Origin of the sequence: Halomonas sp. KAO (assembly GCF_015595025.1) — a bacterium.
Taxonomy (GTDB): domain Bacteria; phylum Pseudomonadota; class Gammaproteobacteria; order Pseudomonadales; family Halomonadaceae; genus Halomonas.
Genome location: NZ_JADNRL010000024.1, coordinates 157,179 through 212,013 on the forward strand (window position 1 = coordinate 157,179; position 54,835 = coordinate 212,013).

Annotated in this window: 57 protein-coding genes and 8 tRNA genes (2 of these 65 only partly in view); 42 read left to right on the forward strand and 23 right to left on the reverse strand. The window is 65.1% G+C overall.

The window, feature by feature from the left end:
* From IOC61_RS11695 to ccoN, 9 genes are all read right to left on the reverse strand, one after another.
* Nucleotides 1–38: the start of a sulfite exporter TauE/SafE family protein gene (locus IOC61_RS11695; RefSeq protein WP_195688984.1), read on the reverse strand. The gene continues 670 nt to the left of window position 1, outside the view; 38 of the gene's 708 nt are visible here — the first part of the coding sequence; it begins with the start codon at nt 36–38; its stop codon lies off the left edge, out of view.
* Nucleotides 38–268 carry a cbb3-type cytochrome oxidase assembly protein CcoS gene (ccoS, locus tag IOC61_RS11700; RefSeq protein ID WP_195688985.1) on the reverse strand — a complete coding sequence of 77 codons (231 nt, stop codon included), beginning with the start codon at nt 266–268 and terminating at the stop codon, nt 38–40. The genes IOC61_RS11695 and ccoS overlap by 1 nt, the downstream gene beginning before the upstream one ends.
* Nucleotides 265–2,754 (reverse strand): heavy metal translocating P-type ATPase, encoded by a 2,490-nt coding sequence (locus tag IOC61_RS11705; protein WP_195688986.1) that lies wholly within the window; start codon nt 2,752–2,754, stop codon nt 265–267. The genes ccoS and IOC61_RS11705 overlap by 4 nt, the downstream gene beginning before the upstream one ends.
* Before the next feature lie 14 nt (nt 2,755–2,768).
* The gene (locus tag IOC61_RS11710) at nt 2,769–3,272 is read right to left on the reverse strand and encodes a FixH family protein (protein WP_195688987.1); all 504 of its coding nucleotides are present in this window, start codon (nt 3,270–3,272) and stop codon (nt 2,769–2,771) included.
* Nucleotide 3,273: 1 nt separating this feature from the next.
* Nucleotides 3,274–4,713 (reverse strand): cytochrome c oxidase accessory protein CcoG, encoded by a 1,440-nt coding sequence (gene ccoG / locus IOC61_RS11715; RefSeq protein ID WP_229333100.1) that lies wholly within the window; start codon nt 4,711–4,713, stop codon nt 3,274–3,276.
* 133 nt (nt 4,714–4,846) lie between these two features.
* Complete coding sequence (gene ccoP / locus IOC61_RS11720; protein ID WP_195688988.1) at nt 4,847–5,776, reverse strand: cytochrome-c oxidase, cbb3-type subunit III; 930 nt, start codon at nt 5,774–5,776, stop codon at nt 4,847–4,849.
* Nucleotides 5,773–6,003 (reverse strand): cbb3-type cytochrome oxidase subunit 3, encoded by a 231-nt coding sequence (locus IOC61_RS11725; RefSeq protein WP_195688989.1) that lies wholly within the window; start codon nt 6,001–6,003, stop codon nt 5,773–5,775. Before IOC61_RS11725 ends, ccoP begins: the two co-directional genes overlap by 4 nt.
* 2 nt (nt 6,004–6,005) lie before the next feature.
* Nucleotides 6,006–6,611, reverse strand: a complete 606-nt coding sequence (gene ccoO / locus IOC61_RS11730; RefSeq protein ID WP_132044312.1) for a cytochrome-c oxidase, cbb3-type subunit II — start codon at nt 6,609–6,611, stop codon at nt 6,006–6,008.
* 23 nt (nt 6,612–6,634) lie between these two features.
* Nucleotides 6,635–8,059, reverse strand: a complete 1,425-nt coding sequence (gene ccoN, locus IOC61_RS11735) for a cytochrome-c oxidase, cbb3-type subunit I (protein ID WP_195688990.1) — start codon at nt 8,057–8,059, stop codon at nt 6,635–6,637.
* Between the two features lie 165 nt (nt 8,060–8,224).
* Here ccoN and IOC61_RS11740 point away from each other — a divergent pair, with 165 nt between their 5' ends.
* The 10 genes from IOC61_RS11740 (at nt 8,225) to IOC61_RS11785 (ending at nt 16,879) form a co-directional block, all read left to right on the forward strand.
* Nucleotides 8,225–8,962 (forward strand): alpha/beta family hydrolase, encoded by a 738-nt coding sequence (locus IOC61_RS11740; protein WP_324254717.1) that lies wholly within the window; start codon nt 8,225–8,227, stop codon nt 8,960–8,962.
* A gap of 51 nt (nt 8,963–9,013) precedes the next feature.
* Nucleotides 9,014–9,089, forward strand: a tRNA-Val gene (locus IOC61_RS11745).
* Between the two features lie 38 nt (nt 9,090–9,127).
* Nucleotides 9,128–9,204, forward strand: a tRNA-Asp gene (locus tag IOC61_RS11750).
* Between the two features lie 29 nt (nt 9,205–9,233).
* Nucleotides 9,234–9,310, forward strand: a tRNA-Asp gene (locus tag IOC61_RS11755).
* 49 nt (nt 9,311–9,359) lie between these two features.
* Nucleotides 9,360–9,436 (forward strand) — tRNA-Val (locus tag IOC61_RS11760).
* Between the two features lie 3 nt (nt 9,437–9,439).
* A tRNA-Asp gene (locus IOC61_RS11765) sits at nt 9,440–9,516 on the forward strand.
* A gap of 285 nt (nt 9,517–9,801) precedes the next feature.
* Entirely contained in the window at nt 9,802–11,814 is a 2,013-nt protein-coding gene (locus IOC61_RS11770; RefSeq protein WP_195688991.1) for an FAD-dependent oxidoreductase, read from the forward strand.
* Between the two features lie 233 nt (nt 11,815–12,047).
* Nucleotides 12,048–13,970 carry a PrkA family serine protein kinase gene (locus tag IOC61_RS11775; RefSeq protein ID WP_195688992.1) on the forward strand — a complete coding sequence of 641 codons (1,923 nt, stop codon included), beginning with the start codon at nt 12,048–12,050 and terminating at the stop codon, nt 13,968–13,970.
* 50 nt (nt 13,971–14,020) lie between these two features.
* On the forward strand, nt 14,021–15,307 hold the full coding sequence (locus IOC61_RS11780; protein ID WP_195688993.1) for a YeaH/YhbH family protein: 1,287 nt from the start codon (nt 14,021–14,023) through the stop codon (nt 15,305–15,307).
* A 9-nt stretch (nt 15,308–15,316) separates the two neighbouring features.
* Nucleotides 15,317–16,879, forward strand: a complete 1,563-nt coding sequence (locus IOC61_RS11785) for a SpoVR family protein (protein ID WP_195688994.1) — start codon at nt 15,317–15,319, stop codon at nt 16,877–16,879.
* Between the two features lie 150 nt (nt 16,880–17,029).
* Here the strand turns inward: IOC61_RS11785 and IOC61_RS11790 are convergent, their stop codons facing one another.
* Nucleotides 17,030–17,344 carry a high-potential iron-sulfur protein gene (locus tag IOC61_RS11790; RefSeq protein ID WP_195688995.1) on the reverse strand — a complete coding sequence of 105 codons (315 nt, stop codon included), beginning with the start codon at nt 17,342–17,344 and terminating at the stop codon, nt 17,030–17,032.
* Nucleotides 17,345–17,646: 302 nt separating this feature from the next.
* Between IOC61_RS11790 and IOC61_RS11795 the strand changes: the two genes are divergently transcribed.
* Nucleotides 17,647–17,922, forward strand: coding sequence for an Lrp/AsnC family transcriptional regulator (locus IOC61_RS11795; RefSeq protein ID WP_132044351.1), 276 nt, complete (start codon nt 17,647–17,649; stop codon nt 17,920–17,922).
* 199 nt (nt 17,923–18,121) lie between these two features.
* Complete coding sequence (locus tag IOC61_RS11800) at nt 18,122–18,982, forward strand: DNA/RNA non-specific endonuclease (protein ID WP_195688996.1); 861 nt, start codon at nt 18,122–18,124, stop codon at nt 18,980–18,982.
* An 88-nt stretch (nt 18,983–19,070) separates the two neighbouring features.
* On the opposite strand, the gene IOC61_RS11805 is transcribed toward IOC61_RS11800, so the two are convergent.
* The 3 genes from IOC61_RS11805 to IOC61_RS11815 form a co-directional block, all read right to left on the reverse strand.
* A tRNA-Leu gene (locus IOC61_RS11805) sits at nt 19,071–19,157 on the reverse strand.
* A gap of 38 nt (nt 19,158–19,195) precedes the next feature.
* Nucleotides 19,196–19,282, reverse strand: a tRNA-Leu gene (locus IOC61_RS11810).
* A 33-nt stretch (nt 19,283–19,315) separates the two neighbouring features.
* A tRNA-Leu gene (locus IOC61_RS11815) sits at nt 19,316–19,402 on the reverse strand.
* Nucleotides 19,403–19,624: 222 nt separating this feature from the next.
* Here IOC61_RS11815 and rnr point away from each other — a divergent pair.
* From rnr to IOC61_RS11860, 9 genes are all read left to right on the forward strand, one after another.
* Entirely contained in the window at nt 19,625–22,075 is a 2,451-nt protein-coding gene (gene rnr / locus IOC61_RS11820; RefSeq protein WP_195688997.1) for a ribonuclease R, read from the forward strand.
* 53 nt (nt 22,076–22,128) lie between these two features.
* Nucleotides 22,129–22,953 carry a 23S rRNA (guanosine(2251)-2'-O)-methyltransferase RlmB gene (rlmB, locus tag IOC61_RS11825; RefSeq protein ID WP_195688998.1) on the forward strand — a complete coding sequence of 275 codons (825 nt, stop codon included), beginning with the start codon at nt 22,129–22,131 and terminating at the stop codon, nt 22,951–22,953.
* A 193-nt stretch (nt 22,954–23,146) separates the two neighbouring features.
* Nucleotides 23,147–23,530, forward strand: coding sequence for a 30S ribosomal protein S6 (gene rpsF, locus IOC61_RS11830; RefSeq protein ID WP_132044296.1), 384 nt, complete (start codon nt 23,147–23,149; stop codon nt 23,528–23,530).
* Between the two features lie 33 nt (nt 23,531–23,563).
* A complete protein-coding gene (rpsR, locus tag IOC61_RS11835) occupies nt 23,564–23,791 on the forward strand; it encodes a 30S ribosomal protein S18 (protein WP_027960188.1) in 228 nt (75 codons plus the stop codon).
* A 12-nt stretch (nt 23,792–23,803) separates the two neighbouring features.
* Complete coding sequence (locus IOC61_RS11840) at nt 23,804–24,655, forward strand: hypothetical protein (protein WP_195688999.1); 852 nt, start codon at nt 23,804–23,806, stop codon at nt 24,653–24,655.
* A gap of 15 nt (nt 24,656–24,670) precedes the next feature.
* Entirely contained in the window at nt 24,671–25,117 is a 447-nt protein-coding gene (gene rplI, locus IOC61_RS11845) for a 50S ribosomal protein L9 (RefSeq protein ID WP_195689000.1), read from the forward strand.
* A 137-nt stretch (nt 25,118–25,254) separates the two neighbouring features.
* Complete coding sequence (gene dnaB / locus IOC61_RS11850; protein WP_161423798.1) at nt 25,255–26,643, forward strand: replicative DNA helicase; 1,389 nt, start codon at nt 25,255–25,257, stop codon at nt 26,641–26,643.
* 78 nt (nt 26,644–26,721) lie between these two features.
* Nucleotides 26,722–27,015, forward strand: coding sequence for a hypothetical protein (locus IOC61_RS11855; RefSeq protein WP_132044288.1), 294 nt, complete (start codon nt 26,722–26,724; stop codon nt 27,013–27,015).
* 118 nt (nt 27,016–27,133) lie between these two features.
* Nucleotides 27,134–27,436, forward strand: coding sequence for a DUF6482 family protein (locus IOC61_RS11860; RefSeq protein WP_195689001.1), 303 nt, complete (start codon nt 27,134–27,136; stop codon nt 27,434–27,436).
* Between the two features lie 26 nt (nt 27,437–27,462).
* Here IOC61_RS11860 and IOC61_RS11865 read toward each other — a convergent pair whose 3' ends face one another.
* Together IOC61_RS11865 and IOC61_RS11870 are read right to left on the reverse strand one after the other, a co-directional pair.
* Nucleotides 27,463–27,858: a thiol-disulfide oxidoreductase DCC family protein gene (locus IOC61_RS11865; protein WP_195689002.1), complete on the reverse strand. Its 396-nt coding sequence runs from the start codon at nt 27,856–27,858 to the stop codon at nt 27,463–27,465.
* On the reverse strand, nt 27,855–29,453 hold the full coding sequence (locus IOC61_RS11870) for a cryptochrome/photolyase family protein (protein ID WP_195689003.1): 1,599 nt from the start codon (nt 29,451–29,453) through the stop codon (nt 27,855–27,857). The genes IOC61_RS11865 and IOC61_RS11870 overlap by 4 nt, the downstream gene beginning before the upstream one ends.
* Before the next feature lie 120 nt (nt 29,454–29,573).
* Between IOC61_RS11870 and hemH the strand changes: the two genes are divergently transcribed.
* Nucleotides 29,574–30,662 carry a ferrochelatase gene (hemH, locus tag IOC61_RS11875; protein WP_229333101.1) on the forward strand — a complete coding sequence of 363 codons (1,089 nt, stop codon included), beginning with the start codon at nt 29,574–29,576 and terminating at the stop codon, nt 30,660–30,662.
* 29 nt (nt 30,663–30,691) lie between these two features.
* Here hemH and IOC61_RS11880 read toward each other — a convergent pair whose 3' ends face one another.
* From IOC61_RS11880 to IOC61_RS11905, 6 genes are read right to left on the reverse strand one after another with little or no spacing between them, the layout of a single operon-like run.
* Nucleotides 30,692–31,084 (reverse strand): Na+/H+ antiporter subunit G, encoded by a 393-nt coding sequence (locus IOC61_RS11880; RefSeq protein WP_195689004.1) that lies wholly within the window; start codon nt 31,082–31,084, stop codon nt 30,692–30,694.
* Nucleotides 31,085–31,093: 9 nt separating this feature from the next.
* Nucleotides 31,094–31,363, reverse strand: a complete 270-nt coding sequence (locus IOC61_RS11885) for a K+/H+ antiporter subunit F (RefSeq protein ID WP_132044280.1) — start codon at nt 31,361–31,363, stop codon at nt 31,094–31,096.
* Nucleotides 31,360–31,854, reverse strand: coding sequence for a Na+/H+ antiporter subunit E (locus IOC61_RS11890; RefSeq protein ID WP_195689005.1), 495 nt, complete (start codon nt 31,852–31,854; stop codon nt 31,360–31,362). Before IOC61_RS11890 ends, IOC61_RS11885 begins: the two co-directional genes overlap by 4 nt.
* Entirely contained in the window at nt 31,851–33,359 is a 1,509-nt protein-coding gene (locus tag IOC61_RS11895) for a monovalent cation/H+ antiporter subunit D (RefSeq protein WP_195689006.1), read from the reverse strand. Before IOC61_RS11895 ends, IOC61_RS11890 begins: the two co-directional genes overlap by 4 nt.
* Nucleotides 33,356–33,700, reverse strand: a complete 345-nt coding sequence (locus tag IOC61_RS11900) for a Na+/H+ antiporter subunit C (protein ID WP_195689007.1) — start codon at nt 33,698–33,700, stop codon at nt 33,356–33,358. The genes IOC61_RS11895 and IOC61_RS11900 overlap by 4 nt, the downstream gene beginning before the upstream one ends.
* Nucleotides 33,700–36,531: a monovalent cation/H+ antiporter subunit A gene (locus tag IOC61_RS11905; protein WP_195689008.1), complete on the reverse strand. Its 2,832-nt coding sequence runs from the start codon at nt 36,529–36,531 to the stop codon at nt 33,700–33,702. Before IOC61_RS11905 ends, IOC61_RS11900 begins: the two co-directional genes overlap by 1 nt.
* A 224-nt stretch (nt 36,532–36,755) precedes the next feature.
* On the opposite strand from IOC61_RS11905, the gene IOC61_RS11910 reads away from it, so the two are divergent.
* From IOC61_RS11910 to IOC61_RS11950, 9 genes are all read left to right on the forward strand, one after another.
* On the forward strand, nt 36,756–39,086 hold the full coding sequence (locus IOC61_RS11910; RefSeq protein WP_195689009.1) for a putative monovalent cation/H+ antiporter subunit A: 2,331 nt from the start codon (nt 36,756–36,758) through the stop codon (nt 39,084–39,086).
* Nucleotides 39,079–39,504: a Na+/H+ antiporter subunit B gene (locus IOC61_RS11915; RefSeq protein WP_195689010.1), complete on the forward strand. Its 426-nt coding sequence runs from the start codon at nt 39,079–39,081 to the stop codon at nt 39,502–39,504. Before IOC61_RS11910 ends, IOC61_RS11915 begins: the two co-directional genes overlap by 8 nt.
* A 14-nt stretch (nt 39,505–39,518) precedes the next feature.
* Entirely contained in the window at nt 39,519–39,866 is a 348-nt protein-coding gene (locus IOC61_RS11920; protein ID WP_195689011.1) for a Na+/H+ antiporter subunit C, read from the forward strand.
* The gene (locus tag IOC61_RS11925) at nt 39,863–41,380 is read left to right on the forward strand and encodes a Na+/H+ antiporter subunit D (protein WP_195689012.1); all 1,518 of its coding nucleotides are present in this window, start codon (nt 39,863–39,865) and stop codon (nt 41,378–41,380) included. Before IOC61_RS11920 ends, IOC61_RS11925 begins: the two co-directional genes overlap by 4 nt.
* Nucleotides 41,377–41,850, forward strand: coding sequence for a Na+/H+ antiporter subunit E (locus IOC61_RS11930; protein WP_195689013.1), 474 nt, complete (start codon nt 41,377–41,379; stop codon nt 41,848–41,850). The genes IOC61_RS11925 and IOC61_RS11930 overlap by 4 nt, the downstream gene beginning before the upstream one ends.
* A 73-nt stretch (nt 41,851–41,923) precedes the next feature.
* Complete coding sequence (locus IOC61_RS11935; RefSeq protein ID WP_195689014.1) at nt 41,924–42,193, forward strand: monovalent cation/H+ antiporter complex subunit F; 270 nt, start codon at nt 41,924–41,926, stop codon at nt 42,191–42,193.
* Nucleotides 42,186–42,590, forward strand: coding sequence for a monovalent cation/H(+) antiporter subunit G (mnhG, locus tag IOC61_RS11940; protein ID WP_195689015.1), 405 nt, complete (start codon nt 42,186–42,188; stop codon nt 42,588–42,590). The genes IOC61_RS11935 and mnhG overlap by 8 nt, the downstream gene beginning before the upstream one ends.
* Nucleotides 42,591–42,728: 138 nt before the next feature.
* On the forward strand, nt 42,729–44,006 hold the full coding sequence (locus IOC61_RS11945; protein ID WP_195689016.1) for a lytic murein transglycosylase: 1,278 nt from the start codon (nt 42,729–42,731) through the stop codon (nt 44,004–44,006).
* Between the two features lie 37 nt (nt 44,007–44,043).
* A complete protein-coding gene (locus IOC61_RS11950) occupies nt 44,044–44,586 on the forward strand; it encodes an ATP-dependent zinc protease (RefSeq protein ID WP_229333102.1) in 543 nt (180 codons plus the stop codon).
* Here the strand turns inward: IOC61_RS11950 and IOC61_RS11955 are convergent, their stop codons facing one another.
* Complete coding sequence (locus IOC61_RS11955; RefSeq protein ID WP_195689017.1) at nt 44,587–45,300, reverse strand: 16S rRNA (uracil(1498)-N(3))-methyltransferase; 714 nt, start codon at nt 45,298–45,300, stop codon at nt 44,587–44,589. It abuts the gene before it with no gap.
* Nucleotides 45,301–45,402: 102 nt separating this feature from the next.
* Between IOC61_RS11955 and phaR the strand changes: the two genes are divergently transcribed.
* The 5 genes from phaR (at nt 45,403) to IOC61_RS11980 (ending at nt 48,990) form a co-directional block, all read left to right on the forward strand.
* Nucleotides 45,403–45,873 carry a polyhydroxyalkanoate synthesis repressor PhaR gene (phaR, locus tag IOC61_RS11960; RefSeq protein WP_195689018.1) on the forward strand — a complete coding sequence of 157 codons (471 nt, stop codon included), beginning with the start codon at nt 45,403–45,405 and terminating at the stop codon, nt 45,871–45,873.
* A gap of 95 nt (nt 45,874–45,968) precedes the next feature.
* Nucleotides 45,969–47,261 (forward strand): phosphoribosylamine--glycine ligase, encoded by a 1,293-nt coding sequence (purD, locus tag IOC61_RS11965; RefSeq protein WP_195689019.1) that lies wholly within the window; start codon nt 45,969–45,971, stop codon nt 47,259–47,261.
* A 43-nt stretch (nt 47,262–47,304) separates the two neighbouring features.
* The gene (locus IOC61_RS11970; RefSeq protein ID WP_195689020.1) at nt 47,305–47,745 is read left to right on the forward strand and encodes an acyl-CoA thioesterase; all 441 of its coding nucleotides are present in this window, start codon (nt 47,305–47,307) and stop codon (nt 47,743–47,745) included.
* A complete protein-coding gene (locus tag IOC61_RS11975) occupies nt 47,745–48,614 on the forward strand; it encodes a phosphoribulokinase (protein ID WP_195689021.1) in 870 nt (289 codons plus the stop codon). Before IOC61_RS11970 ends, IOC61_RS11975 begins: the two co-directional genes overlap by 1 nt.
* 34 nt (nt 48,615–48,648) lie before the next feature.
* Entirely contained in the window at nt 48,649–48,990 is a 342-nt protein-coding gene (locus IOC61_RS11980; RefSeq protein WP_195689022.1) for a histidine triad nucleotide-binding protein, read from the forward strand.
* Between the two features lie 65 nt (nt 48,991–49,055).
* Here the strand turns inward: IOC61_RS11980 and IOC61_RS11985 are convergent, their stop codons facing one another.
* Complete coding sequence (locus IOC61_RS11985) at nt 49,056–49,502, reverse strand: OsmC family protein (protein ID WP_195689023.1); 447 nt, start codon at nt 49,500–49,502, stop codon at nt 49,056–49,058.
* 323 nt (nt 49,503–49,825) lie between these two features.
* On the opposite strand from IOC61_RS11985, the gene IOC61_RS11990 reads away from it, so the two are divergent.
* The 6 genes in view from IOC61_RS11990 to IOC61_RS12015 are tightly spaced (at most 4 nt apart) and all read left to right on the forward strand, a layout consistent with a single transcriptional unit that may run on beyond the window.
* Entirely contained in the window at nt 49,826–51,424 is a 1,599-nt protein-coding gene (locus tag IOC61_RS11990; RefSeq protein WP_195689024.1) for a cbb3-type cytochrome c oxidase subunit I, read from the forward strand.
* Between the two features lie 4 nt (nt 51,425–51,428).
* The gene (locus IOC61_RS11995; protein ID WP_195689025.1) at nt 51,429–52,046 is read left to right on the forward strand and encodes a cbb3-type cytochrome c oxidase subunit II; all 618 of its coding nucleotides are present in this window, start codon (nt 51,429–51,431) and stop codon (nt 52,044–52,046) included.
* A complete protein-coding gene (locus tag IOC61_RS12000; protein WP_195689026.1) occupies nt 52,043–52,759 on the forward strand; it encodes a c-type cytochrome in 717 nt (238 codons plus the stop codon). The genes IOC61_RS11995 and IOC61_RS12000 overlap by 4 nt, the downstream gene beginning before the upstream one ends.
* Nucleotides 52,759–53,634, forward strand: a complete 876-nt coding sequence (locus tag IOC61_RS12005) for a c-type cytochrome (RefSeq protein WP_229333104.1) — start codon at nt 52,759–52,761, stop codon at nt 53,632–53,634. The genes IOC61_RS12000 and IOC61_RS12005 overlap by 1 nt, the downstream gene beginning before the upstream one ends.
* Nucleotides 53,627–54,790, forward strand: coding sequence for a c-type cytochrome (locus tag IOC61_RS12010; RefSeq protein ID WP_229333105.1), 1,164 nt, complete (start codon nt 53,627–53,629; stop codon nt 54,788–54,790). Before IOC61_RS12005 ends, IOC61_RS12010 begins: the two co-directional genes overlap by 8 nt.
* Nucleotides 54,791–54,794: 4 nt before the next feature.
* Nucleotides 54,795–54,835, forward strand: partial view of a heavy metal translocating P-type ATPase gene (locus IOC61_RS12015; RefSeq protein ID WP_195689028.1) — the beginning only. The gene runs 2,185 nt beyond the window's last position; the window shows 41 of its 2,226 coding nt (coding positions 1–41); it begins with the start codon at nt 54,795–54,797; the stop codon falls past the right edge of the window.

The window sequence follows — 54,835 nt, forward strand, 5'->3', positions numbered from 1 at the left end:
GCGGCGAAAGGCGGCAGGTCCAGCCCGGTCGGGTCCATCAGCGCGTCTCGTCCGATGGGTCGGAGGTCGACGATGGGGTGTCGTCATCCTTGTCGCCGCTCCTGCGCTCCTCCGGGGGACGGTCATTGTCGTCCTCATCGAAGAGAATGCGGTAGGCGGGTCCTTCCAGATCCTCGAACTGGTCGTGCTTCACCGCCCAGAAGAAGGCCCACAAGGCCAGGCCCAGGAGGATCAGGGTCAGTGGTATCAGCAGGTAGAGAATAGTCATACGGTGCGGGGTTCCGAAGGTGTAGCCACCTCCTGTGGCAGCGGGGTGTGGCGAGTCAGACGCAGAGCGTTGCCGACCACCACCAGCGAGCTTGCCGACATGCCGATGGCCGCAATCCAGGGCGTGACGAAGCCCATCATGGCCAGCGGCAGGGCGCCGATATTATAAACCAGCGCCCATCCGAGGTTCTGCTTGATGATGCGGCGCGTGGCGCGGCTGACGGCGACGGCCTCGACGATACGCATCAGGCGCGGGCCCAGCAACACGGCATCGGCGCGGGTGCGAGCCAGGTCCGTGGCGCCGTTCATGGCGATGGCCACATCGGCACCCGCCAGCACCGGTACATCGTTGATGCCGTCGCCGACCATGGCGACGCGCTCACCCGCGGCCTGCAGCTGGCGCAGGCGCGCAAGCTTGCCTTCCGGGCTGACGCCGCCGTGCCACTGCGCGATACCCAGCCGGTCGGCCATGCGGGCGGTGGCGTCGGCGGTATCGCCCGAGAGCAGCTCCACCTTCAATCCCAGCGACCTCAGTGCGGCGATGGTGTCGACGGCATCCTCTCGCAGGCGGTCGCTCAGGCTGAACCAGGCCCGGGGCCGCCCGGCTTCGCTCAGCAACAGCCACTGGCCCTCGCCCGGGGGCGTCAGGGGCTGGTCGGGGGCGGCGAACTCCGGCTTGCCGAGCCGCCACCGACGGTCGTGAAGGGTGCCCTCCAGTCCCAGTCCCGGGCGGTTGACGATCGCCTCGGCGCCCAGGCGGTGATCACGATAGGGGCCGAAGGCCCGCGCGATGGGGTGCTCGGACTGGGTTTCCAGGGCCGCGGCGATGCGGGTCAGCGCCTCCTCGTCATGCTGGCTGCCGTCGAGGCCTTCGCTTTCCCCGGCTAGCCGGACCTCCACAAGGGTCATTTCACCGGCGGTGAGGGTGCCGGTCTTGTCGAAAACCACCCGGTCGAGATTCGACAGCGTCTCCAGGGCGTCGGCGCGGGTGATCAGTACGCCGCGTCGACGCAGCTGGCCATGGGCCGCCGTCAGTGCGGTGGGGGTAGCCAGGGCCAGTGCGCAGGGACAGGTGATCACCAGCACCGAGAGCGTCACCCAGAAGGCGCGCTGAGGATCGACAAACCACCACACGGTGCCGACCACCACGGAGAGAATCAGCACCTGAAGCACGAAGTGGTGGGCGAGGCGGGCGGTGTGCTCCGCGATTTTGGGGCGATGGGCGAAGGCGCGGTCGGTCAGGTCGACGATGCTGGCGGCCCTGGCGTCCTTGCCCGCGCGGGTCACACGGATGGTCAGCGGGCTGGTGATGTTCTGGCTGCCACCGGTCACGCTGTCGCCGAGCGTGCGGCTGACCGGCAGGGTCTCGCCGGTCAGCATGGACTCATCGAGACTGGACTCGCCATCCTCGATGATGCCGTCGGCAGGCACCCCGTGGCCGGGCTTGACCAGTACGCGGTCGCCCTCTTGCAGGTCGCTGGCGGGCACGATGCGCGCCTGGCCGTCATCCTCCAGCCGCGTCGCCGAAAGCGGCAGCACCTGAGCCAGGGCATTGCCGATGCGGCCGCTGTGCCGGCGTGCGCGCATCTCCACATAGCGGCCAAACAGCAGGAAGAAGGTGAACATCACCACCGAGTCGAAGTAGATATCGCCGCCGAAGAGTACTCCCCAGGCGCTGGCGATATAGGCCGAGCCGATGGCCAGCGACACCGGAACATCCATGCCCAGCTGGCGACTGCGTATATCGCGCAGCGCGCCAGTGAAAAAGGGCTGCGCCGAAAACAGCACCACCGGTGTGGTCAGGGCGAAGGCCAGCCACAGGAAGAGGGCGTTGAAGTCGGCGCTGATCTCCCCCTCGCCGGCGAAGTAGTGGGGGATCGAGAACATCATCACCTGCATCATGCCGGCAGCGGCGACGATCAGGCGTCGGATGCTCATGCGCTCCTCGCGCTGAAGGCGAAGCTGGGCGGCATCCGGCTCATAGGGCTGGGAGGGGTAACCGATGGCCGCCAGTTCGGCCAGGATGCGAGACAGGAGAAGCCGTTCGGGGTCCCAGGTCACGCGCAGCCGGTGATGGCTGAGGTTGACCGCGGTGGCGGTGATGCCCGCCAGGGCGTTGAGGCGGTGCTCGATCAGCCAGGCGCAGGCGGCGCAGGTGATGCCATCCACCGCCAGGGTGACATGCACCTGGCCGCTGCCGTCCTGTTCGGGGTGGACGAACTGCTGCTGCAGCCCGGGGTCATCGAAGACCGTCCAGGTATCGGCATCGGCCCCGCCGCGCTCATCGGGTCGCTCCGGCAGCTCGGTGCGGAAGCGGTAGTAGCTGGCCAGCCCGCCGTCGACGATGGCGTGGGCCACCGCCTCGCAGCCGGGGCAGCAGAGCGGGTGGCGGGTGTCATCCAGGGTGATCGACCAGCTGGCGCCGGCGGGTACCGGGTTGCCGCAGTGATAGCAGGTGGTGTCCAGGGTCTCGGCGGTGTTGGTCATGTCGGGGCGCCGGGCTAGAGGCCCGGCTTCAGGGTGACGGGGGCATCGTTCGGGAAGCTGATCTCGCCGGTGAGTCGCCACTCGGCCTGCTCGCCTGCCTCGGGCTGCAGCTGCAGGTACCAGCGGTAGCGCAATGGCTCCTCCAGGGTGGTGAGATAGCGACCCTCATGTACATGCTCCAGGGTCAGCTCGCGGTCGAAGTCGCTGTCGGTGGGGAAGATCAGTGCCAGGGCAAGGCTCTCCGGGCGACTCTCTCCCACCAGGTCCACCACGACGTCACCGGTGCGGTTATCGAACAGCACCTGGGCCTCGAGCCCCAGCGCCCGGGCATGCTCCTGTTTGGCCAGCTGCTCGTTGATGGCCAGGCCGCGCTTGTAGTAGTCGCCGCCAACCGAGCCATCGTAGTAGCGAATCGAGACGGCCAGGTAGATGAGGCTGAAGGTGATCGATGACATCAGGAGCCCGATCAGAAACCAGGGCCAGAACTGCTTGTACCAGGGCTTGAGGTCTTCGCGCATGTTATCTCCGCAGTTCGCCGAGGAAGCGTGCCTCGCGCTCCAGGCTGATATCGGGGGACCGCTCGGCGGTCAGTCGCAGGGTAATGGCATGGCTGGGCCGTTCGATCACCTCTCCCGGCACGGTGATGTTGACCACCCGCTGGCGTGAGTCACTGGCCGGGACTCGGATGCTCTCGGTATCCAGTGTCAGCCCGGGCAGGCCCGATGCCTCCAGGCGATAGACGTGGGCCTCGCCATCCATGTTGCGTACCGTGATGGTGTAGCTGTTGCTGATGTTGCCCTGGGCGGTGGTCTGGAACAGCCGGTTGCGGTCGCGCTCCACGTCGAAGGAGAGCGGCGTGCGATCGCTGACGGTCCAGGCGAACAGCCCGATCATCGCCAGCAGGGCGGCGAGATAGCCTATCAGGCGTGGCCGCAGGATATGGGTGGGCTTGCCCTCAAGCGCGTTCTCGGTGGTGTAACGGATCAGACCACGGGGGTAGCCCATCTTGTCCATCACGCTGTCGCAGGCATCGATGCAGGCCGCACAGGAGATGCACTCCACCTGCAGGCCGTCGCGGATGTCGATGCCGGTGGGACAGACCTGCACGCACAGGTCGCAGTCGATGCAGTCGCCATGACCGGCCTCGCGGGCCTGCTCATGGGAGAGGCTCTTCTTGCGATGACCGCGGGGTTCGCCGCGGGCGGCGTCGTAGGAGACGATCAGGGTGTCGCGGTCGAACATCACCGACTGGAAGCGGGCGTAGGGGCACATGTAGATGCACACCTGTTCACGCAGCCAGCCGGCATTGAGGTAGGTAAAGACCAGGAAGAAGCCGACCCAGAAGTAGGACCAGCCGTGGGCCTCCAGGGTCGGCAGTTCGACCACCAGGTCACGGATGGGGGTGAAGTAGCCCACGAAGGTGACGCCGGTGGCCAGGGCAATGATCAGCCAGATGGCGTGCTTGGCCCCCTTGCGCCACAGCTTGTCGGCGTTCATGGGCTGCTTGTCGAGCTTGATGCGACGGTTGCGCGAACCCTCCAGGCGGTGCTCGACCCAGATGAACAGGAAGGTCCAGACGCTCTGGGGGCAGGTGTAGCCACACCAGACGCGGCCGGCAAACACGGTAATGAAGAACAGTCCGAAGGCGCAGATGATCAGCAGCCAGGAGAGCAGCATGAACTCCTGGGGGTAGAAGGTGGCCGAGAAGATATGGAACTCGCGACCGGGCAGATTGAACCAGATGGCGGGGCGGTCGCCCCAGGGCACCCAGGGCAGCAGGAAGAAGGCCAGCATCAGCAACCAGTTGGAGGTGCGGCGCAGGCGCTGGAAGACGCCCTTTATCTCACGCACATAGATATGGCGCCGACTGGCATACATCTCCTGGGTGACCGCTTCCGTGGGCGTATGGTGCTGCACGGATGGCGGTGTGACATCGCGAGTAGGAATCTTGTCGCTCATGGCTGGCTCACGGCAGGAGGGAGGACCCGGGTCGCTTCGGGGCGGGATGGTGCTATTGTATCGATGCGCCGCATAAACGAGAAAGGGTGCGACCTGAGGTCGCACCCTTTCAGCCTTGCCGGGATCGGCTGTCTCAGTCCTGGTCGCGCAGGCTGTAGACGTAGGCGGCCACCAGGTGGACACGCTCTTCGCCGATATAGGCGGCCTGGGCCGGCATATGGCCGTTGCGGCCGTTACGCAGGGTCTGGCGCACGGCGTCGGCCACACTCTGGCCGGGCTGCTGATAGAGCCAGATGTCGTTGGTCAGGTTGGGCGAGCCTAGTGCCTGGTTGCCGGTGCCGTCGGGCATGTGGCAGGCGGCACATACCGAGGCGAAGGTCGCCGCACCGCTCTCGGCGCGCTCGGCATCATGCTCGTTGCCGGAGAGCGCGAGGACATGCTGGGTAACGTTCTCGATGTTCTCCTCGCCCAGCTGCTGCCAGGAGGGCATCAGGCCGTTGCGGCCGTTGTTGAGGGTCGCCAGGATATTCTCCGGCTCGCCGCCATACAGCCAGTCGTCGTCGGTCAGGTTGGGGAAGCCGTAGCCGCCCTGAGCGCCCGAACCGTGACACACCGCACAGTTGTTGAGGAAGATGCGTTCGGCGACCTGCATGGCCTCCGCGTCCTGGGCCAGCTCGGGAATCGGCACCTCCTCGTACTGGGCGAAGATCGGAGTGAAGCGCTCCTCGGCTCGCGCCACTTCCTGCTCCCATTGACCCTCCTGGCTCCAGCCCAGCAGGCCGGCAAAGTTGCCCAGGCCCGGGTAGAGCACCAGGTAGCCCAGCGCGAAGATCACGGTGCCGACGTAGAGCTGGAACCACCAGCGCGGCAGCGGGTTGTCGTACTCCTCGATGCCGTCGGCAGCATGGCCGGTGGTATCGACATTGCCCTCGGCATCGGGGGTCTTGTCGGTCTTGCGGTTGGCATAGAGAAGCCAGAAGGCAAGACCGATGGAGCCCAGCGTGATGACGATGATCCAGGCGCTCCAGAACCCGGAAAGGGAGTCACCCCAGAGATTATTCATGTGTTCCTGTCTCCCTTGCTCTTGCAAGAATCGCTCTTGCGGGAATCGACCCCGTTCGGCGAGGCGCTCGTGTCATGGTTCGGTGTCTCGTCATCGTCGCTGAAGGGCAGATTGGCCGCTTCATCGAAGTCCGGCTTGCGCCGCTTCGAGTAGGCCCACACCGTGATGCCGATGAAGGTCACGATCAGGATGCCGGTAACGATGCCGCTTACGGTGCCGCTGTCCATGATCAGTTATCCTTGAGAACGGTGCCTAGCTGCTGCAGATAGGCGATCAGAGCGGTGATCTCCTGCTCGCCACGTACCTCGCTGGTGGCGTTTTCGATCTGCTCGTCGGTATAGGGCACGCCGAGGGCACGCAGGGCGCGCATCTTCTTGGGCGTGGCCTCGCCGTCGACGGTGTTCTCGAACAGCCATGGGTAGGCGGGCATCACCGACTCGGGCACCACGTCACGCGGGTTGTACATGTGCGCGCGGTGCCAGTCGTCGCTGTAGCGGCCGCCTACGCGGGCGAGGTCGGGCCCGGTACGCTTGGAGCCCCACAGGAAGTTGTGGTCGTAGACCGTTTCACCGGCCACGGTGTAGGGGCCATAGCGCTCGGTTTCCGCGCGGAAGGGGCGCACCATCTGCGAGTGGCAGCCGACGCAACCCTCGCGGCGATAGATGTCGCGTCCTTCGAGCTCCAGGGCCGACAGTGGCTTGAGCCCCTCTACCGGCTGCGTGGTCTGCTTCTGGAAGAACAGTGGCACCACCTCGGCCAGGCCGCCGAAGCTGATTACCACCAGAATCAGCACGGCGAGCAGGCCGACGTTCTTTTCGACGATCTCGTGTCTCATTGGAAGTCTCGTTCCCTGTAGGCTCAGGCGGTCTGCGGAAGCGGCTGATGGGCCTCTTCGCCGCGCTTGATGGTCCGGCTGACGTTATAGGCCATGATCAGCATGCCGGTGACCCAGCACAGGCCGCCGATCAGGCGCACGATGTAACCGGGGCCACTGGCCTCGACGGCCTCGACGAAGGTGTACATCAGGGTGCCGTCCGGGTTGATCGCACGCCACATCAGGCCCTGCAGGATGCCGTTGACCCACATGGAGGCGATGTAGAGCACGGTGCCGATGGTCGCCAGCCAGAAGTGCACGGCGATCAGGTTGACCGAGTACATCTCGGTGCGGCCGAACAGGCGCGGAATCAGGTGATACATGGAGCCGATGGTGATCATCGCCACCCAGCCCAGGGCGCCGGCATGGACGTGACCGATGGTCCAGTCGGTATAGTGGGAGAGGGCGTTGACGGTCTTCACCGCCATCATCGGACCCTCGAAGGTGGACATGCCGTAGAACGAGAGGGCGACCACCAGGAAGCGCAGGGTGGGGTCGGTACGCAGCTTATGCCAGGCGCCGGAGAGCGTCATCATGCCGTTGATCATGCCGCCCCAGGAGGGTGCGAGCAGGATGATCGACAGCACCATGCCCAGCGACTGGGTCCAGTTGGGCAGGGCGGTATAGTGAAGATGGTGCGGGCCGGCCCACATGTAGACCATGATCAGCGCCCAGAAGTGGACGATGGAGAGGCGATAGGAGTAGACCGGACGCTCGGCCTGCTTGGGCACGAAGTAGTACATCATGCCCAGGAAGCCGGCGGTCAGGAAGAAGCCTACCGCGTTGTGGCCGTACCACCACTGCACCATGGCGTCGATGGCGCCGGCGTAGATGGAGGTGGAGTACCAGGCGGTGACAGGGATCGCCGCGTTGTTGACGATATGAAGCACGGCGATGGTGAGGATAAACGCAGCATAGAACCAGTTGGCCACATAGATGTGCGACACCTTGCGGCGCTTGATGGTCATCAGGAAGACGATCGCGTAGGCGATCCAGACCACTGCCAGCAGGATGTTGATCGGCCACTCCAGCTCGGCGTACTCCTTGGTGGTGGTGTAGCCCAGCGGCAGGGTCACCACGGCGAGCAGGATCACCGCCTGGTAGCCCCAGAAGGTGAAGGCGGCGAGCCGGTCGGAGAACAGCCTCACCTGACAGGTCCGCTGTACCACGTAGTAGGAGGTGGCAATCAGTGCCGAGCCGCCGAAGGCGAAGATCACGGCGTTGGTGTGCAGCGGGCGCAGGCGTCCGAAGCTGGTCCAGGGTAGATCGAGGTTCAGTTGCGGCCAGACCAGCTGGGCGGCGAGGGTGACACCGAGTGTCATGCCCACGATGCCCCAGACCACGGTCATGATCGCGAACTGCCGAACTACCTTGTAGTTGTAGGTCGGGTGTTCAAATGCTGTGCTCATGTCGGGTTCCCATCGAACGCGGTAGGAGATAAAGCTGCGTCAGTGTGTCACGGACGCGGCCTCCCTGAGGATGATGCAGGTCAATTCGCGGGGGATTCTACCCCAGCCGGGCAATATCCTGAACACGCCCAAGTGTGTATTTGGAGAACTTGTAGAGGAGATCTCGTGTCAGACTTCATCCACCAGCAGGCCGGGGCGATGGCTTCGTCCGAGTGTCGCGAGCGTCTGCTGAGAGGCGAGTGCGGCCTGTGGCAGCTGCCGGAGGGGCCGCTGGAGGTGCGGGGTGAGGCGCGCATCGGTCGTCTGCTGATGGCCCATGGGGCCGGTGCGGGCCAGGATTCCACGTTCCTACAACGGCTGCGCGACGGTCTCTCCGTGGCCGGTGTCCAGACCCTGGCCATCGAGTTCGGCTACCTTCAGCGAATGCGTCGCGAAGGGCGTCGTCGTCCGCCACCGGGGGTGAACACCCTGGTGGAGGAGATGGCGGCCTGGTGCGACCTTCTGTCACACCCCGAGCTGCCACCGCTGTGGTTGGGTGGCAAGTCCATGGGGGGGCGGGTAGCCAGCCTGCTCGCCGCCCGCGATGGCGCCCCGGGGCTGGTACTCTGCGGTTACCCCTTCCACCCGCCCGGCAGACCCGAGCGGCTGCGCCTCGATCACTGGCCGCAACTCGCCTGCCCTACCCTGGTGGTGCAGGGCAGTCGTGACCCCTTCGGCACCCGTGAAGAGGTGGCAGGCTATGTACTGCCCGAGGCGGCACGCCTGCACTGGCTGGAGGATGGCGACCACGACTGGAAGCCACGGCGCGCCAGCGGCACGACCCAGGTGAGGTTGATCGAGGCGGGCGCCGTCGCCATCGCCGGCTTTATGGGTGAGCATGGTGGAGTCGACGCCGTTCGATAAAAGGCGTTGACATTCGGGCCGGCCCCTGTAGAATGCAGCGCCACGTACCGGGGGTGGTTAGCTCAGTTGGGAGAGCACCAGCCTTACAAGCTGGGGGTCACTGGTTCGAACCCAGTACCACCCACCACTGCCTAGGCAGTCCCGATTACGTAGGCAACACGCAGCGGACCGGTAGTTCAGTTGGTTAGAATGCCGGCCTGTCACGCCGGAGGTCGCGGGTTCGAGTCCCGTCCGGTCCGCCAACGTGTTTCCAGTCAGTCAGCCCTGTTGCGGACCGGTAGTTCAGTTGGTTAGAATGCCGGCCTGTCACGCCGGAGGTCGCGGGTTCGAGTCCCGTCCGGTCCGCCATCAAGGCTCGACAGTCTCAAGCAAGTGCAGTATCCAGTGCGATTTACGTGGGTGATTAGCTCAGTTGGTTAGAGCACCAGCCTCACATGCTGGGGGTCACTGGTTCGAATCCGGTATCACCCACCACGCGGACCGGTAGTTCAGTTGGTTAGAATGCCGGCCTGTCACGCCGGAGGTCGCGGGTTCGAGTCCCGTCCGGTCCGCCATTATCGCCACGAATTCAGAAGCCCCGAGCCCAGTGCTCGGGGCTTCGTCGTTTCAGCCCACTATAGCTTCACTTCAGAACTTCACTTCGGCAACTTCGCTTCAGCCGCCATCTGCAGTTCCCCTGTCCGCGCCTTCCTCTCGAGCCTCAACTGTCATACAGTTGTTTGAATTCGCCCGCTGCGCTCGGGCCCCGCTTGTCGCGGGTGCTCCCGATGCAGTGTCACGCCAACAACAAGGCGTTATGCCAACAATAAGGTGTATGTCAACAACAGAGGAGTGCCGCCGTGGCCGCTTATCCCCACCTCTTTCGGTCCCTGCGGCTGGGTCACCTGACCCTGCCGAACCGGGTACTGATGGGTTCCATGCACACCAATCTGGAAGAGAGGCCGAACGGCTTCGAGCGCCTGGCGACCTTCTATGCCGAGCGCGCCCGAGAGGGTGTCGGACTGATCGTGACCGGAGGCATCGCCCCGAATCCCGAGGGCGCCGTCTTTCAGGGGGCGGCGACCCTCGAGCATGAGGCGCAGCTGGGCGATCACCGTCGGGTGATCGATGCGGTGCACGGCGAGGGAGGGCGGATCTGCATGCAGATCCTGCATGCCGGGCGCTATGCCTATACGCCGGAGCTGGTGGCGCCTTCGGCGATCCAGGCGCCCATCAACCCCTTTGCCCCCCGGGCGCTGGGTAGCGATGAGGTGGAGCGCCAGATCGACGACTATGTCCGCTGTGCCACCCTCGCCAGGCAGGCGGGTTACGATGGCGTGGAGGTGATGGGCTCGGAGGGCTACCTGATCAATCAGTTTATCTGCCGGCGAACCAATCATCGCGACGATGAGTGGGGGGGCGCCTTCGAGAACCGAATTCGCTTCCCGCTGGAGATCATGCGGCGCATTCGCGCGGCGGTGGGGGCGGATTTCGCGGTCATCTTCCGGCTCTCCATGATCGACCTGGTCGAGGAGGGCAGCACCCATGACGAGGTGGTGGCCCTGGCCAGGGCGCTCGAGGCCGCCGGCGCCGACGCCCTCAATACCGGCATCGGCTGGCATGAGGCAAGGGTGCCGACCATCGTCACCAGCGTGCCCCGGGCGGCGTTCACCGAGGTGACCCGGCGGCTGAGGGGGGCGGTCTCCCTGCCCTTGATCACCACCAACCGCATCAATATGCCGGAGGTCGCCGAACGGGTGCTGGCCGAAGACCATGCCGACATGGTCAGCATGGCGCGACCCTTTCTCGCCGATCCGGCCTGGGTCAGCAAGGCGGCGGCGGGGCGCAGCGACGAGATCAACACCTGCATTGCCTGCAACCAGGCCTGCCTGGATCATACCTTCGAGGGCAAGCCGACCTCCTGCCTGGTCAATCCGCGGGCCGGCCATGAGACCGAGCTGGTCATCGAGCCGGCGACCACGCCGCGGCGCATCGGCGTGGTCGGCGGCGGGCCGGCGGGTCTGGCCGCGGCGCTGACCGCGGCCCAGCGAGGCCACCGGGTGACGCTCTTCGAGCGAAGCCCCGAGCTGGGCGGTCAGTTTCACTATGCCCGCCAGATTCCCGGCAAGGAGGAGTTCGACGAGACCCTGCGCTACTTTCGAGTGATGCTGGACAAGCACGGCGTGCAGCTGCGGCTCAACTGCGAGGCGGATGTGGCAGCGCTGCGCGACTTCGATGCGGTGGTGGTGGCCAGTGGTGTGCGCCCGCGCCGCCTCGAGCTGCCGGGCAGCGAGCACCCCAGGGTGATGAGTTATCCCGAGGCGATCCTGCACCCCGAGCGGGTCGGGCCGCGAGTCGCGATCATTGGCGCGGGGGGGATCGGCTTCGACGTGGCGGAGCTGTTGACCCATGTTGGACAGCCCTCCCTGGATCGTGACGCCTGGTGCAGGGAGTGGGGCGTGGATCTCTCCGTCTCGTCGCCGGGCGGACTCAGGGCCCCGGAGCGTCCCGAGGTGCCGCGCCAGGTCTTCCTGCTCCAGCGCAAGCGCTCCAAGCCGGGCAAGGGGCTCGGCAAGACCACCGGCTGGGTGCATCGGGCATCGCTGCGACAGCGAGGCATGGAGAGCCTGGCTGGCTGCGAGTATCTGCACATCGATGATGCCGGACTGCATATCCGGCATGAGGACCAGTCGCGCCTGCTGGCGGTCGATACGGTGGTGGTCTGCGCCGGCCAGGAGCCGGTGCGTGATCTCTATGCGCCGCTGCGCGATGCCGGGGTGGTGGTGCATCTGGTCGGTGGCGCCTTCGAGCCCGGCGAGCTCGATGCCAAGCGCGCCATCGACCAGGGCACGCGGGTGGCCGCCGAACTCTGAGAGCCGCCTGGCTGCCCCTTCTCGGGCCTGTCGTCACCGGGGCGACAGGCCCGCTGCGTTGAATGACATGACGCCACGCCATCGAACCCTCCGCACCCCCTAGCGTTCATAAGAGTAAGCGGAACGTTGACTCACTATCCGTTGTGTCGAAACCCGCCTGTCTACGCTGTGAGTGACCCAGTTCTCGAGCGCCAAAGAGTCGGCGCCGAGCCATCGGGCTTAAGGAGGCATCGATGAGCATCTTTGACCATGTGCAGAATCGTTTCGCCCGCGTCCAGCAGGAAGAGATGAACCTGCAGGAGTATCTGGAGCTATGCCGCGATGATCCGCTGGCCTATGCCTCGTCCGCCGAGCGCATGCTCCAGGCGATCGGCGAGCCGGAGGTCATCGACACGGCGAAGGATCCGCGGTTGTCACGCATCTTCTCCAACAAGGTGATTCGCCGCTATCCGGCCTTCGCCGAGTTCTACGGCATGGAGGAGGCCATCGAGCAGATCGTCGCCTACTTTCGTCATGCCGCCCAGGGGCTGGAGGAGCGCAAGCAGATCCTCTATCTGCTGGGCCCGGTGGGCGGGGGCAAGTCATCGCTGGCCGAGCGGCTCAAGCTGCTGATGGAGAAGGTGCCCTTCTATGCCATCAAGGGTTCGCCGGTCTACGAGTCGCCACTGGGGCTGTTCTCGCCGGAGGAGGATGGCGAGCTGCTGGAGAAGGAGTATGGCGTTCCCCGTCGCTATCTGAAGAGCGTGATGTCGCCCTGGGCGGCCAAGCGGCTCAGGGAGTATGGCGGTGATATCAGCCAGTTCAGGGTGGTGCGGCTCTACCCGTCGCGGCTCAACCAGATCGCCATCTCCAAGACCGAGCCCGGTGACGAGAACAACCAGGACATCTCCTCGCTGGTGGGCAAGGTGGATATCCGCCAGCTCGAGCTTTACTCCCAGGATGACCCGGATGCCTACAGCTTCTCCGGGGGGCTGTGTCGAGCCAACCAGGGGCTGATGGAGTTCGTCGAGATGTTCAAGGCGCCGATCAAGGTGCTGCATCCGCTACTGACCGCCACCCAGGAGAGCAACTACAACCCGACCGAAGGCATGGGGGCGATCCCCTTCGAGGGGGTGGTGCTGGCCCACTCCAACGAGAGCGAGTGGCAGACCTTCCGCAACAACCGCAACAACGAGGCCTTCCTGGATCGGGTCTATATCGTCAAGGTCCCTTACTGCCTGCGGGTCTCCGAGGAGATCAGCATCTACAGGAAACTGCTGGAGCACTCGTCACTGGCCGAGGCGCCCTGTGCGCCGGACACCCTGCGCATGCTGGCGCAGTTCTCGGTGCTGTCACGGCTCAAGGAGCCGGAGAACTCCAGCATCTACTCCAAGATGCGGGTCTACGATGGCGAGAACCTCAAGGACACCGACCCCAAGGCCAAGTCGATCCAGGAGTATCGCGACAGCGCCGGCGTCGACGAGGGGATGGATGGACTCTCGACCCGTTTCGCCTTCAAGATCCTCTCCAAGGTGTTCAACTTCGATACCCTGGAGGTGGCGGCCAACCCGGTGCACCTGCTCTACGTGCTGGAGCAGCGCCTGGAGCAGGAGCAGCTGCCGAGCGAGACCTTCCAGCGCTACCTGCGCTTCATCAAGGAGTTCCTGGCGCCTCGCTACGTGGACTTCATCGGCAAGGAGATCCAGACCGCCTACCTCGAGTCCTACTCCGAGTATGGTCAGAACATCTTCGACCGCTATGTGACCTATGCCGACTTCTGGATCCAGGATCAGGAGTACCGCGACCCCGAGACCGGTGAGTTCCTCGATCGCCAGGCCCTCAACGAGGAGCTGGAGAAGATCGAGAAGCCGGCGGGGATCTCCAATCCCAAGGACTTCCGTCACGAGGTGGTCAACTTCGTGCTGCGGGCGCGTGCCCAGAACAATGGCATGAACCCCAGCTGGCAGTCCTACGAGAAGCTGCGCGGGGTGATCGAGCACAAGATGTTCGCCAATACCGAAGAGCTGCTGCCGGTGATCTCCTTCAACGCCAAGGCCTCCAGCGCCGACCAGAAGAAGCATGAGGACTTCGTGGCGCGCATGGTGGAGCGTGGCTATACCGAAAAGCAGGTGCGCCTGCTGTCAGAGTGGTATCTGCGGGTGCGCAAGTCCCAGTAGCCCGACGCCGCGTCGTGGGGCGGGCCCCCGCGGCGCGCAGGAGAGTTGCCATGAGCTACTTCATCGACCGGCGGGCGAATGCCAAGCACAAGAGTGCGGTCAATCGGCAGCGCTTCCTCGACCGTTATCGCACGCATATCAAGCGCTCGGTGGAGGAGGCGGTCAATCGGCGTTCGATCACCGACATGGAGCGCGGCGAGAAGGTCTCGATTCCCGCGCGTGATATCTCGGAGCCGGTATTCCAGCACGGCTCCGGTGGCAAGCGGCGCATCATCGCCCCCGGCAACAAGGAGTTTGTGGAGGGGGATCGCCTGCAACGCCCGGGAGGCGGCGGTGGCGGTGATGGAGCCGGTGAGGGCGGTGCCTCGAACCAGGGCGAGGGCGTGGACGAGTTCGCCTTTACCCTCTCCCGGGATGAGTTCCTCGACTTCGTCTTCGACGGCCTGGAGCTGCCCCACCTGGAGCGCAAGGCGCTGGTGGACCTCGACGAGGTGCGCCCGGTGCGCGCGGGAGTCTCCAGGGAGGGGGTGCCCGCACGGATCAATATCGTGCGCTCCATGCGCGAGGCCCACGCCCGGCGCATCGCCATGCGCGCACCGATTCGTCGTGCCCTGCGTGAAGCCCGTGAGGCGCTGGAGATCGAGGAACGAAAGGATCCGGTAATGCGCAATCCGGTGCGCATCGCCGAGCTGAAGGCTGAGGTGGAGCGCCTCGAGAAACGCCTCGAGGCGGTACCCTTCATCGACACCTATGACCTTCGCTACAACCACCTGGTCAACCAGCCCCAGCCCTCCAGCAAGGCCGTCATGTTCTGCGTCATGGATGTCTCCGGCTCCATGACCCAGTCCCACAAGGATATTGCCAAGCGCTTCTTCCTGTTGCTCTATCTGTTTCTCGAGCGCAACTACGAGAAGGTCGAGCTGGTCTTCGTGCGCCACCACACCGCCGCCAGGGAGGTCGACGAGGAGGAGTTCTTCTACTCGCGGGAGACCGGCGGCACCATCGTTTCCAGTGCATTGACGCTGGTGGACGAGGTCATCGCCGAGCGTTACCCGCCGGGGCAGTGGAATCTCTACGTGGCCCAGGCCTCGGATGGGGATAACTGGGACGATGACTCGGTGGCCTGCCGTGACCTGCTGGTCAAGAAGCTGATGCCGCGCCTGCAGTACTTCACCTATGTGGAGATCACCCCCCACGCGCACCAGGCGCTGTGGGAGGAGTACGAGAGCGTGGCGGCCGAATTCCCGGCGCGTTTCGCCATGCGCCAGATCGTCGAGGCCGGAGATATTTACCCGGTGTTCCGCGAGCTGTTCAAGCGCCGCGTCGCCGGCGGCTGAGGAGGCAAGATGACCCGACGCAAGCCCATCGCCACGGGGTCCGACTGGAACTTCGAGATACTCGCCGAATTCGAGCGGGAGATCGCACGGCTGGCGGACGAGTATCGTCTCGACACCTATCCCAACCAGATCGAGGTCATCACCTCCGAGCAGATGATGGATGCCTACGCCAGCGTGGGCATGCCGGTGGGCTATCACCACTGGTCCTTCGGCAAGCAGTTTCTGGCCGTGGAGCAGGCCTACCGCCGTGGTCAGATGGGCCTTGCCTACGAGCTGGTGATCAATTCCGACCCCTGCATCGCCTATCTGATGGAGGAGAACACCCTGATGATGCAGGTGCTGGTGATGGCCCACGCCTGCTATGGCCACAACTCCTTCTTCAAGGGCAACTACCTGTTTCGTACCTGGACCGACGCCGCCTCGATCATCGACTACCTGGTGTTCGCCCGCAAGTATGTCGCCGAGTGCGAGGAGCGCCACGGCGTGGCGGCGGTGGAGCAGCTGCTGGATGCCTGCCACGCCCTGCAGAACTACGGGGTCGATCGCTACAAGCGGCCCTCGCCGATCTCCGCCGAGGAGGAGGTGCGTCGTCAGAAGGAGCGCGAGGAGCTTCTGCAGGCCCAGGTCAACACCCTGTGGCGCACCATCCCCGGGCGCGCCGAGGAGGATCGCCTGCCGGGGATGATGGATGACCAGGAGGACCCGCTCGGCCTGCATGCCGGCGGTCGCTACCCATCCGAGCCTCAGGAGAATCTGCTCTACTTCATCGAGAAGAACGCGCCGCTGCTGGCGCCGTGGCAGCGGGAGGTGGTGCGTATCGTGCGCAAGCTGGCGCAGTACTTCTATCCCCAGCGCCAGACCCAGGTGATGAACGAGGGCTGGGCCACCTTCTGGCACTACACCCTGATGAACCGACTCTTTGACGAAGGCGCGGTGGATGAGGGGCTGATGCTCGAGTTTCTGCAGTCGCATACGGCGGTGGTTCAGCAGCCCCCCTTCGATGCCCCCTGGTACAACGGCATCAATCCCTATGCCCTGGGCTTTGCCATGTTCAGCGACCTTCGGCGCCTCTGCGAGGCACCCACCGAGGAGGACCGTCGCTGGTTCCCCGATATCGCCGGCAGCGACTGGCGGGAAACCCTGGAGTTCGCCATGCAGAACTTCAAGGACGAATCCTTTATCCAGCAGTTCCTGTCGCCCAAGGTGATTCGCGACCTCAAGCTGTTCATGGTGATCGACGACGATCAGGAGGAGATGCTGGAGGTGGCGGCGATCCACGACGAGCGTGGCTATCAGCGCATCCGCGACGCGCTGGCGGCCCACTATGCACTGGCGGTACGCGAGCCCAATATCCAGGTCTACTCCGCGGATATTCGTGGCGACCGCTCGCTGACCCTGCATCATGTCCAGGATGATCGCCGGCCGCTGGCGCGCAGCGTCTATCCGGTGATCCGTCATCTGCATCAGCTGTGGGGCTTCCCGGTGCGCCTCGAGTCGGTTCAGGACGAGCGAGTGGTGCGGCGTTATCAATGGCCACTGGCGGATGAGGAGGGCGGCAACGGGGAGGGCTGATGGCCGGTCATGGTGCTGGCATGTGGCACGCTGATGGGCGGCAGGTAGCCCGGCATAGGCAAGCTATATGCAGCTTAGATATAACAGGACCCGCGCCGTGGCGCGGGTCCTCGTTCTATTGCCAGGTGACGGCGTTTGCCGCCCCGGACATCAGCTCTGGGCGGTCCAGGACTGGCACCAGCCCGCCGGCTCGACGCTGTTCTGGGGAAACAGCTGACAGCCCTGGCTGTCGGCCTGGAAGAACATGCAGTTACTGCACTTTTCGCCTTCCTCATAGGCCGGATGGTCGGCAGCCTCGCTAGCGTCCTTGACGTAGTTGAGCGCCTGTGCCTGCTCGCTGGAGGGGTCCAGCGGCGGCAGGTCCTGGGCAAAGGCGCGGCTGGAGAGGATGCCGGCTCCCAAGGGGAGGGCGGCCATGCCCATCAGGCTATGGCGCATGAAGTCACGACGGCTGTGGTTAGCCATGGAATCTCCTTATATCACGTTGCCAGACACGGACGGGCCTGAGCCCGCTATTCTCGGGTGGTGTTCCACCTCTAGTCGTCCGACAGTCGACTGTCGGCAGGGTTCGCTTCGTTATCATAGTCAAGGCGCCCCCGGTATGCGAACGGTGCGCTGCGACGACTTGTCGCGTCGCCAGGAGCGCCAATCAGAGGGTGATGCTTCACGCTCTCCGGAGCTGGTATACTCGATCCGAGAACCCGGGCAGTCTCGACGGCTGCCCGCCGCCCATCTCCGCCCGCGGGGCGACATCCGGAGAGAGCCCGATGCAGAATGCCGTGATCCTGATCAACACCGAGAAGGGGCAGGTCAAGTCGGTGGCCGAGCGCCTGGCCGACGTCGAAGGGGTCAGTGAGGTCTACTCCACCTGTGGCCGCTATGATCTGGTGGCCATCGCGCGCACGCGTGACTTCGAGAGCCTGGCCGAGCTGGTGACCGGGCGCCTCAATGCCGTGGAGGGGATCCGTGAGACGGAGACGCTCAACGCCATGCAGGTACACTCCCGTCACGACCTGGAGACCATGTTCTCGCTGGGCTGGTAGTCACCGGGGGCAGTGGTGGATCTGGCGACAAGCCCCGGAACGCCGGACCGACGAGGGTGTGCTATGAACCCCTCCCAGGGCGCTACCGACGCCTTCCCTGGCGTAGGATCCCCTCTTTGGCTTATCCCCGGCGCCCCTTGGTTCGGTAATTGCGATAGCCCTGCGTCACTCACTTCATCAACGGGGAAGCCTTTCACGGATGAGTCGTTTCGGTCCGTTGCGCCGTGGCCGCCCGCTGCGGCGTTTTGCCGTCAGTCTGCTGTTTGTAGTCGTGGGGGGCGGTCTGTGGCACTTCCAGGAGCGTGAGTTACGCGACTCGCTGGTGTGGATGGGGGTGCCCGAGTGGCAGGAGCCGTCACTCACCGGCTTTCATCGCGTGCTGCGCAACGATGGCTTCCTGGTCGGCTGGTCCGACCTGCGGGTCAATCCGCTGTGGGTCAGCTATCGGCTTCAGGCGGTCGAGAGCCCCGAGTCGGGGCCGCGTCCGGCATTTCGCCGGGACTGGCGTACCCTGTGGCCGATCGGCACCGACCACTACGCCGGCAGCGGCTTCGATCGTGGGCACCTGGCACCCAACTACGCGATTGCCGTGGTGCATGGTCGCGATGCCCAGCACGACACCTTCTACATGAGCAACATGACGCCCCAGCGGCCCGATCTCAACCGCCGGCTCTGGCAGCGACTGGAAGAGGTGGTGATGGATCATTTCGTGCCGCGATTCGGTGCGGTGCAGGTCATTACCGGGCCGATCTTCCCCGAACGCTTCCTCGATAACGTGCTCAATCGGGTCGGCTTCGTGGAGGTCCCCGCGGCCTTCTACAAGATTGTCGTGGTACCCGGCGAAAGGCCCCGGGCCCTGGCCTTCGTCATGCCCCAGGGGGTTCGTGGCGACGAGTCATTGAGCGACTATCTGGTAAGCATCGACGCCATCGAGGCGCGAACCGGGCTCGACTTCTTTCCCAGGCTCCCCGAGTCGTCAGCGGAAGTGCTGGAGGGGCGGGTCGATGCCCGTGGCTGGGGGCTGGAGGAGGTGGCAAACCGCCCCGGGCGCTTCGAATAGCGTGTTGTATAGATACAAAAAAACCGCGATCCAGTGTCGCGGTTTCTCGATGATCTTGCCTGCTCTAACCTGCATGACGCGAAGTGAATGGTGCCCAGGAGAGGACTTGAACCTCCACATCCGTAAGGATACTAGCACCTGAAGCTAGCGCGTCTACCAATTCCGCCACCTGGGCGCATCATGCATCTCGTCGTGTTCGGGCTTCCCGAAGGATGGTGCCCAGGAGAGGACTTGAACCTCCACGTCCGTAAGGACACTAGCACCTGAAGCTAGCGCGTCTACCAATTCCGCCACCTGGGCGAACACGAGCGAGTCGAACTGTATAAAGAGCAATGGTGCCCAGAAGAGGACTTGAACCTCCACGTCCGTAAGGACACTAGCACCTGAAGCTAGCGCGTCTACCAATTCCGCCATCTGGGCAAGCGACGCGTATGTTACCCGAATTGTGTCGGTTTGCAAGAGGAACGAGGGGGCTGCGGCAATTTTTTCCCACACAGCCCGGTTCATCAAGGTTGGGTGACCGCGCCTGCGGCGCTATACTGCGGCCATGATCAATGAACCCCTAAGTAATACCCCGCTCCCGCGGCGCCCGAGCGCCAGCTTACTCATGTCGTCCCCGACCCTGCCAAGGATGCACCGCGCATGACTCACTGGACGCTCAGCGACGATCCGCATGCGGAACGTGAAGCCCACAAGTATGACAAGCCAGCCCCCAGCCGCGAGTATCTGCTCGCCCGCCTGGAGGAGGCCGGCAAGCCGCTTACTCACGAGAAGATGAGCCAGCTGCTCGGCCTCGAGGATGAGGAGCTGCAGGAGGCGGTGCGCCGCCGGCTGGCGGCCATGGAGCGCGATGGCCAGGTGCTGCGCAACCGGGCGCGAGCCTACGCGCTGATCGACAAGCTCGACCTGATCAAGGGCAAGGTGCTGGGTCACCGCGACGGCTTCGGTTTCGTGCTGCGTGACGACGGCAAGAAGCCCGACCTGATGCTGCCGCCGCGGCAGATGCGCCGAGTCTTCCATGGCGATCAGGTGCTGGTGCGCATCAGCGGCCGCGATCGGCGCGGTCGCGACGAGGCCACCATCGCCGAGGTGCTGGCCCGCAATACCCAGTCCATCGTCGGTGTCTACCGCGAGAACACCCCCGAGTTCGGCGTGTTGATCCCCGAGAATCCGCGTATCACCCAGGAGGTGATCATCCCGCACAGCGCCTGCGGTGGGGCGAAGGATGGTCAGGTGGTGTCGGCGCATATCGTCAAGCAGCCCGAGACGCGGGTGCAGCCGGTCGGTGAGGTGGTCGAGGTGCTGGGTGAGCGCATGGATCCCGGCATGGAGATCGATATCGCCATTCGCAGCTACGAGATTCCCGCCGAATTTCCGCCGGAGGTCCACGACCAGATCGCCAGCATGTCCGCCGAGGTTGCCGAGGAGGACAAGCAGAGCCGTATCGATCTGCGTGACGTGCCGCTGGTGACCATCGATGACGAGACCGCCAAGGACTTCGATGACGCCGTCTGCGCCTGGAAGACCAAGTCCGGCAGCTGGAAGCTGCTGGTGGCCATCGCCGACGTCTCCCACTATGTGCGCCCAGGCAGTGCCCTGGACCAGGAGGCGATCCGCCGCGGCAACTCGGTCTACTTCCCGGGGCAGGTCGTGCCGATGCTGCCGGAGCTGCTCTCCAACGGTCTCTGTTCGCTCAATCCCGCGGTCGACCGCCTCGCCCTGGTCTGCGAGATGAATATCTCCCAGAGTGGCGCCATCAGTCGTTACCGCTTCTACGAGGCGGTGTTCCAGTCCCATGCGCGCCTGACCTACAACAAGGTGGCGGCGATCCTCGATGATGAGGGGCAGGAGGGTGAGGCCCTGCGCGAGGAGTACCGCGAGCTGGTGCCGTCGCTGAAGAACCTGCATGCCCTCTACCGGCTGCTGCGCGAGGCGCGGGTGGAGCGAGGGGCCATCGACTTCGAGACCACCGAGACGGCCATCGTCTTCAATGACGAGCGCAAGATCGAGAAGATCGTGCCGCGCTCGCGCAACGATGCCCACAAGATCATCGAGGAGTGCATGCTGGCGGCCAATGTGGCCACGGCGCGCTTCCTCGACAAGCATGATCTGCCGGCCCTCTATCGTATCCACGAGCAGCCCTCGCCGGAGCGTCTCGACAAGCTGCGCCTGTTTCTCAGCGAGCTTGGCCTGACCCTGGGCGGCGGCGATGACCCGAGCCCGCAGGACTACCGCGACCTGGCCGAGGCCATCAAGGGGCGCCCCGACGCCGATGTCATCCAGACGGTGATGCTGCGCTCCATGAGCCGGGCGATCTACTCACCCCAGAACGATGGGCACTTCGGCCTGGCCTATCCGGCCTATGCTCACTTCACCTCGCCGATCCGTCGCTACCCGGACCTGATCGTGCACCGTGCCATTCGCTCGGTGATCCGCGGGCCGCGCCAGACCAACACCGTGCTGCGGGCCGAGGGGGCCCCGGTGGAACCGCCCAGCAAGTGGGCGCCCTATACCTTCGAGCAGATGCTCGAGCTCGGCGAGCACTGCTCGATGACCGAGCGTCGCGCCGATGACGCCACACGCGACGTCGAGGACTGGCTCAAGTGCGAGTTCATGTCCGACAAGCTCGGCGAGATCTTCGATGGCACCATCGCGTCGGTGACCCAGTTCGGCATCTTCGTGCGGCTCGATGAGGTCTATGTCGAGGGGCTGGTGCATGTCACCTCGCTGCCTTCGGACTACTACCGCTACGAGCCTGAGAAGCACCGTCTCAAGGGTGAGCGCAGTGGCATGAGCTACCGTCTCGGCGACGGTGTCACCGTGCAGGTGGCTCGCGTCGACCTGGATGATCGCAAGATCGATTTCGCCCTGGCCGATGAGCAGCCGCGTCCCAAGCGGGCGCCGCGCCGTCGCCGTGCGGTAGACGATGCCCCCGCCAAGGGTCGCGCCAGCGCCGGCGGCAAGCCACCGAAGGCCGAGGCCTCGCCTGGCGAGACCACCGGCAAGGGTGGCGAATCCGCCAGAAGCGACAGGTCCGACAAGGGCGATGGCCGCAAGCGCAGCGGCAACCGTCGGCGCCGTTCGCGGCGCTGAATCCCGTGGCGGACCTTCGGGTCCGCCGTGTGACCCGCAATGAAGCGAGAGACATGAAGCAGAAGCGATCCCAGCGGCCCGCCGCTGGCAAGCCGGCGACGCCCGGTGGCCTGGAGGCGGTATTCGGCGTGCATGCCGTGCGTGCGCTGATCGAGCGTGGTGAAATACCCCGCGAGCTATGGGTGCAGCAGGGCGGCGCGGAGGCGCGTCTCGCCGAGCTGGTAGAGACCGCTCGGCGTGGCGGTGCCCGCATCCAGTCACGTCCGCGTGACGAGCTGGACCGCCTGGCCCAGGGGGCCGCCCACCAGGGCATCGTGGCCTTCACCACGCCGCTGGCGTTCGAGGCCGAGAATGCGCTGTGGTTCCGTCTGGAGGCGTGGCCCCATGCGACGCCCCCGCTGCTGCTGGTGCTCGATGGCATCACCGACGTGCACAACTTCGGCGCCTGCCTGCGCAGCGCCGATGCCGCCGGGGTGCATGGGGTGATCGTGCCCAAGGACAAGGCCGCACCGCTCAATGCCACGGTGCGCAAGGTAGCCTGTGGGGCCGCCGAGAGCGTGCCGGTCTACCAGGTCACCAATCTCGCCCGCGCCCTGGCCAGGCTCAAGTCGCTGGGCGTCTGGGTGACCGGTACCGCCGGTGAGGCGGAGTCGCTGGTATTCGAGGTCGACCTGACCGGGGCCACGGCACTGGTCATGGGGGCCGAGGGCAAGGGCATGCGCCGCCTGACGCGCGAGGCCTGCGATCAGCTGGTCAAGCTGCCCATGGCCGGTACGGTATCCAGTCTCAATGTCTCGGTTGCCACCGGGATCAGCCTCTTCGAGGTGGTCCGTCAGCGCCGCCAGGCTTCGCCTGGAGCCGTAAGCCTTAAGCCATAAGTGCTAAGCCCCGGGTGCCGACTCGAGTGCCGGAAGCGACAAGCCGATTCCCCGCTTGCGCGCGAGGCGCGTACTCTTTAGAATGCTTGCGCCCGTTCGTCCATCGAGCGGGCATTCGTGTTTTTTCTATCACCTCCTTGCTTCCCCGGAGCCAAGACCTCCCGAGGAAGCTGCCAAACCGCAAGGAGATCCCATGCGTCATTATGAAATCGTGTTCATGGTCCATCCGGACCAGAGCGAGCAGGTTCCGGCCATGGTCGAGCGCTACACCGGCCTCGTTACCGAGAACGGCGGCACCGTGCATCGCCTGGAGGATTGGGGCCGTCGTCACCTGGCCTACCCGATCAACAAGATCCACAAGGCTCACTACGTGCTGATGAACGTCGAGTGCAGCGGCGAGACCCTCGACGAGATCGAGAACATCTTCCGCTTCAACGATGCCATCATCCGTAGCCTGGTGGTGCGCTGCAACGAAGCCATCACCGAGGCCTCGCCGATGATGAAGCCGGTGGAAGAGAAGCGCGCACGTCGCGACGAGAAGCCTCGCGACGAGAAGCCTCGCGCCGAGTCCGCCTGATACCCCCCATCGCACGTCTGAAGGAGTCTTTACATGGCACGCTTTTTCCGTCGCCGCAAGTTCTGCCGTTTCACCGCCGAGGGCGTGAAGCAGATCGACTACAAGGATCTGGACACCCTCAAGGCCTACATCACCGAGACCGGCAAGATCGTTCCCAGCCGCATCACCGGTACCAAGGCCCGCTACCAGCGTCAGCTGGCGACCGCCGTCAAGCGCTCGCGCTACCTGGCACTGCTGCCCTACTCCGATAGCCACCAGTAAGCCAGCGGCAAGATGCTGACGATCGCCCGCTGGGTGATGCGCGGCACGCCCCACGCCATCGGCGGGGCCGTCGTGGCCACCCTGATTCCCTGGCTGTTCTGGCTGGGGGCCGCCATCGCGGCCCTGGTCACCCTGCGTCGAGGCCTCTCCCCGGCGCTACCGGTGATCGTGGCTGCCGCCGTGCCTTCGGGCTGGTGGTGGGTGCAGGGGGATGTCATCCCCCTGGCCAGCGTGCTGCTGGTGACCCTGATGGCGGTGGTGCTGCGCTCTCGCCTGCGCTGGAGCGAGGCGCTGATCGCCGGTGCCCTGGCTGGCGCGGTGATGATCCAGCTGGGGATCTTCCTGCCGCCCGGTGGCACCGGGGAGCTGCTCGACCAGCTGCGTCAGGCCTCTCCCGAGGTGGGACGCCTGCTCAACGAGCTGGGCAGTCAGGGGCTCGATACCGAGCAGCTGGCGGGATTGCTGATCGGTGGCGTCACCGGGCTTATCGTGCTGATCGCCGCCGTGGGCTGCCTGGCCCTGGCGCGTAGCTGGCAGGCGGGGCTCTACAACCCCGGTGGATTCCGCGAGGAGTTCCACGCCCTGCGCCTGAGGCCCGCCGAACTGGCTATGCTGGTGGCGCTCGGCGTGATCGGTGCCGTGCTGGGGCTGCCCGGCCTGGGCATGCTGCTGTGGGTACCGCTGCTGGTCGCCGGCATCGCCCTGGTGCATGGATTTATCGGATTTAAAGGGATGAACGGGCTGTGGCTGGTCGTCTTCTACCTGCTGCTGATCACTACATGGCCCATGATTCTGATCGTGCTGCTGCTGGCCGCTATCGACGTCTTCGCGGACATTCGCGGGCGCCTGGCCAGCCGTAACTGACAAGAGGTTTACGAGATGGAAGTCATTCTGCTCGACAACATTGGCAAGCTGGGCGGCCTGGGTGACCAGGTGACCGTCAAGCCCGGCTACGGCCGCAACTACCTGGTGCCCTACGGTCTCGCCGTGCCGGCCACCAAGGACAACATCGAGGCCTTCGAGGCCCAGCGTGCCGAGCTCGAGGCCCAGGCCACCGAGCGCAAGGCCGAGGCCGAAGAGCGCGCCGCTCAGCTCAACGAGATCGAACTCTCCCTGGTCGCCAAGTCCGGCGATGAAGGCAAGCTGTTCGGCTCCATCGGCCCCCGCGACCTGGCCGACGCCATCGCGTCTGCCGGCATCGATGTGGCCAAGAGCGAAGTGCGCATGCCGGAAGGTCCGATCCGTGCCGTCGGCGAGTACGACATTCAGCTGCGCCTGCATGCCGAAGTCGAAGCCACCGTGCGTGTGGTGGTAGTGGCCGAGTAAGTTCAGACGGCCGCCACCGACGAGGGGCGCGAGGAGAGATCCTCGCGCCCCTCGTCGCGTTGGGGGGAAGAGTCATGGGGCGCGCTGCCTGTCTGGGGTAGAATGGCGTCCCCGCAATGCCCAGGGTGAAGACCGCCATGTCAGAGATGCTCGAGCACGACCAGGAAACCGCCGCCCTCAAGGTGCCGCCCCACTCGCTGGAGGCGGAGCAGTCGGTGCTGGGCGGGCTGATGCTCGATAACCAGGCCTGGGACAATGTCGCCGACCGCCTGGTGGCCGACGACTTCTACCGTTACGAACATCGTCTGATCTTCAATGTCATGGCCGAGCTGGCCGAGTCGGCGCGGCCGCTGGACGTGGTGACGCTCTCCGAGGCGCTAGAGGGGCGCGACCAGCTCGATACCGTGGGCGGCCTGGCGACGCTGGCGGAGCTGGCCCGCAACACGCCATCGGCCAGCAATATCCGCGCCTATGCCGATATCGTTCGCGAGCGGGCCACCCTGCGCAAGTTGATCCGTGCCGCCAGCCAGATCGCCGATGGCGCCTTCAGCCCTCAGGGGAGACCGGCGAATGAGCTGGTCGACGAGGCCGAGCGCCTGGTCTTCCAGATCAGCGAGGAGCGGCCCAAGTCGGGTGGCCCCATCGGCATGAGCGAGCTGCTCGCCAAGGCGGTGGACCGCATCGACGAGCTGTTCAACATGCAGGGCGAGATGACCGGACTCTCCACCGGCTTTCGTGACCTCGACGAGATGACCTCGGGCCTGCAGCCCTCGGACCTGGTGATCATTGCCGGGCGCCCCTCCATGGGCAAGACGACCTTCGCCATGAATCTGGTGGAGCATGCGGTCATCTCCAGCGAGAAGCCGGTGATGGTGTTCTCCATGGAGATGCCCGCCGATGCCCTGATGCTGCGCATGCTCTCCTCGCTGGGGCGCATCGACCAGACTCGGGTGCGGACGGGCCAGCTGGAGGACGAGGACTGGCCGCGCCTGACCTCGGCGGTCAACCTGCTCAAGGACAAGCAGCTGTTCATCGATGATACCGCGGCGCTGTCACCCAACGAGATGCGTTCGCGTATTCGGCGTGTGGTCCGGGAGCATGGCAATGTCGGGCTGGTGATGATCGACTACCTGCAGCTGATGCAGATCCCCGGCTTCTCCGAGAACCGCACCGGCGAGATCTCCGAGATCTCCCGCTCGCTCAAGGGGCTGGCCAAGGAGTTCGGCTGTCCGGTGGTGGCCCTCTCCCAGCTCAACCGCTCCCTCGAGCAGCGACCCAACAAGCGCCCGGTGATGTCGGACCTTCGCGAGAGTGGCGCCATCGAGCAGGATGCCGACGTGATCGCCTTCGTCTATCGCGACGAGGTCTATAATCCTGACAACCCCGACAATCAGGGTCTCGCCGAGTTGATCATCGGCAAGCAGCGTAACGGTCCCATCGGCACGGTACATATGGCATTTATCGGCCGCTACACCCGCTTCGAAGACCTGGCGCCGGACAGCTATGGCGATGGCTTCGGCGAGTAGGCCTCGCCTCTCGACTTGAGCCGGGACGAGGGGCCCGTATAATGCCCACCCTTTCAGTTAGCATAGCCAGGAGGCAGCATGGCAGGCGGATTTCGGCGCGGTAATCGACAGCGTGCACCCAAGCTGGAGGCGCGCGGCGAGCTTCAGTCCGTGGAGCGCGAAGGCCCGTTCAAGGAGTGGCTGGGCATGCCCGACCTCTACCGCTACCAGCTGGTAGTGGAGGGCGAGACCTACAGCTACCAGACCGAGGATGCCGAGCTTCCGGTGGTCGTCGGTGATAGAGTGGTATTTCGCTACAAGGAGACCAAGGCCGGCAAGTGGGTCGACCGAAACTCCCTGGGCAAGGCGATTGATCCCTCAGATTATCAATAGCTTGCGGAACTCGCCAGGGATGCCGGTGTCATATCTTTGACATGCGGTCGTCACCCCGGTGTCATCCGTGGGTGTCAGGCTGCCAGGAACTTCAACGATAAAATACCTGGAGGGATCCATGGAATTTCACGAGTTAAAGGCCTTCGCGGCCCATCACGACAACTACGAGATTCGCGTCATCGGCCATGCCGGCAGCCGCTTCTACCAAGTGGAGCTGGAGGATATCGAGGGGCAGCGTCATATGCTGACCCGTAAGGGCAAGCCGGTGCTCTTCCGCTCGCTGGAAGATGTCTACGTGGAGCTCAAGCGTGCCGGTATCCACCGCGCCCACCTGGTGCAGCAGGTGCCCCACGATGAGGTGATCGGTCGCGAGACTCACTATCAGGAGCCGCTGACCTCACGCATGCCGCTGGTGTTCTGAGCCGCCCTCGCAAGCAGGGCCACGCGTCACTCCTTCTCCCGCCGTTCCAGCCAGCGCCCCAGATGCAGGCGGCGGCGGGCAAACCAGTGGTACCCCGCATCCGTCAGCCTGCCGATCCCTGGCAGGGTGCTTATCCAGACCCGCCGTCGATAGCCCAGCACCGCGTAGAGGGCACGGCTGGCGTCCATTCCCACGAACCAGCGACCGTTAGCGTCGCGCAGGTGCAGTCGGCCCATCATCGCGGCAACACTGCGGCCGAGCGGCGCGGCATCGAAATTCGCGGCCTGGATATCCACCAGCCTGACGCGCTCGCGGCGCGGGTGACGCGCCAGCCAGGCGACCTCCCGCTGGCACAGCGGGCAGTGGCCATCATGGAAGAGGGTCACCGGGGCGCGGGCAGCGAGGGTGGCGTGTCGGGTCATCTCGGAGTCTCCTCGGCGCCAGCATAGCCCGCCCGGTGTTCGCCCTGACCATGGTCGTGTGAATTGGCGGGCGCGGCATCGAGCTGCTCGAGGAAGGCGCCGGCTTGATCGCGCATGGCGTTGCGCTTCTCCTCACTCATGCGCGACAGGCTGCCGTAGATCAGCTTCATGCGCGGATTGGTGCTCAGGGTCTCGGCGTGGCGCTCCAGAAAGTCCCAGTAGAGGCTGTTGAACGGGCAGGCGTCGGGACCCGTCGCCCGCTTGGGGTCGAAACGGCAGTGCCGGCAGTGATCCGACATGCGATCGATATACTTGCCCGAGGCGCAGTAGGGCTTCGAGCCCATCAGCCCGCCATCGGCGTGCAGCACCATGCCCAGGGTGTTGGGCAGCTCCACCCACTCGCAGGCGTCGGCGTAGACCGCCAGATACCAGTCGCAGAGCGCCTCGGGTGCCACATCGCAGAGCAGGGCGAAGTTGCCCGTCACCATCAACCGCTGGATATGGTGGGCATAGGCGTTATCGCGGGTCATCTCGATGGCGCGGCGCAGGCAGCGCATCTCGGTCTCGCCGTCCCAGAAGAAGCTCGGCAGGCCACGCCGGGCGCCCAGGGCGTTGCCGCGCTTGTAGTCGGGCATGCGGGTCCAGTAGAGCCCGCGGACATATTCGCGCCAGCCCAGCACCTGGCGGATGAAGCCCTCCACCGAATTGAGTGGCGCTCGCCCCTCGTGGTATTCGCGCTCGGCGGCTTCGCACACCTCCCGGGGGGAGAGCAGCCCCAGGTTGAGCGCCGCCGAGAGTCGCGAATGGAACAGGAAGGGCTCACTGTCGCTGATGGCATCCTGGTAGCGACCGAAGGCGGGCAGCAGGTGCTCGATGAAATGGCGCAGGTCGACCAGCGCCTGGCGCCGCGTCACCGGCCAGTGGAAGCCCTCGAGGCTGCCGAAGTGGTCGCCGAAGTGTTCCGCCACCAGGGCGATCACCGCGCGAGTGGTGGCGTCATGGCGATGACGGGGCGGCGCGGGCACCGAGAGCCCAGCCGGCAGCGGCTCGCGGTTGTCGTGGTCGAGGTTCCAGCGGCCGCCGGCGGGCCCGTCGCCCTCCATCAGCAGGCCGCTGCGGCGCCGTTGCTCCCGGTAGAAGTACTCCATGCGCAGCGACTCGCGGCCGCCTGCCCAGGCCGCGAAGTCATCCGGGGTGGTATAGAAGCGGTCGTCCTCGAGGAGTCGCCAGGGCAGGGCGGCGCGCTCACGCTCGCGCATCGCCTGCCACAGCCGCCACTCCCCGGGGCGCACGGCCCGGATCTCGTCGCAGGCGTGGAGTGCGGCCAGGCGCTGTGCCTCCGTCATCAGCTCCTGGGTATTGTCGGGGTCATCCAGGGCGCTGTAGTGCACCCGGTAGCCGCGCTTGCGTAGTGCCGCGGCGAAGTGGCGCATGGCGGCGAGGATCAGCGCGATCTTCTGGGGGTGGTGTGGCACATAGCGCCCCTCGGCGGAGACCTCGCAGAGCGCCACCACCGCGTTGGCGGGCAAGTCGCGGAGACTGGGAAGCGCCAGGCTGAGCTGGTCGCCGAGCACGAGCACCAGGGGACGGGACATGGCTTGATCTCAGGTTGTACAAATCAGGCTGATAGTACAACCTGATCGCCGCCGCCGCGAGGGGCCTGATACACTAGCCCCGTCTTCATCCACCGTGCGTATCGACCAAGGAGTCACCCCATGACCACCACGATCCAGGATTCGGCCAATCCCGGCATGGACCATCCCGGCTGCGGGCGCCTGGCCCATGCACCGGAGGATCATCCGCCGATTCCTCAGGCCCGGGTCGGGGTGGTGCTGGTCAACCTGGGCACTCCGGATGCCACCGACTACCGGTCCATGCGTCGCTACCTCAACGAATTCCTCTCCGACAAGCGAGTGGTGGACTACCCCAGCTGGAAGTGGCAGCCACTGCTGCAGCTGATCATCCTCTCGCGCCGCCCCTTCAAGTCCGGCGAGGCCTATCGCGGTATCTGGAACACCGAGAAGGATGAGAGCCCGCTGCTGACCATTACCCGGGAGCAGACCCGCAAGGTGGCCGAGGGGCTCGAGGCGCGCCATGGCGACCGGGTGATGGTCGACTTCGCCATGCGCTACGGCAACCCCTCCACCGACAGCGTACTCAGGCGTCTGCAGGCGGCGGGCTGCGAGCGGATTCTGTTTTTCCCGCTCTATCCGCAGTACGCCTCGCCGACCACCGCCACCGCCAATGATCATGCCTTCCGCACCCTGATGAAGCTCAAGTGGCAACCGGCGATTCGCACCGTGCCGGCCTACTTCGAGCACCCGCAGTATATCGAAGCCCTGGCCAACAGCGTGCGCGAGGCCTATGATGCCGCCGAGACGGCACCCGAGGTGCTGGTGGCCTCCTATCATGGCGTGCCCAAGCGTTTCCTGATGGAGGGGGATCCCTACCACTGCCAGTGTCAGAAGACCACGCGGCTGCTGCGCGAGGCGCTAGGCTGGGAGGAGGGGGCCATCCAGACCGCCTTCCAGTCGCAGTTCGGTCCCGAGGAGTGGGTGGGGCCGGCCACCGTGGAGCATGTCGCCGAGCTGGCGCGCCAAGGCAGGAAGCATATTGCCGTGGTGTCGCCGGCCTTCTCCGCCGACTGTGTCGAGACCCTGGAGGAGATCGAGGAGGAGATTCGCGATGCCTTCCTCGAGGCCGGTGGCGAGACCTTCACCTATGTGCCCTGCCTCAACGAACGTGACGACCATATCGGGGCCCTGCTGTCGATCATCGACAACGAGCTGGGAGGCTGGGTCTAGGCCCGCCACCGGCGGGCCGGGGGGAGGCGTCAGTCGTAGCCGCGGTCCGGGTGGGGGACCGGCTTCTCGCCCACCTCCTCGCGGCGCAGCTCGGCCGGCCGGCCGGCGGTCTTGTCCACGTGCTTGAGCTTCTGATGAAGCCCGGTCTTGGCCAGCAGGTGGGCGCTGACCGGCGCGGTGATAAACAGGAAGATGGTGATCAGCACCTCCTGAATCTCCGGTTTCCCCTCGCTTGCCCAGAAGTAGATCATCGAGGCGCCCAGCATGCAGCCGATGCCCAGGGTGGTGGCCTTGGTGGGGCCGTGCAGTCGCATGTAGAAGTCGCGCAGATGGGTCATGCCCAACGAGCCGATAAAGATGAAGGCGCCGCCGGCCACCAGCAGAAAGGAAGCGACTCCCTCGATAAGTAAGTGCAGCGTCATGATGTCTCCCTATTCGATGATGTCGCCGCGCAGCAGGTACTTGCACACCGCCACGGTACTGATGAAGCCAAGCATGGCGATCAGCAGCGCCGCCTCGAAGTAGGTCTTGGTATCCAGCCAGAGTCCCAGCAGCACGATCAGGGCGATGGAGTTGATATACATGGTGTCCAGCGCCAGCAGGCGGTCGGGCATGTCCGGGCCGATGGTCAGTCGGTAGACATTCAGCGCCATGGCAGCCACGACCAGGGCCAGGCTGGTCCAGAGTGCAACCTCAATCATTCGTAGATCTCCTTCAGCGGCCGCTCGTAGCGCTCGCGAATGGTCTCGATCAATGCATCATCGTCCTCCACGTCGAGGGCATGAATCAGCAGCGACTTGCCATCCAGGCGCAGATTGGCCGAGACCGTGCCCGGTGTCAGGCTGATGGTGTTGGCGAGCAGGGTGATGGTGAAGCGGTTCTCCAGCATCAACGGGTACTCGATGAAGTGAGGCCGCATGCGCCGCCACGGGTTGAGAATCAACCAGGCGACCTGAAGGTTGGCGGTCACGATATCACCGAGTACACGCAGCGCGAAGCGCAGCAGCAGGGCCGGCTTCTTGATACTGGGCTGCGTGTCCCAGAAGCGGTGGGTTGCCAGGGGGATCGCCACCGCCAGGGCACCGCCCAGCAGGATATGGCCGAAGGCGACGCTGCGTACCATCAGCAACCAGACGATCAGCAACAGAATCGACAGCAGCGGTGTCGGCAGCCAGGAGCGAGGCTGGATCATGGAGCATCTCCCTCGTTGTTCAGCAGGGCGCCTGTCAGAGTCTCGGGGTGGGCCAGCTGCTCGGCGGTGGCGTCGGTGTAGTCGACCAGCGGGCCGGCCAGGGCCACCATCAGCGGGGCAGCACCGATCAGCCAGGCGACGCCGAACCACTGACGGCGGGGCAGGCGCTGGCCATCGGCCGAGCCGGTGCTGCGCCAGAACAGCGTGGAGCCCGCCCGCGACAGCGCAATGATGGCGGCGAGGCCACTGAGCAGCAGGATCGGCCATAGCCAGGCACGCTGAGCCCCCTCGGCGGTAGCCATCAGCAGGGTCTTGCCGATCGCGCCCGAGAGTGGCGGCATGCCGGCCACGGCGACGGCGCCAGCGAAGAACAGCACGGCGAGTCGTCCACTCTGGCGTAGCGGCTGACCCTTGACCAGGCGAGTGCCCGCCTTGCCGCGCTGGGTACCGATCATTTCGGCGAGCAGGAAGAGGCCGCCGGTGACCAGGGTGGTGTGGATCAGGTAGTAGAGCAGGGCGGAGACAGCCGCGGGAGTGCCGATGCCGATCCCCGCCAGCAGGGTACCCACCGAGACCAGCACCAGATAGGCCACCAGCAGGCGCAGGTCCCGGGCGGCCAGGGCGCCGATGGTGGCCACCGCCAGGGTGCCCAGCGAGAGCCACCATACCCAGCCCTGCTCAAGGTCGGCCAGGGGGCCGGCGGCCTCACCGAAGACCAGCGAGTAGACCCGCAGAATGGCGTAGATCCCCACCTTGGTCATGATGGCGAATAGTGCCGCAACCGGTGCGGGGGCCGCGGCATAGGCCTTGGGCAGCCAGAAGTAGAGCGGCAGGATGGCCGCCTTGAGGCCAAACACGACCAGCAGCATCAGGGCGCCCGCTACCACCAGTCCCTCATGCTCGGCAGGCAGTTCGCTCAGGCGAACGGCCATGTCGGCCATGTTGAGGGTGCCGGTGGCCCCGTAGAGCATGCCGACACTGATCAGGAACAGCGAGGACCCGGCCAGGTTGAGCACCACATAGTGCACCCCGGACATGATCCTCTCCTTGCCGCCACCGTGGAGCAGCAGCGCATAGGAGGCGAGCAGCAGGACCTCGAAGAACACGAACAGGTTGAACAGGTCGCCGGTCAGGAAGGCACCATTGATCCCCATCAACTGCCACTGGAAGAGACCGTGGAAGTTGCTGCCGCGCTCGTCGTCGCCGGCACAGGCGAACACTACGGCACCCAGTGCGAGGATGGAGGTGAGCAGCACCATCATGGCCGATAGACGGTCGAGTACCAGCACGATGCCGAACGGAGGCTGCCAGTCGCCCAGGGCGTAGTAGGTCACCTCGCCGCCGGCGGCTCGGGCCACCAGGGCGATGCTTATCAGCAGCAGGGCCAGGGTGGCGGCGACCCCGACCAGGCGCTTCAGCCGCACGCTGCCCTGGCGCTGGAAGAGCAGCAGGATGCCCACCACCAGTGGTACTACCACCGGCAGCACGATCAGATGAGTGCTCATCGGCGCCCCTCCCCGACTTCATGCTTGCGGCCATCCACATGGTCGTTGCCCGCCTCGCTGCGCGCGCGCATCGCCAGGATCACCACGAAGGCGGTCATGGCGAAGCCGATCACGATGGCGGTCAATACCAGCGCCTGGGGCAGCGGGTCGGCGTACTCCTTGACCCCGTTGATCAGTGCGGCGCCATCGGTGGTCAGGCCGCCCATGGAGAACAGAAACAGGTTCACCGCGTAGGAGAGCAGGGTCAGTCCCACCACGACGGGGAAGGTGCGTGAACGCAGGACCAGGTAGAGTCCGCAGGCGGTAAGTACGCCGGTGGTGATGGCGTAGAGGCTTTCCATCAGGGGGTCTCCTTGCGGGGGCGCTGGGGTGATGCATCGTTCTCGGGCCTGGGCTCCTTGGCCGGGCGGTGGACCGTGGTCACCTTGCCCAGGTTGGCCAGGATCATCAGGGTGGCGCCGACCACGGCGAGATAGACCCCGAGGTCGAACAGCATCGCAGTGGCCAGCTCGAACTTGCCGATCAGCGGCAGGTGGAAGTAACCGAATGACGAGGTCAGGAAGGGGTAACCGAACAGCCAGCTGCCCAGGCCCGTGAGAGTGGCGATGCCGACCCCGGCCACGGCTACCGGCTGGTAGGGGAAGTCGAGGCGCTCCTGGCTCCACTCCACCCCGCGCGCCATATAAAGCAGAATCAGCGCCACGGCGGTGACCAGGCCGGCGATAAAGCCGCCCCCCGGTTCGTTGTGTCCGCGCAGGAAGATGAAGGCCGAGACGAGCAGTGCCAGCGGCAGCAGTGCCATGGAGATGGAGGTAAGAACCGCCGGGTAGCGGTCCGGCGACCAGAGGCGTCCCTCGCTGTCGCTGTGGGGCATGAACAGCCGCAGGCGATTGAGCAGCTTGAAGATCGCAAGCCCGGCCAGCGCCAGCACGGTGATTTCACCCAGGGTATCGAAGCCGCGGAAGTCCACCAGGATGACGTTGACCACGTTGTGGCCGCCACCGCCGGGTATGCTGTTCTCCAGAAAGAAGCCGGAGATGGGCGAGTTGCCACGCGTCAGCACCGCATAGTTGAGGCTGGCGACCACCAGCCCCAGGCTGCTGGCCAGCACCACATCGCGCAGGTTGCGGCGGTTGGAGGACTCCGTAGGCGTCTTCTGAGGCAGGAAGAAGAGCGCCAGCATCAGCAGAATCATGGTGACCACCTCGACCGACAGCTGGGTCAGGGCGAGGTCCGGCGCCGAGAAGCGGGCGAAGGTCAGCGCGACGACCAGCCCCACCACCGAGAGCATGATCAGCGAGATCAGGCGGAAGCGGTGGGTCACCGCGGTGGCGATCCCGCCGAATACCAGCAGGGCGGCGCCGAGCAGCACCACGCCGTCGATGGGCTGGTTACCCTGGGGGCCGGTCAGACCGCTGATGCGTGCCAGGCCCAGGCTGCCCATCAGCAGCGAGGCGAACAGCAGCCAGCTCATGTAGCGCTGCAGGGAGCCTCCCTCGAAGCGTCTCAGGCTGTGTTCGGACCAGCGACCGAGGCACTGCAGCGCGGCCTCGAACACCAGGCGCGCATCCACCGGGCCGAAGCCGCGGTGGAAGTGGCGCAGGTCGGCGTGACGCCAGTAGGCCGTGATCCCGGCCACCAGGGCCAGGGCACTCATCGCCAGCGGCAGGTTCAGGCCATGCCAGATCGCCAGGTGGAAGTCGAGGGGGGCGCCCAGCACCGCCTCCACGGCCAGGCCCAGCAGCCCCTCGGCCAGTACCGGCGCCAGGCCGACGATCACGCATACTACCACCAGCAGTTCCACCGGCGCGCGCATCAGCCAGGGCGGCTCGTGGGGCGTATGGGGCGGGGCCTCCTTGGCGGGCTTGAAGAAGACCGCGTGCACCAGTCGCAGCGAATAGGCGACCGATAGGATGCCGCCCAGGGCGGCGAGTACCGGCAGCACCCAGCTCAGTCCGGCCAGCACCGGCGTCTCCAGGGTCTCGGTGAAGAACATCTCCTTGGAGATAAAGCCGTTGAGCAGTGGCACCCCGGCCATGGCCGCCCCCGCCACGCTGGTCAGCAGGGCGGTGACCGGCATCGCCTTGCGCAGGCCGCCGAGGCGGCCGAGTTCGCGGGTGCCGGCCTCGTGATCGATGATCCCGGCGCTCATGAACAGCGCCGCCTTGAAGCTGGCGTGGTTGAGGATATGGAACAGCGCGGCCAGCACCGCCATGGGGCTGCCGATGCCCAGCAGGACCGTGATCAGCCCCAGATGGCTGACCGTGGAGAAGGCCAGGATGCCCTTGAGGTCGGTCTTGAGCAGCGCAAACCAGGCCCCGTAGAGCATGGTCGCCATGCCGATCAGGGAGACGACCACCGACCACAGTTCACTGCCGGCGATGGCGGGATGCAGCCGCGCCATCAGGAAGATGCCCGCCTTGACCATGGTGGCCGAGTGCAGGTAGGCCGAGACCGGGGTGGGCGCCGCCATGGCGTGAGGCAGCCAGAACTGGAAGGGGAACTGGGCCGACTTGGTGAAGGCGCCCAGCAGTACCAGTACCAGCATGATCGGGTAGCGTGGGTCGGCGAGTACCGCCTCGCCACCGGCCAGCACATCGTCCATGGCGTAGCTGCCGACCATGTCGCCCAGCAGCAGCAGGCCGGCGAGCAGTGCCAGGCCGCCTGCGCCGGTCACGGTAAGTGCCATGCGTGCGCCCTTGCGGGCATCGCTGCGGTGCGACCAGAAGCCGATCAGCAGGAAGGAGGAGAGGCTGGTCAGTTCCCAGTAGAGCCAGAGCAGGATCAGGTTGTCGGCCATCACGATGCCGACCATCGAGGCCATGAACAGGATCAGATAGGCGTAGAAGCGCCCGAAGGGCTCCTCCGCCGCGAGGTAGAAGTGGGCATAGAGCAGGATCAGCAGGCCGATGCCCAGGATCAGCAGATTGAAGAGCACCGACAGCCCATCCAGGCGGAAGGCCAGCTCGAGCCCCAGGCTGGGTATCCAGGCCACGGAGGCGCGCAGTGCCTCGCCGCTGGAGAGGGCCGGCAACTGTGCCAGCATCAGCAGCAGGGCCAGGGCCGGGAGGACGGCAGTGGCGAGGGAACAGGTACGCCGTCCGTGGCTGGCGGTGACCATCGGCACCAGCATGCCCACCAGCGGCAGCAGGGCTATCCACATCAATGTCATCGATCGCTCATCCTGCGAATTATGAAGTGAGGGGGAGGGGCGCAGGATGCCTGCTGGGACGGAGGATGCAAGCGACACCGGGTCGCATCCCGTCCCTGGCGCGCTGGCCCGTCCACGGCGTTATGCCGTTTATCCTAACGCAAAGCACTATGTTGCGCGCGAGCCTTGTGTTTCAACACCTTGTGGGAATAAGGTGATTCGGTCGACCAACGGGAGGGCACTGGATGCAACTCGCCGTGCTGGGAGGGTTCTGGGTGGCAGCCATGGCGCCGCTGCTCCATCGCTGGTTCGGTTCGCGAGCGGCAGGCGTGATGGCGCTGCTGCCGGCGGCCATTGCCGCCTGGCTGATGGCCCAGTGGCCCACCATCGCCGGCGGCGAGACGCTATGGCTGGAGTGGGCCTGGGCGCCGGGCCTCGATATCACCCTCACCTTCATGATCGATGGGCTGGCGTGGCTGTTCGCCATGCTGATCACGGTGATCGGTACCCTGGTGCTGATCTACTCCGGAGAGTACCTTCACGGTCACCGTGATCTGCCGCGTTTCCTGGTGGTGATCACCGCCTTCATGATGTCGATGCTCGGCCTGGTGCTGGCCGATAACCTGGTTGCCCTGTTCGTGTTCTGGGAGCTCACCAGCATCACCTCCTACCTGCTGATCGGCTTCAACCATACCGATCTCGCCGCACGCAAGTCGGCCCAGCAGGGGTTGTTCGTCACCGTGGGTGGCGGGCTGGCGCTGCTCGCCGGTTTCGTCATGCTGGCCCTGGCCGGCGACAGCTGGTCGCTGGCCGAGCTCAACGCTCGGGGTGATCAGCTCAAGACGCATGCACTCTATCTGCCGCTGCTGGTCTGCGTGCTGCTGGGCGCCTTCACCAAGTCGGCCCAGTTTCCCTTCCATTTCTGGCTGCCCAACGCCATGGCGGCGCCCACGCCGGTCTCGGCCTACCTGCACTCGGCCACCATGGTCAAGGCGGGGGTCTACCTGCTGGCGCGGTTGCACCCGGCGCTGGGTGGCACCGAGTCCTGGGTGGTCACTCTGTCGCTGGTGGGGGCGCTGACCATGGCCAGCGGCGCCTTTCTGGCGGTCCAGCACACCAATGTCAAGAAGCTGCTGGCCTACTCCACGGTGATGGCGCTGGGTACCCTGACGATGCTGCTGGGTATCGGCACCGAGACGGCACTCACCGCCTTCGTGGTCTTTCTGCTCGCCCACTCTCTCTACAAGGGGGCGCTGTTCATGGTCGCCGGCATCCTCGACCACGAGACCGGCACCAAGGATGTCACCGCCATGGGCGGGCTGCGCCATGTGATGCCGCGTACCGCCCTGGTGACGGCGGTGGCGGCGCTGTCGCTGGCGGGCTTGCCGCCGCTGCTGGGCTTTCTCGGCAAGGAGCTGATGCTGGAGTCGGTGCTGGAGGCCGAGGCCTGGCGCGGAGTGATCCTGCCGCTGGCCTTCCTCGCGGCCTTCCTGACCCTGGCGGTGGCGGCGGTCGTCGCCATTCGTCCCTTCTTCGGCCCGCGACGGGAGACGCCAAGAGCACCCCACGAGGCCCCCTTCGGCATGCTCGCAGGTCCCGCCCTGCTCGCCACGCTGTCGCTGCTGTTCGGCTTGGTCCCGGGGCTGCTCGATCCGCTGGTGAGGGCCGTGATCGGTGGGATCGGGGCGGGGCAGGCCGAGGTACACCTGGCGCTCTGGCACGGCCTCAACCTGCCGCTTGTTCTGTCGCTGGCCAGTCTAATGCTCGGTGCACTGGTGTTCCGCCGCTGGGATCGCCTGCGCTCGAGGCTGGCGCGTCTCGAGCCGCTGATGGCCCGTGGCCCCGAGGCGGGCTATGAGGCACTGCTCAGGGGGCTTGTGCATGTGGCCGAGTGGCAGACCCGCTTCCTGCAGAGCGGCTATCTTCGCAACTATCTGGTGATGACCCTGCTGGTGCTGCTGGGGCTTGTGGGGCATGCGCTGCTGGTGCGGCATACGCCCAGCCTCGCCTTTGCGCCGGATGTCTACCTCCATGAGGCGGTGGTGGCGGGGCTGATGATCGCCGGGGCGGTGGCGGCCTGCGTGATGCGCTCGCGCCTGGCGGCAGTGGCCGCCGTGGGGGTGATGGGCTACTCCATCGCCCTGACCTTCGTGTTGTTCAGTGCGCCGGACCTGGCCATCACCCAGCTGCTGGTGGAGACCCTGACCGTCATCCTGCTGGTGCTGGTGCTGTTTCGTCTGCCACGCTTCTCCACTCTCTCCACCCCGGTCGAGCGGCTGCGTGACCTGGTCGTGGCGGGGCTTGTCGGTGGCATGATCACCCTGTTGATGCTGACCGTGCTCTCCGGCGAGCGCCTGCCGCGCATCTCCGACTATATGGTGGCCAACAGCCAACCGCTGGGCCACGGTCACAATATCGTCAACGTCATCCTGGTGGACTTCCGCGCCCTGGACACCCTCGGGGAGATATTCGTGCTGGCGCTGGCGGCCATCGGTGTCTATGCCATGCTGCGCTTCCACGCCGAGGCGTACGAGGCCAGAAATGCCCGGCGGACACGGAGGGGAGACGATGGTTAGGTCGGGCACGCTGATCCTCAGGGTGGCAGCGCGGCTGCTGTTGCCGCTACAGCTGATGTTCTCGCTGTTCCTGCTGCTGCGTGGCCACGATGAGCCCGGTGGGGGCTTTATCGCGGGGCTGGTGGCGGCAGGGGGCTTTGCGCTCTATCTGTTTGCCTGCGGGCAGGGCGCCCTGTACGCGATGCTCAGGGTCTCGCCCCGGGACCTGGTGGGGCTGGGGCTCCTGCTGGGGGTGGCCTCGACACTGCCCGCCTGGTGGAGCGGGCAGCCCCTCTTTACCGCCCAGTGGTGGACCCTCCCGATCATCGACTTCAAGGCCTCGACGCCGCTGATCTTCGATATCGGCGTCTACCTGGTGGTGCTCGGCTCGGTGCTGACCGCCATCACCGCCCTGATCCAGACCGACGAGAACGCCTGACGCGAGGAGCCCCCATGGAACCCTTGATGGCCATCACCATCGGAACCCTGTTCGCCGCCGCCCTCTACATGATGCTGCGTCGCTCCATCGTCAAGCTGGTGATCGGACTGATGCTGCTCTCCAATGCCGCCAACCTGCTGATCTTCGCCACCGCCGGCATGACGCGTGGCGCGCCGCCACTGGTGCCGGAGGGGCTCTCCGCCCCCGAAGGTGTGGTGGCCGACCCGCTGCCCCAGGCGCTGGTGCTGACCGCCATCGTCATCGCCTTCGGCGTGCTGTCGTTTGCCGTGGTGCTGGTGCGGCGCGCCTGGGAGGTCGTGCGTGCCGATGACATGGACCGGATGAAGGATACCGACAGGTGACCCCCGAGGTTGCGCTGCCGATCCTGATCCCGCTGATGGCGGGTGCCGTGTCGCTGGTCTTCTGGCGCTCGCGCCTGATGCAGCGGCTGATCGCCGTGGGGGGCACCGCCGGGCTGCTGGTCTCCGGCCTGTGGCTGCTCGCTTCGGTAAGCCATGAGGGGATCGTGGTGGTTCAGGTGGGTGGCTGGGCCGCGCCCTTCGGCATCAGCCTGGTGGCCGACCTGCTGGGGGCCATCATGGTGGTACTCACCGGCATCATCGGATTCGCCGTGGCGATCTACTCCCTGGCCACCGCCGGCCGGGGGCACGAGGCCCATGGCTACTTCCCGCTGATGCACCTGCTGCTGGCCGGGGTTGCCGGTGCCTTCCTCACCGGTGACATCTTCAATCTCTATGTCTGGTTCGAGGTGATGCTGGTGGCCTCCTTCGCGCTGCTGATCCTAGGAGGCGAGAAGGCGCAGATGGAGGGGGCGATCAAGTATGTGGCGCTCAACCTGCTCTCCTCGGTGATCTTCCTGGTCGCCGTGGGGCTGCTCTACGGTATGGTGGGGACCCTCAACATGGCCGATATCGCCAGGCGGCTGGTCATGGTCGAGGAGCAGGCCATGGTCGATGCCCTGGCGATGATGTTCATGGTGGCGTTCGGCATCAAGGCGGCGGCCTTCCCGCTGTTCTTCTGGCTACCGGCCTCCTACCACACCCCTCCGGTCGCGGTGTCGGCACTGTTTGCGGGGCTGCTGACCAAGGTCGGGGTCTATGCGCTGTTCCGCGTCTTTACCCTGATCTTTCATCACAGTCCGGGTTACACCCACGAGATCCTGCTATGGGGGGCGGGGCTGACCATGCTCTCCGGGGTGCTGGGGGCGGCGGCCCAGTTCGAGTTCCGGCGCATCCTGTCGTTTCATATCGTCAGCCAGATCGGCTACATGATCCTCGGCCTGGCGCTCTTCACGCCACTGGCGGTCGTCGGCGGGGTCTTCTATATCATCCACCATATCATCGTGAAGACGAACCTGTTCCTGGTCAGCGGCATCGTCCATCGGCTGCGTGGCAGCTACCGGCTCGAGCGACTGGGTGGTTTCTACCGCAGCCATCCCTGGCTGGCGGTGCTGTTCCTGATTCCCGCCCTGTCGCTTGCCGGCATTCCGCCGCTGTCAGGGTTCTTCGCCAAGTTCATCGTGATCCGCGCCGGCATCGAGGCCGAGGCCTATGGGGTCACCGCCATCGCCCTGCTGGTGGGGCTGCTCACGCTCTACTCGATGATCAAGATCTGGGCCGAGGTGTTCTGGAAGTCGGTGCCGCCGGAGGGCGACGTCGACCCCTTCCCGGAGGTGCGCCAGCGGGAGCTGGGGCTGATGGCCGCCCCGGTGGCGGGGCTGGCGCTCTGTACCCTGCTGATCGGTCTCTACCCGGGGCCTCTTCATGCCCTGGCCGAAGCCTCAGCCGACCAGCTGCTGGATCCCCAGGGTTATATCCGCGCGGTGCTGGGCGAGCAGGGGGAGGTGATGCCATGATCGGTGCGGCCTGGAACCTGCTGCTGGGCGGCGCCTGGGTGGTGCTCACCGGCGACTTCAACGGCCGCAATCTGGCCGCCGGTCTGGCCTTCGGCTATCTGGTGCTGGCGCTGATCCAGCCCCAGGTGCCGGCGCTTTCCGGCTATGCCCAGCGCCTGCCGCGGCTGGTGCGTTTCATCGCCTTCTTCATCAAGGAGCTGGCCATGGCCAACCTCAAGGTGGCCTACGATATCGTCACCCCGCCCTGGTACATGAAGCCCGGTGTGATCGCCATGCCGCTTCAGGCACGCAGCGAGTTCGAGATCGCCTTCGTCGCCAACCTGATCTCGTTGACGCCGGGCACCCTGAGCCTGGATGTCTCCGATGACCGCCGGGTGCTCTATATCCATGCCATGTTCCTGGACGACGAGGAGGCGCTGCGTGCCAATCTGGCAGAGCTTGAGCGCCGTGCCCTGACGCTGTTTCGCTGACAGCCATTAGCCATTAGCCATTAGCCATTAGCCATTAGCCATTAGCCATGCCGAGCCGTGAAGGAGATTGCCGATGTCGCCCATCATCCTGTTGAGCCTGGCGCTGATGTCGCTGGCGCTGTGTCTCGCCTTCGTGCGTCTGTTTCGGGGGCCGAGCCTGCCCGACCGGGTGGTGGCGCTGGAGCTCTTCTCGTCGATCCTGGTCGGCATGATCGGGGTGGTGGCCATCGCCACCGATGTGGCCAGCCTGCTCGATGTCGCCATCGTCATGGCGCTGATGGCCTTTATGGCCGCCATCGGCTTCGCGAGATTCCTGGAACGAGGAGGGCCGCGGGATGACTGATATCGTCGGCGAAGGACTGGTACTGGTCGGGGCACTGTTCATGCTGCTGGCGGCACTGGGCGTGGTGCGCCTGCCCGACCTGCTGACCCGCATGCATGCCACCACCAAGGCGGCTACTCTGGGAGTTTCTCTGGTCATGCTGGCGGTGGCGCTGCACTTCGCCCAGGTGGCGGTGGTGGCACGGGCCTTCGCCGTGATCCTGTTTATCATGATGACGGCCCCCGTCGCCGCCCATGTGATCGGGCGGGCCGGCTACTTCGTGGGCACCAAGTTATGGGAGGGCACGCTCAAGGACGAGCTCAAGCCCCACTATGACCCCCTGACCCACGAGTTGAGGAGTGGTCTGGAGACCGAGCGCAATGCCCGGTGCGACAGCGGGGAGAGCGATGACCGCTGATGGCGAAAAGCGTGCCAGGCCGCTACCCGAGGCTGTTCGTCGGTGGGGCTCTCAACGGCTCCCTTGCGGCTTGGCACTGGCTGAGACATGCAAACTGCGCGATGATTCTCGCCTTCTGTCCACGCCAAGGAGAGCTTCATGCGACGGATAACAGTGACCGGCTGCCTGGCCCTTGCCCTGCTGGCCGGTTGCCAGAGTGGCCCGGTCCACGAGGCGCGAGCCGCCAATGATGCCGCCGAATCATCCACCGGTGAGACCCGCGAGGTGTCCACTCCCCGGGGTGAGGCGTCGGCGGACGCCGAGAGCTTCGAGGCCTGGCTGGCTCGCTTCCGTCGCGAGGCACGCGCCGAGGGCATCTCCGAGGCAACCCTGGAACGGGCCCTCGCCTCATTGCGCTATCGCCCCCGGGTAATCGAGCTCGACCGTTCCCAGCCGGAGTTCGTACGCCCCATCTGGCAATACCTGGATACCGCGGTCTCCGCTCAGCGAGTCACCACCGGGCGGGCCCGCCTGGCCGAGCACCGCGACACGGCACGCCGCATGGAGCAGCGTTACGGGGTGCCGGCCGAGGTGATCGTGGCGATCTGGGGCATCGAGAGCAACTATGGCGGGAACTTCGGTGACTTCTCGACCCTGGAGGCGCTGGCAACCCTGGCCTATGACGGGCGCCGCCGAGACTTTGCGCGTGGCGAGCTGCTCGCCGCCCTGCGCATCATCGACGCCGGGGATATCGCCCCCGGGCGCATGCTGGGCTCCTGGGCCGGGGCCATGGGGCATACCCAGTTCATTCCCTCGAGCTTCGAGGCCTACGCCCGGGACGGAGACGGCGACGGGCGTCGCGATATCTGGGGCAGCATCCCCGACGTCATGGCCTCTACCGCCAACTACCTGGAGCGTGCCGGCTGGCGTGAAGGGGAGCCCTGGGGAGTCGAGGTGATCCTGCCGGAGGGGTTCGACTATGCCCAGGCCGAGCCGGCCAATCGACGCTCCTCCGCGGCCTGGTCCGCCCAGGGCGTGCGCCCCGTGGGGGGTGGCGCCTTGCCGGCCTTCGAGGAGGCCGCGGTGATCGTGCCCGCGGGGGCGAGGGGCCCCGCCTTCCTGGTGGGCCCCAACTTCCGTGTCATCCTGCGCTACAACAACGCCACCAGTTATGCGTTGGCCGTCGGCAATCTCGCCGACGAGATCGCGGGGCGTGACGGGGTCATCGGCGGTTGGCCACGCGACGAGCAGCCGCTGGCGCGCGCCGAGATCCGCGAGATGCAGGAGGCCCTCAATGCGCGCGGGTTCGCCGTGGGGGCGCCCGATGGCATTCTGGGGCCCAATACCCGGCGTGGCCTGCGTGAGTACCAGGCGTCCATCGGTGAGATACCGGATGGCTTCGCGACCCGGCTGCTGCTGGAGCGCCTGGTCCGCTGACTCGGCCATGAACCCTACCCACCAGAGGAGAAAGAGGATGCGCATCAAACCAATGCTGACGGCTGCCCTGGGGGCGGCCTTGCTGGCCTCTTCGGTTCAGGCCGACGACAAGGTCTTCGGTTGGGTCGAGAAGGCCACCGTCGAGCCGTGGGGAGTGGAGGTAAAGGCCAAGCTCGACAGCGGCGCCCTGACCTCATCACTGGATGCTCGCGAGATCGAGAGCTTCGAGAAGGACGGCGAGACGTGGGTGCGCTTTCGTCTCAAGCTGGAGGATGAGGAGAGTGGCGAGCTGTTCAGCGAGCGCATGGAGCTGCCCCTCTATCGAGACCTCAAGGTGCGCGGCGCCGGGGGGCGTGACGAGCGACCGGTGGTGCTGATGAAGGTCTGTCTGGGCGATACGGTCTACGAGGAGCAGTTCGGCCTGCGCGATCGCGGGGAAATGCACTATCCGCTGCTGCTGGGGCGGCGCACCATCAGCCACCTGGGCCTGCTCGACGTGCGCGATACCTTCCTTACCGAGCCGCGCTGCGACGATGACTCCCGGGTCGTGGAGCATGACCCGGCAGAGGACGACGACTAACTAGAAGAGCCGTGCCAGCAGGGCCGTTACCGCGGTCTCCACACGCAGGATGCGCTGACCCAGATGGATGCCCTCGCAGCCCGTCTCGAGTAGCCTCTCCACCTCCCAGGGGATGAAGCCGCCCTCCGGGCCCACCAGCAGCAGGGTGGGAGCCTCGACCCCCCGCGGGCAGGCGCTGGGCATGCCGGGGTGGGCCAGCAGGCCGCGCCGGCCCTCCAGCAGGGCCGGCAGTTGATCCTCCACGAAGGGGCGAAAGCCCCGCTCCAGGGAGACCTCGGGCAGCAGGGTGTCCCGGGCCTGCTCCAGGCCAAGCACTAGGTGATGGTGAATCTTCTCCGGGCTGAGTTCGGGTGACATCCAGTAGCTCTTCTCCACGCGGCGGGTATGCAGCAGGGTGATCTGCTTGACCCCGAGCGCGGTGACATGCTCCAGGGTGCGCGCCAGCATGCGGGGGCGCGGCAGTGCCAGCACCAGATGGACCGGCAGCGGGGGGGGCGGCGTCTGGTCGAGAGGCGACAGGGCAAAGGTCGCCTCCTGCTCGCCGAGGGTGAGCAGTTCGCCCTGGCCGATATGACCACCGGCCACGCCCAGGGTGAGGCGATCCCCCGGGGTGGCGCGATGCACCTCGCGCAGGTGTCGCAGCCGTCGCGGGTCACGCACCCGAGCCAGGCGGTCGTTCTCGATATCGTCGTGGGTCAGCAGGATCAGGTTCATGGGGCCTCGCGTTGGCGGCTTTGTCTTGCATGGTGGGTGTCGCGGTGCACAATGGTCCTGCAGGGGCAGCCGCCCCACCCATGCCGAATGAGGAGTAGCGCCGTGCGCGTGATTCGCAAGTATGCCAACCGCAGGCTCTATGATACCGAACAGAGCCGCTATGTGACCCTCGAGGATCTGCGAGGGCTGATCCTCGATGAAGTGCCGTTCCGCGTCGAGGATGCCAAGAGCGGTGAGGACCTGACCCGCACCATCCTGCTCTCGATCATCATCGAGCAGGAGCAGGCCGATGGCGATGCCCAGGTGTTCTCCAATGACCTGCTGGCCCAGTTCATTCGCGTCTACGACATGGCCCAGCCGCTGCCGCTGTCACGCTACCTGGAGCAGGGGACCAAGCTGATGCTGGAGCAGCAGCAGCGCATGCAGGATCAGTGGCAGCAGGCCATGCGCCACTCCCCCATGGATCTGATGCGCGACATGGCCGAGGAGAACATGCGCTTCTGGCAGAAGACCATCGGCCAGGCCACGGGCAATGGCAACAAGGGTGGCAAGGGTGACGATGGCGAGCCGTAGGCGCGTATCGTCACGCAGGCGCCCCGACTTTCTGACATAATGCCGCCTCGATTTCCAATGCCGCACAGTCGGCCAGCAGCATGAAGGTGGATAGGATGAAGGTGCTGATCATCGGCGGCGGTGGCCGCGAACACGCCCTGGCCTGGAAGGTCGCTCAGTCACCCAAGGTGTCAATGACCTATGTGGCACCGGGCAATGCCGGCAGCGCCCGGGAGCCCGGGCTGACCAACGTGGCCATCGCGGCGGATGACCTGGAGGGGCTGCTGCTCTTCGCCCGGGATACCGACATCGACCTGACCATCGTCGGCCCCGAGGCGCCGCTGGTGGCCGGTGTGGTGGACCGCTTCCGCGAGGCGGGCCTGGCGATCTTCGGCCCCACCGCCGGTGCCGCCCAGCTCGAGGGCTCCAAGGCCTTCACCAAGGACTTCCTGGCGCGCCACGCGATTCCCACCGCCGAGTACCGCACCTTCACCGCGGTGGCGCCGGCGCTGGACTATCTGCGTGAACAGGGCGCCCCCATCGTGATCAAGGCCGACGGGCTGGCCGCGGGCAAGGGCGTTATCGTCGCCATGAGCCTCGAGGAGGCCGAGGCGGCGGTGCGTGACATGCTCGAGGACAATGCCTTCGGTGATGCCGGCGCCCGCGTGGTGATCGAGGAGTTCCTCGACGGCGAAGAGGCCAGCTTTATCGTCATGGTCGATGGCGAGACCGTACTGCCCATGGCCACCAGCCAGGACCACAAGCGGGTCGGCGAAGGCGACAGCGGGCCCAACACCGGCGGCATGGGGGCCTATTCGCCGGCCCCGGTGGTCACCGCCGAGGTGCACGAGCGCATCATGGAGCGGGTGGTGCTGCCGACGGTGCATGGCATGGCCGAAGAGGGTCACTCCTACACCGGCTTCCTCTACGCCGGCCTGATGATCGATGCCGCGGGCAACCCCAAGGTGATCGAGTACAACTGCCGCTTCGGCGACCCCGAGACCCAGCCGATCATGCTGCGCCTGCGCTCCGACCTCGCCGAGCTCTGCCTGGCGGGCGCGCGGGGCGAGCTCTCCGGCATGGCCTGCGAGTGGGACGAGCGCGCCTCGGTAGGCGTGGTGCTCGCCGCCGGCGGCTATCCGGGCAGCTATCGCAAGGGGGGTGTCATCGAGGGGCTAGAGGATGCCGAGGCCGCCGGCTGCAAGGTTTTTCATGCCGGCACCGCCGAGCGGGATGGCCACCTGGTGACCTCCGGTGGGCGTGTGCTCTGTGTCACCGCCCTGGGTGAGGGCGTGGCGGCCGCCGCCGAGAATGCCTATCGAGGGGTCGATGCCATCCGCTGGGAGGGGGCCTTCTGTCGCCGTGATATCGCCCATCGGGCCATTGCCCGGGAGCGTGGCGAGCGCTGAGTCGTCGATCGTTTCATAACAAGATCAACAGTAGGAGGCGAGCATGGAGCGCGTCAGGCTTGAGTTTCCCGAGGCCGCCATCATCCATCGTCAGCCGCTGACGGTGCGAGTGACCGACATGAACTATGGCCGCCACCTGGGGCATGATGCCCTGGTGTCGCTGCTCCACGAGGCACGCATCCAGGCGCTGGCCGCACGAGGGTTGACCGAGTGGGATTTGGGCGGCTACCCGAGTGTGGTGGCCGACCTCGCCGTGCAGTACCAGTCCGAGGCGCGCTGGCCCGATGCCCTGGTGGTGGAGACGGCGATCCCCTCCCCGCGCGGCAAGGCGCTCACCGTCTTTCAGCGGGTGTGCCATGCCGAGGGGGGAAGGCCGGTGGCCACGGCGCGCCTCAACCTGCTGCTGGTGGACCCCGAGACCGGCCGCCCGGTGACGGTGCCCGAGGCGGTGAAGGCGGCTTTCGCCGGGACAGGAGGGTCCTGATGTCCCGTGAATACCCGATCATCGCCGTGACCGGCTCCTCGGGGGCCGGCACCACCACCGTCAGGCGCACCTTCGAGCGCATGTTCGGCCGGGAGGATGTGCATGCCGCCTTCGTCGATGGCGACGCCTTCCACCGCTATACCCGTGAAGAGCTGGCGCGGACCTTCCGCGAGGCGCCCGACAAGGGGGAGCTTTCCCACTTCGCGGTGGAGGCCAATCTGCTCGAGGAGCTCGAGACGCTGTTCCAGGAGTATGGCGACAGCGGGAGCGGTACCTATCGTCAGTACATCCACGCCGAAGACAAGCAGATGATCGAGGCGGGGTACCAGATCGGCACCTTCACCGAGTGGCAGCCCCTGCCCTATGGTACCGATCTGCTGTTTTACGAGGGGCTGCATGGCGGCCTGGTCACGCCCGAGCACGATATCGCTCGCCACGTCGACCTGCTGGTGGGCGTGGCGCCGACCATGAACCTGGAGTGGATCCAGAAGATCGATCGCGACACCAAGCTGCGCGGCTACTCACAGGAGGCGGTGATCGACACCATCCTGGGGCGCATGGACGACTATGTGCGCTATATCCAGCCGCAGTTCTCGCGTACCCATATCAACTTCCAGCGGGTGCCGACGGTGGATACCTCCAACCCCTTCGAGGTGCAGGATATCCCCTCGGATGCCGAGTCCTTCGCGGTGATTCGTTTCCGTGAGCCGTCCACGGTGGATTTCCCCTATCTGCTGGCGATGATCCCGGATGCCTTCATGAGCCGCCCGCATACCCTGGTGGTGCCCGGTGCACGGGTCTCCCTGGCCATGGAGCTGATTCTGGGACCGCTGGTGCGTCACCTGCTGGCCCAGCGCCGTTCGCGCTGAGGCCGAACACCCTGTCGAGGAGGAGGCCTGCAAGATGTCGTGCCTGTTCTGCAAGATCATCAATCGCGAGATTCCCGCCGAGATCGTCTTCGAGGATGATCAGGTCGTGGCCTTCGAGGATATCAACCCCCAGGCACCGACCCATCTGCTGATCATTCCCAGGAAGCATATCGCGACCCTCAACGATATCGAGGAGGGCGATCTGGCGTTGGTGGGGCGACTGCAGTTCACCGCCGCCCGTCTGGCGCAGGCGCGTGGCTTCGCCGAGGAGGGCTATCGAGTGGTGATGAACTGCAATGACCAGGGCGGCCAGACGGTCTATCATATTCACATGCACCTGATGGGCGGCCGACGCTTTACCTGGCCGGCTGGGTAGTCGGCGCTCCTGCGGGCAACCGCGCGATCCAGGGTGTTCGGCGCATCAGGTGCATTCCGGGTGTCTCAGCCCTCGACACCATCTTCGGTTACGCCGTCTTCGATGATGGTATAGGAGTGGGACATCTCGACCCCGCCCTTGGCCAGCATGATCGAGGCGCTGCAGTACTTCTCGGCGGAGAGCTCCACGGCTCGTGCCACCTGCTTCTCCTTCAGCCCCTTGCCGGTCACGGTAAAGTGGACGTGAATCGACGTGAACACGCTGGGCGTGGCGTCGGCGCGTTCGGCTTCGATGCCGGCCACGCAGTCACTGACATCGGCACGGGCCTTCTCGAGGATATTGAGAACATCGAAGGAGGCGCAGGCCCCCATGCCCATCAGCAGCATCTCCATGGGGCGTGGGCCGGTGTTGCGACCGCCATGGTCGGGCGGGCCGTCGATGACCACGCTATGGCCGCTTCCCGATTCGGCGACGAACTGGCGACCGTCGGTCCATTTCACTGTGGCTTTCATGTCTCGAGTTTCCTTGTGAGTCGCTTGCAGAGTCGTCGGGGCTACTCCGGCGCCCCTGGCTGTGAGGTTGTTGAAGCTGTGGTGGAAAAGGCGATCAGCATACCAGCAGTATCGAATGAGCTCAGCTTTTCCTTCTCCTGATCCATAGATAGCGAGCTCGCCTGCGGCGACCTCAGGAGGTAAATCACCCGGTTGTCGTGGTCGAGCGGCTCTATTGTTTCCTATCCGGGGGTGGGGCCTCTGGCTTGGTTCTTATTGCCTTTTTGTCTATGTTAATAAGTGGATGTCGCTGATAGGGCCCTCAAATCTCTTCAGGAGCGCGCATGAACTTCACCATCGGCACTCTACTGGCTTTCAGTTTCGCTGCCTCCCTGATCGCCGTCGCGGCGCTGATCTGGGCCATATCGACCCAGCAGTTCAAGATCACCGAAAGTGACGCCCGGGCAGTATTCGACGAGGGCGAAGGCGGCAAACTGGATGACCCCACCTCTTCTCATAGTGACAGGTCGCCAAGCGCCCAGCAGCCGGGAATGAGCGGAGAGTGGCGCCGTTTATTGATCGTCATGTTCGTGACGAGCACCGCCTGGCTGGTATTCGGCTCAGTATTCGGCGTCATCGCCTCATTGAAGCTGCATATCCCGGACTGGTTGACCGGCAGCGCACCGCTGACCTTTGGCCGCATGCGCACCTTGCACTTGAACTCGGTCATCTATGGTTTTCTTTCTCTGGGGGGAGTGGGCACTGCGTTCTGGTTGGTGCCCACCCTGTTCAAGGTCTCTTTGCAGAAAGTCCGCTTCGCTATGTCCGGCGCGGTGGTATGGAATCTGGCATTGCTTGCCGGGGTCGTCGTCATCGCCATGGGCTGGAACGACGGCCAGGAGTGGCTCGAAATTCCCTGGCAAATCGATATTTTCCTGGCCGTTGGCGGTGCTTGCTTCGCCATCCCTCTGCTCTACACCACCGCGGCCCGCAGGGTAAATCATATCTACGTGACCGGCTGGTATTACATGGCGGCACTCTTCTGGTTTCCGGCGCTGTTCATTCTCGCCAACCTGCCCGGGGTTCATAGTGGCGCCCAGCAGGCCACCGCCAATTGGTGGTTTGCTCACAATGTGCTGGGCCTGTGGTTGACGCCGCTGGGTCTGGGCGCCGCCTACTATTTCATTCCCAAGATCATCGGCAAGCCGATCTACTCCTATCGGCTGTCGCTGCTGGGGTTCTGGGCGCTGGCACTGTTTTACAGCCAGGTGGGCATGCACCACCTGATCGGCGGCCCGGTACCTACCTGGGTGGTGTCGCTCTCCGTGGTGCAGTCGGTAATGATGGTGATTTCAGTCATTGCCGTGGCCATCAATCAGCATACGCTGAGCCTGGGAAATCTATGGGCCTGGAAGGAGAGTCTGCCGCTTCGTTTCGTTGCCCTCGGCGCGATCATGTACACCCTTGCTTCGCTGCAGGGCTCGCTTGAAGCGGTGCGCGCCTTCAATACCGTCACTCACTTCACCCACTACACCGTGGCTCATGCCCATCTGGGCGTTTACGGCTTTGTGGCCATGGTCTTGTTCGGTGGTATCTATTACATGCTGCCACGCATCACCGGCCGTGCCTGGCCCATGCCCTGGGCGATCAGTCTGCACTTCTGGCTGGTGGTCGCGGGATTTGCCATCTACTTCATCGCGTTAACCATAGGCGGCTGGCTGCAGGGCATGGCAATGCTCGACGCCAGCAGGGACTGGCTGGAGAGCATGGAAGTGACCATTCCCTACTTGGCCGGTCGCTCCCTGGGCGGCACCTTGATGACCATCGGGCACCTGGTATTCGCCGCTAACCTGGCCGTGCTGTTTCTTGGCCGTACCCGCCGATTCGTAGAAGACGCGGGCGATACTGATGCCTCGGTTGCCACCCCGAGGTCGGGAGCCTGATGCTATGAATCGTGCCTTACCCTTGATTGTCGTTACCCTGGCGCTCCTGGCCCTTGCCACCCTGTTCCTGGTGGCGGGGCCGGCGATGCAGATTCGTACCATCGACGCTCCGGAGGGGCTCGAGCCCTACACCCAGGCCCAGCTAAATGGACGCGCAGAATATATAAGCCAAGGCTGTGTCTATTGCCACTCCCAGCAGCCGCGCTCTCCCGAGCAGGCTCCGGATGGGCTGCGCGGCTGGGGGCGCCCCTCGACGCCGGCGGACTATGTCTATGATCAGCCGCATCTACTGGGCACCATGCGCACCGGGCCGGACCTGCTTAACGTGGGGGCGCGCCTGCCCTCCCAGGCCTGGCATTTGACCCACCTGTATCAGCCACGGGCCATCGTGCCGCAAAGCATCATGCCGGCCTACCCCTATCTGTTCGAAGCCAAGGTGCAGGCGGCGGAAGATGATGTGGTCGTTCCAGTGCCGGCGCGCTATCGCCCCGAGGGAAAGTTCATCGTCGCCAGGCAGGCGGCCCTCGACCTGGTTGACTATCTGCTCAGCCTCGACCGTACCTACCCCGCAGAGCGAGTTGATCTTCGAGATAATGGCTTCGCGGCCAAGGAGGAGTCATGACCTGGAGGCATGATCCAAAGCCCAGCCGGAAGCCTAAAAAACAGAGTCGAATAAAGAACGTAGCCGGTATCAGCGATACCGGATTCGACCCCCACGAGCCGCCAAACCCCATTCCTTGGCAAGTGTTCGCCATCGCTTTCGCCCTGGCGATTTGGGGCATCGTCACTCTGATCACGACAAGCGAGATGGCGGAAACGAAGCCGGAGGCTATCCAGGGCCCCATCGGAGCAGATGAACCCCAGGCCTCCGCCGTCGCGCCTTCCACGCAGAATGGGCGCCAGCTATTTATCGCCAATTGCTCCACCTGCCATCAGAACAATGGTGCAGGCATCGCCAAGGCGGTGCCACCGCTGGTGGGATCCCGTTACGTGATGGCAGCGCCGGAGGTGCCGGTAAACATTCTGCTGTTCGGCATCCAGGGAGAAATCTCCGTGGCTGGCGATACCTACAATGGCCGCATGCCTACCTTTGGTCATGACCTGGACAACGAGCAGATCGCCGCCGTGGTGAACCATGTGCGCAACAGCTGGGGCAACCAGGCCTCAAGCATCGATGCGAGTTTTGTCGATGAGCAGCGTCAGCGCTCTATCGGTCGTCGTACCCCCTGGGCGGGCGGCAGGGAACTCGCCGAGACCTTCGGTATTCCTGCATCGCTATCGAGGAGTCATACCCAGGCGGCTGCGACCACAGCTTCGCGGGAGGAGGCCAAATGATGAGCTCATTCAAGACGACTGGCAGGCTGGTGACCTGCGCGGCGTTACTCATCCTGGGCAGCGGATTGGCAGCGACTTCCTGGAGCCAGGGTCAAGACGATGATGCTGGAGAACGTACCGACTCAGAACCACTGACCACAAGCGCGGATCCTCTCGAAGAGCCATTGGCGGCACTGCACTACGGGCGTATTGCCGCCAACGCCGATGCCGCAGGCATCGAAACGCTGATCGGCAAGGGCACCGACAAGGTCTGGGCCTGCGCTTCCTGCCATGGTGATCAGGGGCAAGGAGCGGAAACCGTGCCACGGCTGGCCGGATTGCCGGCGGGCTACCTCACCAAACAGCTACACGACTATGCCAATCAGCGTCGCCTGAACGCCAACATGCAGTATGTGGTGGAAGGCCTGACCGGTGAGCAGATGGCGGCGCTTGGCAAGTATTACGCCCAGCTGGAAAGCCCCAGCAGTGCCAAGCCAAGTCTCAGCGGCGACCTGGATCGCGGTCGTGAACTCGTGCTGCGGGGCGACTGGAGCATCGATGTGCCGGCTTGCTACAGCTGCCACGGCTCCTCCGGTTGGGGCGTAGGGCAGGCGTTTCCTGCCCTCGCCGCTCAACACCCAAGCTATACTTATATCCAGCTCGCCAGCTGGAAGAATGGTCGGCGAGCCAACTCGCCGGTCAATCTGATGCACAACGTCGCCACGGCGCTTTCTGAGAATGATATGCGCTCCGTAGCGGACTATCTGGCCTCGTTGCCTGCACCGCCGGCGCAGAAAATCGGGCTCGATACGCCGCCCCCGGAAGCATTATCGACATCGACAGACACCGCCGATCGTTCACAGGACCGTCAACAGGGGAGCGACGAGCATGACTGATCACAGGAATTCGCGGATGGGGCGCTCGAGCAGGCGCCGCTTCGCCTATGCCGGCGTGGGTGCGGTCGTACTGCTCGCTGCAGGCGTGCTCATCGCCAACTATAACCTGTTTCCCTATGTCACCGGCCCTAAGGAACAGCCAAGCCAGGCAGAAGAGAACGCCCAGATTGCTCGCAAGGCGCGCCAGGATCTCGCAGAGCAACGCAAGGCCTGGCAGGAAGATCCCAGGGCGGACGCCCCCAGGCCACCCAAGGATGCCGCAGGCTACTTTCAGCCATCGCTTGATCACGAAATTCCCGATAATGAGTTCGGCGAGTCGGTACGGCGTGGCCGTGAAATCTTCTTGAACACCGGCACCAACGCCCGGCAGTTCGCCGGCAATGAACTTGCCTGTGCCAACTGTCACCTGGATGGTGGGCGCAAGGCGCACTCGGCGCCAATGTGGGCGGCGATCAACAACTACCCGGCCTATCGCGGCAAGAACAAGATGATCAACACCATGGAAGACCGCATCAACGGCTGCTTCACCTACTCCATGAATGCCCAGGACTCCCCCAGCGGGGGGCCGCCGCCCTCGGGACACCAGGTCTACAAGGACTTGCAGAGCTATTTCTACTGGCTGGGCGATGGCGCACCCATTAACGAGGACATGCCGGGTCGCGGCTACCCAAGCCTGGAAAAAACCGATCTCGGCTATGACCGGCAGCGTGGAGAGGAGGTTTTCGTCAACAACTGCGCGGTATGTCACGGGCTGGATGGCCAGGGGCAGAAGGATCTCAATGGTCGTTATATCTTTCCGCCGCTATGGGGGCCACACGCCTACAACTGGGGGGCGGGCATGCATCGCGTCAACACCGCTGCGGGCTTCATCAAGGCCAATATGCCCCTGGGCAAGCCCTATAGCCTGAGCGATCAGCAAGCTTGGGACGTGGCGGCCTATATCAACAGTTTCCCGCGCCCGGCGGACCCTCGCCAGCTGGAGGAAGGCATCAGCCTCGAAAGGGCCCAGGAGAAGTACCACCAGCACATGGGCTACTACAACCAGCAGGCCCATGGGGTTAGCTTGGGTGAAGGCGCCACACCGGAACGCTGGGAGCGCTTCGTGAAGTCTCGGCGAACCGCCGGCATGTCCACCATGAACCAACAGCTGCAGTAACTCGGTGGGCAGGCGACGAAAGGGTAGCGAATGCCCTGAACTCGA

Coding starts and splice junctions, on each gene's coding strand:
- IOC61_RS11840 (WP_195688999.1), top strand. CDS start 23,804: ATGCTGACGATCGCCCGCTGGGTGATGCGCGGCACGCCCCACGCCATC.
- ccoP (WP_195688988.1), bottom strand. CDS start 5,776: ATGAATAATCTCTGGGGTGACTCCCTTTCCGGGTTCTGGAGCGCCTGG.
- IOC61_RS12000 (WP_195689026.1), top strand. CDS start 52,043: ATGACCTGGAGGCATGATCCAAAGCCCAGCCGGAAGCCTAAAAAACAG.
- IOC61_RS11955 (WP_195689017.1), bottom strand. CDS start 45,300: ATGAACCTGATCCTGCTGACCCACGACGATATCGAGAACGACCGCCTG.
- IOC61_RS11995 (WP_195689025.1), top strand. CDS start 51,429: ATGAATCGTGCCTTACCCTTGATTGTCGTTACCCTGGCGCTCCTGGCC.
- IOC61_RS11980 (WP_195689022.1), top strand. CDS start 48,649: ATGTCGTGCCTGTTCTGCAAGATCATCAATCGCGAGATTCCCGCCGAG.
- IOC61_RS12005 (WP_229333104.1), top strand. CDS start 52,759: ATGAGCTCATTCAAGACGACTGGCAGGCTGGTGACCTGCGCGGCGTTA.
- IOC61_RS12010 (WP_229333105.1), top strand. CDS start 53,627: ATGACTGATCACAGGAATTCGCGGATGGGGCGCTCGAGCAGGCGCCGC.
- rlmB (WP_195688998.1), top strand. CDS start 22,129: ATGAAGCAGAAGCGATCCCAGCGGCCCGCCGCTGGCAAGCCGGCGACG.
- IOC61_RS11785 (WP_195688994.1), top strand. CDS start 15,317: ATGACCCGACGCAAGCCCATCGCCACGGGGTCCGACTGGAACTTCGAG.
- IOC61_RS11945 (WP_195689016.1), top strand. CDS start 42,729: ATGCGACGGATAACAGTGACCGGCTGCCTGGCCCTTGCCCTGCTGGCC.
- IOC61_RS11705 (WP_195688986.1), bottom strand. CDS start 2,754: ATGACCAACACCGCCGAGACCCTGGACACCACCTGCTATCACTGCGGC.
- IOC61_RS11985 (WP_195689023.1), bottom strand. CDS start 49,502: ATGAAAGCCACAGTGAAATGGACCGACGGTCGCCAGTTCGTCGCCGAA.
- IOC61_RS11905 (WP_195689008.1), bottom strand. CDS start 36,531: ATGACATTGATGTGGATAGCCCTGCTGCCGCTGGTGGGCATGCTGGTG.
- IOC61_RS11865 (WP_195689002.1), bottom strand. CDS start 27,858: ATGACCCGACACGCCACCCTCGCTGCCCGCGCCCCGGTGACCCTCTTC.
- IOC61_RS11795 (WP_132044351.1), top strand. CDS start 17,647: ATGCAGAATGCCGTGATCCTGATCAACACCGAGAAGGGGCAGGTCAAG.
- IOC61_RS11935 (WP_195689014.1), top strand. CDS start 41,924: ATGTCGCCCATCATCCTGTTGAGCCTGGCGCTGATGTCGCTGGCGCTG.
- IOC61_RS11975 (WP_195689021.1), top strand. CDS start 47,745: ATGTCCCGTGAATACCCGATCATCGCCGTGACCGGCTCCTCGGGGGCC.
- mnhG (WP_195689015.1), top strand. CDS start 42,186: ATGACTGATATCGTCGGCGAAGGACTGGTACTGGTCGGGGCACTGTTC.
- dnaB (WP_161423798.1), top strand. CDS start 25,255: ATGTCAGAGATGCTCGAGCACGACCAGGAAACCGCCGCCCTCAAGGTG.
- purD (WP_195689019.1), top strand. CDS start 45,969: ATGAAGGTGCTGATCATCGGCGGCGGTGGCCGCGAACACGCCCTGGCC.
- ccoO (WP_132044312.1), bottom strand. CDS start 6,611: ATGAGACACGAGATCGTCGAAAAGAACGTCGGCCTGCTCGCCGTGCTG.
- IOC61_RS11990 (WP_195689024.1), top strand. CDS start 49,826: ATGAACTTCACCATCGGCACTCTACTGGCTTTCAGTTTCGCTGCCTCC.
- IOC61_RS11775 (WP_195688992.1), top strand. CDS start 12,048: ATGAGCATCTTTGACCATGTGCAGAATCGTTTCGCCCGCGTCCAGCAG.
- rpsF (WP_132044296.1), top strand. CDS start 23,147: ATGCGTCATTATGAAATCGTGTTCATGGTCCATCCGGACCAGAGCGAG.
- ccoS (WP_195688985.1), bottom strand. CDS start 268: ATGACTATTCTCTACCTGCTGATACCACTGACCCTGATCCTCCTGGGC.
- IOC61_RS11860 (WP_195689001.1), top strand. CDS start 27,134: ATGGAATTTCACGAGTTAAAGGCCTTCGCGGCCCATCACGACAACTAC.
- IOC61_RS11880 (WP_195689004.1), bottom strand. CDS start 31,084: ATGACGCTGCACTTACTTATCGAGGGAGTCGCTTCCTTTCTGCTGGTG.
- rplI (WP_195689000.1), top strand. CDS start 24,671: ATGGAAGTCATTCTGCTCGACAACATTGGCAAGCTGGGCGGCCTGGGT.
- IOC61_RS11920 (WP_195689011.1), top strand. CDS start 39,519: ATGGAACCCTTGATGGCCATCACCATCGGAACCCTGTTCGCCGCCGCC.
- IOC61_RS11790 (WP_195688995.1), bottom strand. CDS start 17,344: ATGGCTAACCACAGCCGTCGTGACTTCATGCGCCATAGCCTGATGGGC.
- IOC61_RS11725 (WP_195688989.1), bottom strand. CDS start 6,003: ATGGACAGCGGCACCGTAAGCGGCATCGTTACCGGCATCCTGATCGTG.
- IOC61_RS11915 (WP_195689010.1), top strand. CDS start 39,079: ATGGTTAGGTCGGGCACGCTGATCCTCAGGGTGGCAGCGCGGCTGCTG.
- IOC61_RS11970 (WP_195689020.1), top strand. CDS start 47,305: ATGGAGCGCGTCAGGCTTGAGTTTCCCGAGGCCGCCATCATCCATCGT.
- rpsR (WP_027960188.1), top strand. CDS start 23,564: ATGGCACGCTTTTTCCGTCGCCGCAAGTTCTGCCGTTTCACCGCCGAG.
- rnr (WP_195688997.1), top strand. CDS start 19,625: ATGACTCACTGGACGCTCAGCGACGATCCGCATGCGGAACGTGAAGCC.
- IOC61_RS11870 (WP_195689003.1), bottom strand. CDS start 29,453: ATGTCCCGTCCCCTGGTGCTCGTGCTCGGCGACCAGCTCAGCCTGGCG.
- IOC61_RS11710 (WP_195688987.1), bottom strand. CDS start 3,272: ATGCGCGAAGACCTCAAGCCCTGGTACAAGCAGTTCTGGCCCTGGTTT.
- IOC61_RS11855 (WP_132044288.1), top strand. CDS start 26,722: ATGGCAGGCGGATTTCGGCGCGGTAATCGACAGCGTGCACCCAAGCTG.
- ccoG (WP_229333100.1), bottom strand. CDS start 4,713: ATGAGCGACAAGATTCCTACTCGCGATGTCACACCGCCATCCGTGCAG.
- IOC61_RS11885 (WP_132044280.1), bottom strand. CDS start 31,363: ATGATTGAGGTTGCACTCTGGACCAGCCTGGCCCTGGTCGTGGCTGCC.
- ccoN (WP_195688990.1), bottom strand. CDS start 8,059: ATGAGCACAGCATTTGAACACCCGACCTACAACTACAAGGTAGTTCGG.
- IOC61_RS11800 (WP_195688996.1), top strand. CDS start 18,122: ATGAGTCGTTTCGGTCCGTTGCGCCGTGGCCGCCCGCTGCGGCGTTTT.
- IOC61_RS11930 (WP_195689013.1), top strand. CDS start 41,377: ATGATCGGTGCGGCCTGGAACCTGCTGCTGGGCGGCGCCTGGGTGGTG.
- IOC61_RS11900 (WP_195689007.1), bottom strand. CDS start 33,700: ATGGAAAGCCTCTACGCCATCACCACCGGCGTACTTACCGCCTGCGGA.
- IOC61_RS11950 (WP_229333102.1), top strand. CDS start 44,044: ATGCGCATCAAACCAATGCTGACGGCTGCCCTGGGGGCGGCCTTGCTG.
- IOC61_RS11910 (WP_195689009.1), top strand. CDS start 36,756: ATGCAACTCGCCGTGCTGGGAGGGTTCTGGGTGGCAGCCATGGCGCCG.
- hemH (WP_229333101.1), top strand. CDS start 29,574: ATGACCACCACGATCCAGGATTCGGCCAATCCCGGCATGGACCATCCC.
- IOC61_RS11895 (WP_195689006.1), bottom strand. CDS start 33,359: ATGAGCACTCATCTGATCGTGCTGCCGGTGGTAGTACCACTGGTGGTG.
- IOC61_RS11780 (WP_195688993.1), top strand. CDS start 14,021: ATGAGCTACTTCATCGACCGGCGGGCGAATGCCAAGCACAAGAGTGCG.
- IOC61_RS11890 (WP_195689005.1), bottom strand. CDS start 31,854: ATGATCCAGCCTCGCTCCTGGCTGCCGACACCGCTGCTGTCGATTCTG.